The sequence below is a fragment of the Janthinobacterium sp. TB1-E2 genome (assembly GCF_036885605.1).
GTDB lineage: Bacteria > Pseudomonadota > Gammaproteobacteria > Burkholderiales > Burkholderiaceae_D > Janthinobacterium > Janthinobacterium aestuarii.
This window is the reverse complement of the sequence record NZ_CP142523.1, coordinates 1952445-2010115: the sequence shown is the minus strand read 5'-3', so window position 1 is coordinate 2010115 and position 57671 is coordinate 1952445. Positions and strand designations below refer to the sequence as shown.

The following is a 57671-nucleotide window of genomic DNA, read 5'->3' as shown; positions in this document are numbered from 1 at the left end:
CGGCCCCAGCCTGGGCACGCCGCTGGCCGCCTTCTGGACCGAGTACCTGGGCTGGCAATGGGCGTTCTGGCAAGTCGTCCCGGGCAGCATCGTCGCCCTGCTGATGGTGTCCTGGGGCTTGCCGCAAGACCCGCTGCGCCTCGAACGTTTCCGCCAGTTCGACTGGCGCGGCCTGCTGCTTGGCCTGCCCGCCATCAGCATGCTGGTGGTGGGCATGCTGCAGGGCGAACGCCTGGCGTGGTTCGCCTCGCCGCTGATCTGCGTGCTGCTGGGCGGCGGTCTATTGCTGCTGGTGCTGTTCTTCATCAACGAGTGGTCGCACCCGCTGCCCTTCTTCAAGCTGCAGCTGCTGTCGCGGCGCAACCTCAGCCACGCCCTGCTGACCCTGGGCGGCGTGCTGTTCGTGCTGCTGGCCGTGATCCTGATCCCCTCGTCCTACCTGGCGCAGGTGCACGCCTACCGCCCGCTGCAAACGGCGCCCGTGATGCTGATGGTGGCGCTGCCGCAGCTGGTCGCCCTGCCGCTGGTGGCCGCCATGTGCAATCTGCGCGCCGTCGACTGCCGCTGGGTGCTGGCCATCGGCCTGAGCATGCTGGCCCTGTCCTGCGTGCTGGGCGCGCGCATGTCGCCGGACTGGATACGCACGCATTTCTACCTGCTGCAAGCGGTGCAGATCTTTGCACAACCGATGGCCGTGATTCCCTTGCTGCTGCTCGCCACCACGGGCCTGGCGCCGCAGGATGGACCGTTCGCCTCGGCCTGGTTCAACACCATCAAGGGCATGTCGGCCGTCGTCGCCACCGGCGTGCTCGATGCGCTGATCACGCGCCGCAACCATTTCCATTCGACGGTGCTCAGCGAACGCCTGGGCAACCTGCCGGGCGCCGTCGATGTGCCAGGGCTGGCACAGCGCATGCATGCGCAAGTCGTCACCCTGACCTCGTCCGACCTGTACCTCTGCGTGGCCGCCATCGCGCTGGCCATGATTGTGATCATCCCCATCCTGCCGACGCGCGTCTATCCGCCGCGCGCCGCTTGAATTTTCATTTTTACGAAAGAGCCTCACCATGAATGTCCCCATACTGCGCTCGCGCGCTTTCCTCCTCGGCCTGGCCCTGCTGGCCTGCGCCCTCGCCTTTTGCGCCTGGCAACTGCTGTTTTCCCGCAGCGAAGAACAAGGCACCGACGACGCCTTCGTCAGCGCCGACTACACCGTGCTTTCTCCCAAGGTGGGCGGCATCGTGCGGGAAGTGCTGGTGGAAGACAACCAGGCTGTCAAGGCGGGTCAGCTGCTGGCCCGCATCGACGACCGCGATTACCAGGCCGCCGCCGCCTCGGCACGCGCCGAAGTAGCGGGCGCCGAGGCGCAGCTGGACTATGCCCGCGCCACGGTGCAGCGCCAGCAATCTGTGATCGAACAAGCCAGCACCCTGGTCGAGGCCAACCAGGCGGAAGACAAACTGGCGCAGCAGGAACTGGCCCGTTCAACGCACCTGGCCGGCCAGGGCGCGGGCAGCGTGCAAAACGCCCAGCAGGCGCAATCGCGCTACGACGTGAGCCGCGCGCGCCTGGCGCAAAACCGCGCCGCCCTCGTCGCCACCCGCAAGCAGACTGACATTTTGCAAGCGCAGCAAGGGGCGGCTGAAGCGGCCCTGCTGCGCGCCCGCGCCAACCTGCAACGGGCCGAACTGGATCTGTCGCATACGCAGCTGCGTGCTCCCATCGACGGCATCGTCGGACGCCGCGCCGTACGCGTCGGCGCCCTCGTGGCGCCCGGCGCCAGCCTGATGGCCGTGGTGCCACTGAACCGCAGCTTCGTCGTCGCCAATCTGCAGGAAACCCAGCTCACGCACGTGCGCCAGGGCCAGCGCGCCAGCATCGCCATCGACGCCTATCCTGGCGTGCTCCTGCACGGCACCGTGCACAGCATCGCGCCGGCCACGGGCGTGACGTTTGCCGCCATCGCGCCGGAAAACGCCACCGGCAACTTCACCAAGGTGGTGCAGCGCATCCCCGTCCGGATCGCGCTCGACCCGGAGCAGGACGGCGACCGGGACCGGGGCACCCGCCTGCGCGTGGGCATGTCGGCCGAAGTGCGCATCGATACGGCCGCGCGCCGTCAACAGCTGCAACAGGTGAGCGCGCGATGAAAGCACTGATCTTGATCACGGCCCTGGGCCTGGCCGGCTGCGGCAGCGTCGGCACCGACTTCCAGCGCCCGCCCCATGACCTGGGTCAGCAATGGCGTCAGGCGGAAGATGCCCGCTTCGCGGCGGCACAGGATGGCGCCATCGAGCAGCACTGGTGGGACGGCTTTGGCGACGCGACCCTGTCGTCCCTGCTGCGGCGCGCCGCCGGCGCCAACCTCGACGTGCTGGCGGCCGCCAGCCGGCTGGAACAGAGCCGCGCCGCGCGCGGTGTGGCCGGCGCCGCGCAAGGCCCGTCCCTGGGCGCGAATGGCGGCTACAGCCGCGCGCGCAACAGCGAACAAGGCTTGAGCGACCCGTCGCGCAACAACGGCCAATCCGCCTACAGCCTGTGGCAAGGCAACCTCGATGCGGCCTGGGAGCTGGACCTGTGGGGCCGCGTGCGGCGCGAAGTGGAAGCGGCCGACGCGCGCGTTGACGTGGCCCAGGAAACGCAGCGCGGCGTGCTGCTGGCCGTGCTGGCCGAGACGGCGCGCGACTACATCGAGTTGCGCGGCGCGCAGCAAACCCTGGCCATCACGCAGCAGCTGCTCGACATCGCCCGCCATACCCTGGAGCTGACCCGCATCCGCCTGCGCGAAGGCGCGGCGACGCAGCTCGACGAGGCCGAGGCGGCGGCCCACGTGGCCACCATCGAAGCGCGTTTGCCGCCGCTGCAGCAGCGCGAAGCGCGCCTGGGCAATGCCCTCGCCCTCTTGCTGGCGTTGCCACCGCAAGCTTTGCAGGCGGAGCTGGCGGCTGTCAAGGACATTCCCGCCGTGGCCATGCAGGTGCAGCTGGGCGTGCCCAGCAGCCTGGCCGAGCGGCGTCCCGACATCCGCCGCGCCGAAGCGCAGCTGCACGCGGCCACGGCCGCCATCGGCGTGGCGCAAGGTGATTTTTATCCGCGCATCACGCTCTCGGGCAGCATCGGCCTGCAAGCGATGCAGCTGTCCGACATCGGCTGGGATGCCAAGCGCTTTGCCTTCGGTCCCGGCTTCAGCGTACCCCTGTTCGATGGCGGCCGCCTGCGCGGCAACCTGCAATTGCGCGAAGCGCAGCAGCAGGAAGCGGCCATCGCCTACCGCCAGACGGTGCTGGCCGCCTGGCACGAGGTGGAAGACGCCTTGTCCGGCTACCAGGCCAACGCCCGCCGCCAGGCCAGCCTCGATGAAGCCGTCAAACAGGGACGGCGCGCGCTGGGCAGCGCGGAACTGCAGTACCGCCAGGGCGGCACGGACTTGATCAACGTGCTGCACGTGCAAAACACCTTATTGAACAACGAGGCGGCGCTGGTCGACAGCCGCGCCACCGCGTCGCTGTCGCTGGTCCAGGTTTACAAGGCGCTGGGCGGCGGCTGGCAAGCCTTTTCAAGCACCTCGCAAGAAAGTACCCAATGAAACCGAATCCCGCCCATTTTTCCATCCACGACGTCAGCGACTTTCCCATCGTGCGCTTTCGCCCTGAAACGGCCGTTACCGGCTATGCCCCGCTGTGGGAAAACGACATGGACGCCCTGCTGCGCCACGGCGAACCGTTCGTCATGCTGTTCGAAGAGGAGCGCAGCGATGAAGCGCACGTCGACCGCAAGCGGCGCGGCCTGTGGCTCGAGCACAACAAGGTGGCGCTGGCCGCCATTTGCCGGGGCCTGGTGTCCATCGAAGCGGACGCGGAACAGCGCGCGTGCCTGCAAGCGATGGCCGCTGGCGCCATGAAAGCGTTCGGCATCGTGCAGGAAGTGGCGGCCACACGCGAACAGGCCGACGCCCTGATGGTGTGGCTGCTGGGCAGCGGCCAGATGGCGCGGCCGCGCGCGGCGGACGTGTGGTGAGTGAGTCGGTCAGGCCGCCCTGCGCACCGCGCTTCTGGCAGGGATGACGCACACGTGGCCGTCGCTGCTGGTCGCCGTCGTCAGGGCGATGCCGTACAGCGCGGCCAGGGCGGGCACGGCGCCGGCATCGCTGGCGATGTCTGCGACCAGCTGGCCCGAACGCACGAGCAGCAGCCGCTCGAAACCCAGCAAGGCGTGATTGATGTCGTGCAGGATGGCGATGACGGCGTGGCCGCGCGTGGCGCAGAACTGCTGCAGGCTGTCGAGCAGATCGAACTGCAGCCCGGGATCGAGCGCCGCCAGCGGTTCATCGACGAGTATCAAGCCATCGCGCACATCCCACATCTGCGCGAAGATGCGCGCCAGCTGCACCCTCGCCTGCTCGCCGCCGGACAGGGTATCGAGGCGGCGGCCCAGCAGATGCCCGGCGCGGGCCAGGGCGGCAGCGTCCTGCACGATCCGTTCCAGCTGCGGGTCGACCAGGCGCGCCACCCGTCCCAGGCCGATCACCAGTTCGCACTGCAAGCCGAAGGCCACGTTCGAACCTTGCGGCAGCACGGCGCGGCACCGCGCCAGGTCGGCCAGCGGCCACTGCGCCAGGGGACGGCCGGCAAGCACCACCTGGCCCGCCTGCGGCTGCAGTTCGCACGCCATCAGTTTCAACAGCGTCGACTTGCCCGCGCCGCTGGGGCCAAGGATGGCGATGCGCTCGCCGGGCGCCACCCGCACAGTGAAGGGGCCGAAATACTGCTGGCCCAGTTGCGTGGTGGCGAAGGAGAGTTCCAGCAAGGGCGTCATGTTCACCTCTAGGCGGTGCCGTGGCGGAAGCGCCGCAACAGCATCAGGAAAAATGGCCCGCCCAGCAAGGCCGTGAAAATGCCGACGGGGACTTCCGCGGGAATGGCGACCGTGCGCGCCAGGGTGTCGGCCAACAGCAGCAGCAAGCCGCCGGCCAGCATGGACAGCGGTAGCACGCGGCGCTGGTCGGCGCCCAGCCAGGTGCGTACCAGGTGCGGCGCGATCAGGCCGATAAAACCGATGCCGCCGCACCAGGCGACGGCAAACCCTGTCAGCACGGCCACCAGCACGATCACCTGCGTGCGCAGCCGGCCCACGTCGACGCCCACGTGCAGCGCCTGCGCCTCGCCCAGCGCCAGCGCGTTCAATGCGCGCATCAGGTAGCGCGTGGCCCACAGCGCGCCCGCCAGCACCAGCAGCAAGGCCGCCACCTGGCGCCAGCTGCCGGCCGACAGCGAACCGAGGGTCCAGAAAGTCAGGGTGCGCAACTGGTCGTCGCTGGCCAGGTAGATGCACAGGCCCATGACGGCCACCGTGATGGCGTTCAGCGCCACGCCCGTCAGCAGCAGGCCGACGATGGAGCCGGGCGTGGCCCAGCGGGCGACCCTGTCAAGCAGCACGCAGATCAGCATGGCGCCCGCAAACGCGGCAGCCGGCAGCAGCCACACGCGCAGCTCGGGTGCCACGTGCAGGCTGGCGGCAAACACGATGGTGGCCGCGCCCGCGCAGGCGGCGCCGCTGCTCACGCCCAGCAACCCCGGGTCGGCCAGCGGATTGCGGAACAATCCTTGCGTCAGGCCGCCGGCCAGCGCCAGCGCGGCGCCGATCAGGGCGGCGAACAGGGCGCGCGGCAAACGGATATGCCACAGCACATAGGCGCCGCCGGACAACGCCTCGTCGCCCGCTTGAAACGGCGCCAGCCAGTCAGCCAGCGTCACGGGCACGGCGCCCGCCTGCACGGCGATGAGCAAGCCGCCAGCCAGTGCGGCCGCCAGCATTCCGCCAGCGCCCCAGCGTGGCCAGCGCCATGGAGCGGCGGACACCACGGAGGCCACGTTCATGCAGCCATGGCTTTCGCAAAGGCGGCGTCGAGTTCCATGAGCGCCTGCGGCATGCGCGGGCCAAAGCCCAGCAGCAGCATGGCTTCCAGCGACACGATGCGGTGCTTGCGCCCGGCCGGCGTCTGCGCCAGGCCTGGCAGTTTCAAGATGCCGTCCACGCCGCCCGAGGCCTTCAAGCCCTGGTCCGTGACGAGCACGATGTCGGGCCGCGCGGCGATCACGGCTTCCGGCGTGAGCGGCTTGTAGCCGGCGAATCCACCCTGCCCGCCCATCACATTGACGGCGCCCGCATACGCGAGCATGGCGTCGGCGCCCGTCTCGCGCCCGCCCACCATCACCTGGTTCGGCGCATGCGCGAGGATGAACAGCACGCGCACGGCTGATTGTACCGGTGAGTGGCTGCGCTGGCGCACCTTGCCCAGGGCGCCGTCCCACTGCTGCTGCAAGGCTTGCGCCAGGCGCGCGGCGGGGTCGGGCCGGCCCGTGATCTGGCCCACTTGTTTCACCCGTTCGAGCAAGCCTTCGAATTGGTTATTCGCGTTCAGCACCGCCACCGGCACGCCTGCATCGCGTACCTGGCGCAGCACGGCTTGCGGCCCCGCTTCCTCGGTGGCGATCAGCTGCGTGGGCGCCAGCGACAGCACGCCCTCGGCCGACAAGGTGCGCGCATAGCCGACCTGCGGCAGCTGTTGCGCCACGGCCGGATACAGCGAGGTCGTATCGACGCCCACCAGTTCGCCCTGCGCCTCGAGCGCATAGACGATTTCCGTCAGGGCGCCGCCCACGCTGACGATGCGCCGCGCTTTCGCCACGGGTTTACCCGCGTCGGACACGGCGGCCAGCACCTGCATCGGCGCGGCCAGCGCCAGGGCTCCCGCCCCCATCTTTTTCAGCGCGATGCGGCGCGCCACGCTGGCGGCGATCATGCGGCGCATAGTTCGCCCTCCTGCGCCACCCGGTCGACGATATGGCGCCATTCGCACAGCTCGTGCACGCCCGGCTTGCGCTCGCCGAAGAACATGACGATGGTGTCGCCCTTGGCGTCAAACAGTTCCACGGACGTCACCAGGCCATCGACCGTGGGCTTTTTCACCACCCAGGCGCTGGCGATATGGTCTTCGCGCAAATGCAGGTTGAAGCGCGTGTCGAGGATATTGATCCACGGCCCCATCACGGCGATCTTGTGCACGGGGCCCGAATGGATCTGGATCATGCCGGCATTGCCGACGAAAGCCATGATCGATACTTTTTCAAGCGCGGCGTCCTTGAGCAGGTCGAGCACGCAGGATTTGTCGAGCTGCTGCACGAAACGGGACTCGGCCAGGCGCAAGCCCTGCAGGCGCGAGACCGAGTATTTTTTCAGCATGGTGAAAAATTCATGCGTGTCGCGCAAGTCGGCCCAGGCGGCGCGAAAGCCGGCCACGTCGATCTGCGCATCGGGCAATTCGGCCGGCGCCGGCGCCGGCGGCGCCACGGCGATGCCGGGCGCCTGGTCCGCATCGGCAAAATGCGTCACCAGCGCGTCGTAGGCGGCAATATCGCTTTGCGGCTTCAGAAAAATCTTGTGCACGGCCTGGCCGGCCGCGTCGAAAAACTGCAGGCTGCGCTGCACTTCCTTTTCTCCCATCTCGCGTACGGCAAAGCCATGCGCCCACTGGCGGTAGAACACACGCAGGTCGATGTCGCCACCGAGCACCAGGCCCACGTGGTTGTTGTGGCTGGCTTTTCGATAGACACCCGTCTTTTCATGCACGCACGAAGCGTTGCGCGTCAGCGCCATGACTTCGCCCAGCGGTTCCAGCGCGGCAATGATGGCGGGCCAGTCGGGCTGCAGGCGCTCGGCGCCCAGCAAGGCGCCATTGGCCAGCGACAGGCCCGCATGTGCGGCGATCAGCTCGCCTTCGGAAATGCCCAGGTCTTCGGCGATGTCGCGGTGGCGGGCTTTTTTCTCGCGGCGCAGGCGGGTAAATTCGCTGGTGACCAGCTCGGTATTGCAAATAGGGGGCATGCTCGACACGGTGTCTCCTTTCAAGGCGAACACTGGCTGGCATGGGCTGGCTGGTGGTGGGGGAATCTTGAAGTCAATTATAAATGAGAATCATTCGCAATAAAGTGTTATTTATGTGAAGAAAAACCGCGCAAAAAAAAGCGCCGCGACAGGAAACCTGTCGCGGCGCAAAGGAGACCGATCGATACAACCGATCAGTTCGGGAAAAAAGGTCAGGCGCTCGCTTGCACGGCCGGCATGGAGACCGGCTTGGCAGTGGGCCGCTGCGCCAGCAAGACGACGGCGGCCAGCACCATGGCGCCGCCCAGCAATTGCGTGCCGCTGACGGACTCCTTCAGCAAGGTCACGCCGAACGCCATCGTGATTACGGGCTCGAACGTGGAAATGATGGACGCCTTGGCCGCGCCGATCTGCGCCACGCCGGCAAAGAAGGCGGCAATGGCGATGGCCGTCGAGAACAGGGCGATGGCGCTGACGGCAAGCCAGCCCGTCGCCGTGCCTGGCAAGGACACGCCCTGCCACAAGGCGATCGCGCTGTTCGACAGGCCTGCCGTACCCAGGATCACGACGCAGGCGGCCAATGGGTGAATATTCTCGCGGCTTTTCGACAGGCTGTTGCCAAACAGGATGTACACGGCGTACACGCCGGCCGCCATCAATGCCAGGGCGATGCCGATGGGCTGACCCTGCAGCTTGCCGCCCAGGGTGATGGCCATGCCGGCGATGGCCAGCGCCATCAGCACCAGCATGCGGCGGTCCAGTTTTTCCCAGCCCAGCGCCAGCGCGAGGATGGTGACCAGCACGGGATACACGTACAGCAGCATGCCGCACAGGCCGCTGCTTGCATACATGAGGGCATTGAAATAGCCTTGCGACTGGGCCGTGTACATCAGGCCCATCAGCATGTAGCCGGCCAGCAGGCGGCCGCGCGGCAAGCGCCAGCCACCGAGCCACACGAGCGGCAGCAACAGCATGGCGGCGATGACGAAACGCAAGGCCAGCATGGTCGACGGGTTGACCCCGGACGCATATGCCGCCTTGGCAAACACTGCGGAACTGCCGAAACCGGCGGCCGACAGCAACACCAGCGCAACAGCGCGGCGATCAGACATGACTAACCTCTTTGAGTACACCTGGGCAAACCTGCTGCGTATCGCGACGGTTTTCCAGGCGTTGTAACGTTGTAAATATAAATGCCCAGCAAGGCCGGGAGATGATGCATGCGTAAATCCTATTGCGGGTCGCTTCACGCAGTGACGGCATCATATTCGCTTGCGCAAAATGAAACAAACCAATATTCTTCACGGATAGGCCAAATATTACTGAGGCTCAATTCTCTTGAGAGTGCCATGTCACGTCCCCTGCCCCCACTTGCCGCCCTGCACGCCTTCGAGGCGGCCGCCCGCCATGAAGGCTTCCAGCGCGCGGGCGAAGAATTGCATGTGTCGGCCGGCGCCATCGGCCACCACGTGAAACAGCTGGAAGCGTGGCTGGGCATCGTGCTGTTCCAGCGCCTGCCGCGCGGCGTGGTGCTGACCAATGCCGGCCAGCGCTATGCGGCCTCGCTGGGGCCGATCCTCAACCAGCTGGCCGACGTGTCCGAACAGGCGCGGCGCCAGGGCGACGACAAGGTGGTGACGGTGACGGCCACCAGCTCGCTCGTCTCGCGCTGGCTGATGCCGCGCCTGGGCCGGCTGCGTGACCGCTATCCGCAGATCGAGCTGCGCGTGCTGGCGTCGATGCACCCGGTCGACCTGGCGCGCGACGGCGTGGATGTGGCCATCCGCCTGGGACCGGGCCGCTATCCGGGCCTGAAAGTCGATTTATTGATGGAAGAATGGTTTTCCGCCGTCTGCAGCCCCGATTTTCGCGCCAACGCGGCCAGCCTGCGCCAGCCGGCCGACCTGCTGCGCTATCCGCTGCTGCACGACGAGCCAGAGGTGCACTTGCCCGGCGAAATCGACTGGACGCGCTGGCTGCACAGCTGCGGCGTGCATTACAGCGGCAATAGCGGCAACAGCGGCGCGCGCTTTTCGCACACCTATCTGTGCCTGGACGCGGCCGCCAGCGGCCAGGGCGTGGCCATTGCCGCCAGTCCCCTGATCGGCGACGATTTGCGGTCGGGCCGCCTCGTGCGCGTATTCGAACACGCCGTGCGCGGCCCCCACTGCTATTATCTGCTGCGCTCGCCCCAGGCGGAAACGCGGCCCCTCGTGCATGCATTCTGCGAATGGCTGATCGCCGAGGCGCGCGCCGACCAGGAAACCGTCTGGCCAACAGTGGAGACAGCATGACGAGCAGGGAACTGGCGCGCAGCGCCGCATATAGTGTCCAGCATGAATACGAGCACGCCACGGTGATCGCTGCCGATGGCCGGCAAGCGAGCGTGGGCGAGTTCTATGGCGACCCGGCCGCAGCCTTGATCGATGTCGATGAGCAATGGTGCGCCGTCGCGGGCGAGGGATTGGTGCTGTGCCGGCTGGACCAGCCGTTCGGTCAGTGCGAGGAATATTTCCGCCAGCCTGGCGCGGTGCGCTGGATCACGGCTTTACGGCAAACGGGACCGTTTGCGCTGGAATGGCAGGGTGAGGATGGCGCTTGGTCCGCCCTCGATGTCGAGGCAGCGGATGTGTCGGCTTACGCGCCAGGGCGCTAAGCCGACCTACGCCGACCTACGCCAGCGGCGGTGGATGGCTCGTAACCCGACAACACCACCAAACCAGCCGGAGCAACAGATCAGAGCACGTAGGTCGGCTTAGCGCGCAGCGCGTAAGCCGACAACACCATTACAACTTGATAAAGTGCTCGCGGTAGTATTTGAGCTCTTCGATCGATTCCAGGATATCGGCCAGCGCCGTATGCTTCTGGTGTTTCTTGAAACCGGTGGCGATTTCCGGCTTCCAGCGCTTGCACAGCTCTTTCAGTGTCGACACGTCAACATTGCGATAGTGGAAGAACGCTTCCAGCTTTGGCATGCCGCGCACCATGAAGCGGCGGTCCTGGCCGATGGTGTTGCCGCACATGGGCGACTTGCCTGCCGGTACGTATTTCTTCAGGAACGCGATCAATTCCGCTTCCGCCTGCGCTTCCGTCACGGTCGACGCTTTCACCTTGTCGATCAGGCCCGAGCGGCCGTGCGTGCCCTTGTTCCAGGCATCCATCTTGTTCAGAGTTTCATCGGATTGATGAATCACGAACACGGGGCCTTCGGCCAGCAGGTTCAAATGCATGTCCGTCACCACGACCGCCACTTCGATGATGCGGTCGGTATCGGGCTCCAGGCCCGTCATTTCCATGTCGACCCAGACCAGGTTCATCTCGTTTGGACGTGCCGGCACGGTGGGTGCGGGGGCGGATGCAGAGGTGGCTGCAGTTAAGTCGGTCGCTTGTGACATAATTCTCTCTTGGCCTAATCAAACTAAATAATCAGCCATTTTCTCACAGGCACAGAATGTATTCACTCGCGTTTTCGATTTTGTTTGTATCCGTCCTCGTTTTGACCCTGGCCGTGCGCTTCTGGCTCGCTTCGCGGCAGATTCGCCACGTGCTGGCCCACCGCGCCGCTGTTCCGCCCGAGTTCGCGGAAAAAATCCCGCTGGCCGCGCACCAGAAGGCCGCCGACTACACGGTGGCGAAGACCAAGTTCGGCCTGCTGACCTTGCTGGTCAACTACGCCGTGCTGATCGGTTTTACCTTGCTGGGCGGCCTGCAATGGCTGGCGCTGCACCTGAATGAATGGATGGGGCCGGGCTCGCCCATGCTGTACCAGATCGGCCTGATCGCCGCCTTTGCCGCCATTTCCGGCCTGATCGACCTGCCCTTCGATTACTACCGCCAATTCGTGCTGGAGCAGCGCTTCGGCTTCAACACCATGGCGCGCAAGCTGTTCTTCATGGACATGCTCAAGGGCGTGGGCCTGGGCGCGGCCATCGGCCTGCCGCTGATCTGGGTCGTGCTGGCGCTGATGGCCAAGTCGGGCGACCTGTGGTGGCTGTACGCGTGGTTCGTCTGGAGCGGCTTCCAGCTGCTGATGATGGTGCTGTTCCCGACCGTCATCGCCCCGCTGTTCAACAAATTCACGCCGCTGGCCGACGAAGCGCTGAAAAGCCGCATCGAAGGCTTGATGCAGCGCGTCGGCTTCGCCTCGAATGGCCTGTTCGTCATGGATGGCTCGAAGCGCAGCGCCCACGGCAATGCGTATTTCTCGGGCTTTGGCGCTAACAAGCGCATCGTCTTCTTCGACACCCTGCTGTCGCGCCTGGCGCCGCAGGAAATCGAAGCCGTGCTGGCGCATGAACTGGGCCACTTCAAGCTCAAGCACATAGTCAAGCGCATCGCCATGATGTTCGTCATCTCGCTGGGTTTCCTCGCGCTGCTGGGCTTCCTGAAGACGCAGCCATGGTTTTACGCGGGCCTCGGTGTCGACCCTGTCGCCCTGGCCTTGACGGGCCAGCCGACCGATGCGCTGGCCCTGCTGCTGTTCATGCTGGCCTTGCCCGTCTTCACTTTCCTGCTGGGACCGTTGACGTCGCTCAGCTCGCGCAAGCACGAATTCGAAGCGGACGCCTTTGCCGCCACGCACACGCAGGCGGACGACCTCGTCTCGGCCCTCGTCAAAATGTATGAAGACAATGCGTCGACCTTGACGCCCGACCCGCTGCACTCGGCCTTCTACGACTCGCACCCGCCGGCCAGCGTGCGCATCCGCCACCTGAAAGGGGCTGCCACATGAATACGCCATCGACCTCGCAAGACCTGGCCCAACTGTCCTGCGCGCAGCGCCAGCAGGCGCTGGGCGACACGGACATCGCCACCCTGCACGCCCTGCTGCCCCAGTGGACGGTGCAAAATGGCAAGCTGTGCCGCGACTTCGGCTTCAAGAATTACTACCAGACCCTGGCGTTCGTAAACGCCCTGGCCTATATGACCCATACGCAAGACCACCATCCGGAGCTCATCATTACTTACAAAACCTGCGCCGTGCGCTACGATACGCACTCGGTCAACCAGGGCGCCGGCGGCCTGTCCGAAAACGACTTTATCTGCGCCGCCAAGGCAGACCTCATCTACCAGAGCAGCCAGGTGTCCGCATGAGCGAAGGCAAGTTGACGGGCGTCATCATCGCCGCCCACGGCCGCCATTACCTGGCCGACGTGGATGGCGCCAAGCTGCAATGCGTGACGCGCGGCAAGAAAACCAATGTGGCCGTGGGCGACATCGTGCACCTGACGCGCACTTCCAACGACCAGGCCGTCATCGACCGCATCGAGGAACGCAAGACCCTGCTGTACCGCTCGGACCAGTACAAATCGAAATTGCTGGCCGCCAATTTGACGCAGCTGTTCATCGTCGTGGCGACGGAGCCGGGCTTTGCCGACGACCTGATCTCGCGCTCGCTGGTGGCGGCCGACGCGGCCGGCATCGAGGCGCGCATCATCCTCAACAAAACGGACGTGACCGCTTCGCTGGAGCGCGCCCGCGAACGCCTGCTGCCGTATTCCTCGATGGGTTACCCCGTCGATGAAGTGTCGGCCCGTGCCGAACCCGAGCACGCCGTGGCCACCCTGGCGCCGCTGCTGGCGGGCCAGTCGTCGATCCTGATCGGCCAGTCGGGCATGGGCAAATCGTCGCTGATCAACCTGCTGGTGCCGGACGCCGACATCGCCGTGCGCGAAATTTCGGCCGCGCTCGACACGGGCAAGCACACGACGACCTTTACGCGCTTGTACAAGCTCGACGAACTGGGCGCGAACAGTTCCATCATCGATTCGCCCGGCTTCCAGGAATTCGGCCTGTACCACCTGTCCGAAGGCATGCTGGAGCGGGCCTTCCGCGAATTCCAGCCGTATCTTGGCGGCTGCAAGTTCTATAACTGCCGCCACCTGATCGAGCCGCAATGCGCCATCCTGCAAGCCTTATCGGAAGGCAAGATTGCCAAGATGCGCCATACCCTGTATGGCCAGCTGCTGCATGAATCGGCGCAGACCTTGTATTAAGAAATATTTCCCTCATTCAAATATAGCGCCGCAAAACACCCGGCAGGCGAAATTTAATTTCGCCGCCGAGCACGCCTTCCGACTTTAATCCCAAAACCGTTCATCTGCCGTTTTATGCACTTCATCGCGTAAAACCTGCCTTCCATCGCCTGCCGCTGGCGATGGCAAAGGTCGTTTGCTACCTTGTCACCAGTCCCTGCCGGAAACCTGCCAGCGACCACACGATCTAACTCCCATCCATCCAGCCATCCTGATCGAAGGTGAATGTCATGCATACCAAACGTTTCCTCCCCCTTGCCGCCGCCCTGTTCGCGCTTGTCGCCGGCACCGCCCACGCGCAAACCGTTGCGACTCCACAAACCACTGGCAGTGTCAGAGTCAGCAGCAACGCGTACTACCATGTGACGGCGCAGGAAGCGTCCGAGATCGAACGGCAATACCGCCTGTCGAACGGGCAACGGCTGGAAGTGCGCCAGCAAGACAGTCACTTCTACGGCCGCCTGATCGACGACCGCGAAATGCAGCCAAAACCCAGTGTGAGAATCCTTCCCATCGGGGCTGGCAAGTTTGCCACCCAGAAAGGTGCAACATTCGCCTTCAGCAATGCGGGCGAACAGGTGACCATCGACAACGCCCAGCTGCTGTCGGGCTTGCGCCTGCCTGACGACACGCGCAGCATCAGCGGCGTCAGCGTCAACAGCGTTCGTCTGGTTTCACGCTAGGCGCACGGCAGAACGCATGCGGCATGGGGCAAAGCGCCCCGCCTGCGGCGTCATGCCGGCCACATAATTCTGACAGGCGTACTGAACAATTCCCCTGAATGCAGCTTACAATGCCATGACACATGGCCTGTGCGGACGCAGGCTGGCGCCACTGTTTGCGGGGAGAATGCTTGAATGGAAATGTTCGCGCTCGAACATGACGTAGCGCAGTGGGAAAGCGCATTGCTGCCGTTGCGCGGCGCCGGGCGCGTACCGCTGCTGCTGTTGCTGTCCTGGCATTTGCGCCAGCGTGACTGCAACAGAGCAATTGCGCTGAGCGAGGAAGCGCATCTGCTGCTGCCGCTGGCCGACTTCGATGCGGCCGCATTGGAACAGGCGCGCGCGCGCCTGCAACTGGTGCAGGCGGAAGTGGCCTGGCTGCAAGGCGCGCTCGACTCCGCGGAAAGCCTGGCCATGGCCGCGTGCGCCACCTGCGGCGCACTCGGCGACGGCGCCGGCTGCGCCGACGCCCACTGGCTGCTGTCCTCGATCGCCGTCGACCGCGGCGACCATGCCCGCTGCGATGCCGAACTGCTGGCCGCGGCGCAGCAAGCGCGCGGCGCCGGCGATGCGATGCGCGCCAGCCTGGCCGACGCGGCCACGGCGCGCTGGGCCGTCTTGCGCGACGCACCGGCCGCCCAGACCCGCTGGGGCGGCCACTTCCAGGCCGACGGCGCCAGCGGCAAGCTGCCCGCGCCGCTTGCCGCCTGGGTGCACGATTTCCGCGGCTTGCTGGCGCACACGTCGCGCGACCTGGGCGCGGCCGCCGGCCACTACATGCAAAGCTACGAAGCGGCCCTGGAAAGCGGCCAGCTGCGCGGCGCCATCACGGCCGCCATCAATATCGGCGACTGTTTCTCCAGCCTCAACGACAACGAATCGGCGCTCGAATGGATGCAGTGCGCGCTGGACCTGGCGCGCCCCACGGGCTGGCCGCGCAGCATCGGCGCCTGCCAGACGCATACGGCCGAAACCATGCGCAAGCTGGGGCGCCTGGGCGCGGCGGAAGACTTGCTGCGCGAAGCGCTGCACATCCTGACTCCCATGGCGGGCGCGCGCACCTATGCCAACGCCCTATTCCACCTGGGCGAACTGAGCCTGGACAAGGGCGACTACGACACGGCGCTCGACGCCTTCAGCCGTCTGGCGCAGCGCGCCGAAGCGCTGGGCCAGGCCGATTTCCGCAGCATGGCGCAGCGCGGCAGCGCCCACGCGCTGTCTTACCTGGACCGCCCGGACGAAGCGCTGCAAGCAGCCGAACGGGCTTGCCAGCTGGCCACCGCGCAGGGCGACGCCATGCACCAGGTGGCGGCGCTGCGCGTGCTGTCCATGCTGCATGCGCGCCACGACCTGCCGCCGCCCGCAGGCATGCAGGAGCGCAATCCCGCCCTGCATTTCCTGCACCAGGCGCTGCAGGTGGCCGCCTCCATCGACGGCTATGTGCCGCCCGGCGAACTGCTCGATGCGCTGGCGCGCGAGTACGCGCATGCGGGCGACTATGCGCGCGCCTACGATATCGCCCTCGCGGCGGGCGTGGCGCGCGAAAAAAGCCACACCCAGCAGGCAAGCAACCGCGCCACCGCCATGCAGGTCTACCACCAGACGGAACATGCGCGCTCGGAAGGCTATCACCACCGCGAACTGGCCGCCTCGGAAGCACGGCGCGCCGAAGTGCTGCAGCAAACCAGCGACACCCTGGAACGGCTGTCGGCCATCGGCCAGGAAATCACCACCCACCTCGACGCCAGCGCCGTGTTCCAGGTGCTGGACCGCCACGTGCATGCCTTGCTGCCAGTCAACACCTTCGCCGTCTACATGCTCGATGCGGCGGGCACGGCGCTGCGCCGCGCGCATGGCATGGAAGCGGGCCGCCCCTTGTCCGACAACGCCATTCCACTGAGCAACCCGCGTGCCTATTCCGTGCGCTGCCTGCTGGGCCGGCGCGAAGTGTATATCGACCAGGTACCGCCGAAGCGCCACGCCTACACGGTGCCCGGCACCCTGCATAACCAGAGCGTGCTGTACGTGCCCTTGACGGTGGGCGAGCGCGTGCTGGGCGTGATGACGGTGCAGGCTTGCCATGCACATGCCTACGGCGAACGCGAACGCCTGATCTTCCGCACCCTGTGCGCGTACGGCGCCATCGCGCTCGACAATGCCAGCGCCTACCGGCAGTTGCAGGACGCCCAGGCGCAACTGGCGTCGCAGGAAAAGCTGGCCGCCCTCGGTTCGCTGATGGCCGGCGTGGCGCATGAACTCAATACCCCGATCGGCAACAGCCTGTTGATCGCCAGCACCATGCTGCAAAAGACGGAAGACGTGGAACGCCTGATGAACGGCCCCGGCCTGCGCCGCTCGGACCTGGCCGCCTACATCGACGATGCAAGCAAGGCGTCGGCGCTGGTGATGCGCGGGCTGCACAGCGCGGCCGACCTCGTCAACAGCTTCAAGCAGGTAGCCGTCGACCGCACCACCGAACAGCGGCGCCAGTTCGACCTGCAACAGGTAAGCAATGAAATCATCGCCACCGTCATGAACCGCATCCGCAGTTCGGGCCACCGCATCGAGACGGACATTGCATTCGGCATCGCCATGGACAGCTATCCGGGCCCGTTCGGCCAGGTGATCACCAATCTGATCAACAATGCCCTGCTGCACGCCTTCGCACCCGCACCCAACGACGGTGCCGCCGGCACCGGTTGCATGCGCCTGTCCGCCACGCTCGACGGCGCGCGCGTGCAGGTCGTCTTCGCCGACAATGGCGGCGGCATCGCCGAACAGCATTTGTCGCGCATCTTCGACCCTTTCTTTACCACCAAGCTGGGCCAGGGCGGCAGCGGCCTCGGTTTGTCGATCAGCTACAACATCGTCACGGCGCTGCTGGGCGGCACCATCCAAGTGGCCAGCAGCCCCGCCGGCACGCGTTTCACGCTGGATTTACCGCTGGTGGCGCCCCAGCTGGACGGGGCCGCGCCCGCCAGCATCTATTAATCCGCCGCCCTTTGCCCGGGTGCAGGCTTGCCTATACAAGTACGCGCCCGGACGGTCTTTCCAATCTAAAAGCAAAACCCTTATAATTGAACGGCTGAAGTACTTGCCATTGCATTATTTTCAACATGGCAAACCGCATCGACCCGCGCGACAAGCGTCGCGCTGGCACCGATCAACACAGCAGCGCGCCGGGCGAGGCAGTCATCAGACGAGATGTTGTACGCTGATGCAACCCGGCGGGAAAGGCACGCCGCCGGCGGCCTGCGCATCTTCAAGTGGTCATTATGTCGACAAAAAAACCGATCAAGCACTACCTCCAGTTCTCCGATTTCACGTTGGAAGAGTACGAATATGTGATCGAACGCGCCCATCTGATCAAGCGCAAGTTCAAGAATTACGAAATCTACCATCCACTGATCGACCGCACCCTGGTGATGGTCTTTGAAAAGAACTCCACCCGCACGCGATTGTCGTTCGAAGCCGGCATGCACCAGCTGGGCGGCGCCGCCATCTACCTGAACACGCGCGATTCCCAATTGGGCCGCGGCGAGCCGGTGGAAGACGCGGGCCAGGTCATGTCGCGCATGTGCGACATCATCATGGTGCGTACCTTCGGCCAGGAGATCATCGAGCGTTTCGCCGCCAATTCGCGCGTGCCGGTAATCAATGGCCTGACCAATGAACACCACCCGTGCCAGGTCTTTGCCGACATCTTCACCTACATCGAACACCGCGGCTCGATCGCCGGCAAGGTCGTCGCCTGGATCGGCGACGCCAACAACATGCTGTACTCGTGGCTGCAGGCGGCCGAAGTGTTCGGCTTCCACGTCAACGTCTCGACGCCGAAGGGCTACGACATCGACCTGTCGCAAGTCAAGACGCAGCGCTATACCTTCTTCGCGAACCCGTCGGACGCGTGCGAAGGCGCGCACCTGGTCAACACGGACGTGTGGACCAGCATGGGCTACGAAGCGGAAAACGCGGCCCGTATCGCCGCCTTCGACGGCTGGATCGTCGATGGCGCGAAGATGTCCCGCGCCGCACCCGACGCGCTGTTCATGCACTGCCTGCCCGCCCACCGCGGCGAGGAAGTGGCCGCCGAAGTGATCGACGGTCCGCAATCGGTCGTGTGGGACGAGGCGGAAAACCGCTTGCACGTGCAAAAAGCGCTGATTGAATACCTGTTACTCGGTAAAATCCAATAATTCGCCCGGCACTGCATAAAACCTGGCAGCATCGCAATACATACATCGACAACGACAACTGGAAGCAATATGAGCGACATTAAAAAAGTAGTCCTGGCCTATTCCGGCGGACTCGACACCTCCGTCATCCTGAAATGGCTGCAAGATAACTACCAGTGCGAAATCGTCACCTTCACGGCCGACCTGGGCCAGGGCGAAGAGCTGGAACCGGCGCGCGCCAAGGCAATCAAGTTCGGCATCAAGCCGGAAAACATCCATATCGAAGACGTGCGCGAAGAATTCGTGCGCGATTTCGTGTTCCCGATGTTCCGCGCCAACACCGTGTATGAAGGCGAATACCTGCTGGGCACTTCGATCGCCCGTCCGCTGATCGCCAAGCGCCTGATCGAAATCGCCAACGCCACGGGCGCCGACGCCATCTCGCACGGCGCGACCGGCAAGGGCAACGACCAGGTGCGTTTCGAACTGGGAGCCTACGCGCTCAAACCAGGCGTGAAGATCATCGCCCCATGGCGCGAGTGGGATCTGCTGTCGCGCGAAAAACTGCTGAAGTACGCGGAAGACGCCGGCATCGAAATCGACATGAAGCACAAGAACGGCGGCGCGCCGTACTCGATGGATGCCAACTTGCTGCACATCAGCTTTGAAGGCCGCCACCTGGAAAACCCGAGCGCCGAAGCGGAAGAGACCATGTGGCGCTGGACCGTCAGCCCGGAAAACGCCCCGGACGAAGCGGAATACCTGGACATCGAATACGAAAAAGGCGATATCGTCGCCATCAACGGCGTGCGCATGTCGCCCGCCACCGTGCTGGCCGAACTGAACAAGGTTGGCGGCAAGCATGGCGTGGGACGCCTGGACCTGGTGGAAAACCGCTACGTCGGCATGAAATCGCGCGGCTGCTATGAAACCCCGGGCGGCACCATCATGTTGAAAGCCCACCGCGCCATCGAATCGATCACCCTGGACCGCGAAGTGGCCCACCTGAAAGATGACCTGATGCCGCGCTACGCGTCGATGATCTACAACGGCTACTGGTGGGCGCCCGAGCGCGTCGCCCTGCAAACCCTGATCGACCACACGCAGGAAACCGTGAACGGCTGGGTACGTATCAAGCTGTACAAGGGCAATGTCATCGTCGTCTCGCGCGATTCGAAAACGGATTCGCTGTTCGACATGAACATCGCCACCTTCGACGAAGACGGCGGCGCGTACAACCAGGCCGACGCCGGCGGCTTCATCAAGCTGAACGCCTTGCGCATGCGCATCGCCGCCATCGCCCGCGAAAAGCGTGGCCAAAAGTAACTAGTTGCCGGGAGGCACTACCTCCCGCGCCAAGCAAAGCCGCCCACGGGCGGCTTTTTTACATTTGAAACGCACTCGACCACGATTTACGGCCCGGCGCGCGCCCGGATCGCCCCCATTTTGCTGTCCCCGTGGCAAAATGCTACAGTGCAATTGTGCTGACCTTCCCGCTTCCGGAGCCCTCCCATGTTCAAAGACCTGAGTATCAAGAATAAACTGTACCTGGGCTTCGGCTCCATCGTGGCCATCATCCTGATCTTGCTCGGCGTGGCCTACAACAGCTTTTCGCGCCTGTCGGAAGCCAATGCATGGGACCGCCACACGATGGAGGTGCTGGGCGAGATCGACAGGATCCACAATTCCATCCTGCAAATCCAGGTGGAAGCACGCGGTTTCATCCTGACCGGCAGTGAAACGTCGCTGTCGCCGGAATCGAATGAAATGGACGTGCTGAGCCAGCACACGCAAAAAGCCATCGCCATGACGGCCGACAACAAGGTGCAGTCGGAACGCTTCCGCAAGATCGACGCGCTGACCACCACCTGGGTCAAGGAGTGGATCACCCCGCTGATCGAAAAGCGCCGCGCGCTGGGCAATGCGCCCGGAGCCACGGAAACGGTGGCGCGCACCATGCCGGCCGGCGGCTACCCTGCCGTCAGGCAGGCGAACAAGCTGCTCGACGAAGTCGCGGCCGAAGAATCGCGCTTGCTGGCCGAACGCACGGCCACCACGACAAAATTGCAGGAAACCATGATGCTGACCCTGGCGCTGGGCGGCTTGCTGTGCGTGGCGCTGGCGCTGGGCATTTCCTACCTGCTGGGCCGCGCCATCCTCGGCCCGCTGAACAGCCTGACGGACGCCGTCGGGCGCATCGCCAGCGGCGACCAGCGCGCGCGCGCCACCATCCTTTCGCGCGACGAACTGGGCAAGGTGTCGGAAGAATTCAACCGCATGGCGCAAACCATCCAGGACAACCAGGCCAATGAGCTGGCCGCGACGAATAGCTTGCGGGCCAAGGTCGATTCGCTGCTGGAAGTGGTCTCGAAAGCCGCCTCGGGCGACCTGACGGGCAAGGTCGGCATCACGGGCAGCGACGCCATCGGCCAGCTGGGCAATGGCCTGGCGAAGATGTTTGAAAACCTGCGCAGCCTGCTCAACAATGTGCAAAAGGCCGGCATCCAGGTGACGACCTCCGCCACGGAAATCGCCGCCTCGGCGCGCCAGCAGGAAGCCACGGGCATCGAGCAGGCGCAAACGAGCGTGGAAATCCTCAGCACCACCAAGGAAATCTCGGCCAACACGAGCCAGTTGCTCAAAACCATGGAAGACGCCACTGCGGTGGCCGACTACACAACGAACGCGACGGCCGAAGCGCAGAACAACCTCAAGCGCATGGATTCGACCATGCAGCACATGGTCTCGGCCACCGATTCCATCAATGCCAAGCTGGCTGCCCTGTCGGAAAAAGCCAGCAATATCAATAGCGTGCTGATCACCATCACCAAGGTGGCCGACCAGACCAACATCCTGTCGCTGAACGCCGCCATCGAGGCGGAAAAAGCGGGCGAGGCGGGCCGCGGCTTTTCCGTGGTGGCGACGGAAATCCGCCGCCTGGCCGACCAGACGTCCGTGTCCACGTGGGATATCGAGCAAATGCTCAAGGAAATGCAGTCGGCCGTGTCCGCCAGCGTGATGGGCATGGATAAATTCTCGGAAGAGATTCGCCGCAGCGTGGGCGAAGTGCGGCAAGTGGCCGAGCAGCTGTCGTCCGTGATGGACCAGGTGCAAAAACTCACGCCGCAATTCGACGCCGTGCTGCAAGGCATGCAGTCGCAGGCGATCGGCGCTTCGCAGATTTCCGACACCATGATGCAGCTCAACGACGCCACGCAGCAGACGGTGGAGTCCCTGAAGGCCACCAGCGAAGCCGTGCACCAGCTGCAATATGCGGCGGGCGACCTGCAGTCGAGCGTGTCGACTTTCGCCGTGACCATCTGATCCCATGAAAGTGCTGCTCTTTCACATCGGACGCGACCGCTACGGCCTGCCCTTGGCCCGCATCGTGCGCGTCCTGCCGCTGCTGGAGCTGAAACAGTTGCCGCTCACGCCAGACTACGTGGCCGGCCTGATGGACTTGCATGGCACGCCCGTGCCCGTGATCGACCTGTCGCGCCTGGCCGGACTGCCGGCCGCCGCCGCGCAGTTCGACACGCGCATCGTCATCGTCGACTACCGCGCCCCTGGCGGCGAAACCACGCACGCGCTGGGCCTGCTGGCCTCGCAAGTGCGCGGCATCGCCGACATCGACACGCTCCAGCTTGAAGACAGCGGCGTGGCGACAGTGCCCTTCCTGGGCCAGGTGGCCAGCGATGCCGACGGCATCGTGCAGCTGGTGGAACTGGAACACCTGCTGCCGCCGGACGTGCGCGCGCTGCTGTTTCAAGACGCGGGCGCGGCATGACGGCGCAAACCCTGCTGCGCCGCGCGACCGGCCTGTCCGTCTCCAAATCCGTGGCCGAACGGGCCGTCGGCCAGCGCATGGAGCAAACGGGATTTGCCGATAGCGAAGCCTACCTACAGGCGCTCACGCCGGCCGAAATGACGCAATTGATCGAACTGGTGGTGGTGCCCGAATCGTGGCTGTTCCGCGATCCGCAAGCGTTCTACGCCACCGTCGAACTGGTACAGGAACGCTGGGCGCGGGGACGCGCCACGCGCATCCTGTCAATCCCCTGCGCAGGCGGCGAGGAGCCGTATTCGATGGCCATGGCGCTGCGCGACGGCGGCGTGCCGAAACAGGCGTTCAGCATCGACGCCTATGACCTGAGCCCCGGCTGCATCGAGCGGGCGCAGGCGGGAATCTACGGCCGCAACGCCTTCCGCGCGCAGGACGTGGCCTTCCGCGAGCGCTATTTCACGCACGTGGCCGACGACTCCTACCGCATCATCGACTCCTTGCGCGAACAGGTGACCTTCAGGCAGGGCAACCTGCTGCAGTTCGATACGGCCACCTACAGCCGCCATTACGACGTCATCTTTTGCCGCAACCTCCTGATCTACTTTGACAAGCCGACCACGCGCGCGGCCATCCAGAATCTGTCGGCCCTGCTGGCCGACGACGGCATGCTGCTGGCCGGCTATGCGGAAGTGCCGTCGTTCTGCCAGAACGGCTTTACGACGCTGCAGTTCCGCCAGGCGTTCGCCCTGAAGAAGGAAACGGCGGCGCCGGCCAGTCCCGTTCAGATGGCCCCACTGCCGGCCTTGCGCACCTTACGCAGCGTGCCGCCCGCGCCAAGGCGCGCTGCCGTGACAGCCCCCTCTTCCGCCGCACAGGCGGCGCCGCGCACGCGCCCCGTGTCCGTGCCATCGCCGGCGCCGGCCACGCAAGCCGCGCAGGCCGATTTGCTGGCCGAGGCGCGCCTGCTGGCCGACCGCGGCCAGTTGCGCGAGGCCGGCGAAAAATGCCACGCCCACCTGGCGAAAGTGCCCGAGGCGGCGGAAGCGTATTTCATGCTGGGCATCATCAATGAACTGGCCGGCAAGATGGACCTGGCCGACGACTACTGGCGCCGCTGCATCTACCTGCAGCCCGACCATTACGAGGCGCTGTGCCACCTGTCCCTGCTGGCCGAACGCAATGGCAACCACACGGCCGCCGCCACCCTGAAGGCGCGTGCGGCACGCATCTACGAGCGCCGCCAGGCGTCCAACTAAGGGGCAAGCATGACAAATCTCATCGCCACCGAGTCCCCCGCCACCATCGACGACTGCTGGAACCATATCGGCGTGGTCGGCGACCAGAGCTGCCCCAAGCTGCCAGCCAACGTGCATTGCCGCAACTGCGACGTGTATGCGGGCGCCGCCCAGCGCAACCTGCAGCGGCCCGTGGACGAACACTACCGGCGCGACTGGGCCAGCCACTTCCGCCAGATCGATGCGGGCGGCGAAGTGCGTGACAGTTCGGCGCTGGTGTTTCGCATCGGCCGCGAATGGCTGGCGCTGCCCACGCGCGTGTTCGACTCCGTGGCGCCGCAGGCCAAGCCGCACGCGCTGCCGCACCGCGGCGGGGGCGGCCTGGCGGGCATCGTCAATATCGGTGGCAAGCTGTATCCGTGCATGTCGCTGGCCAGTTTGCTGGGCATCGATGAACAGGGCGCGCCGCCAGCCAAGGGCCGCCACACGTTTGCGCGCCTGCTGCTGATGCGCTGGGAAGAGCAGGCCTACGCGCTGCCCGTGGCCGACCTGCACGGCATCGTGCGCTACGCGTCGGGCGCCGTGCAGGCGCCGGCGGCCACCATCAACAAGGGGCTGTCGCGCTTCCTGTCGGGCGTGATCACCGAGGGCGACATGCGCATCGGCTGCCTCGATACGGCGCTGATCGGCTTTCAACTTGCGAGACTATTACGATGAGCCAGGACCAGCACGGCGACCTCAGTGCCTTTTCCATGCTGGACCTGTTCCGCATGGAAGCGGACAGCCAGACCCAGATCCTTACCGACGGCTTGCTGGCCATGGAGCGCCATGCGGGCGACGCGGCCGCCGTCGAAGCGATGATGCGCGCGGCCCACTCGATCAAGGGCGCGGCCGCCATCGTCGGCCTGCAAGTGGTGGTGCAGCTGGCGCACGGCATGGAAGACAGCTTTGTCGCCGCCCAGCATGGGCGCTTGAAGCTCACGCCGGAGCGGGTCGACGTGCTGTTGTCGGGCGTCGACCTGATCGTGCAGCTGTCGCGCCTGGACGACGCGGGCGCCGAAGCCTGGCTGGCCGCGAATGCGGCGCAGATCGACCAGACCCTGAACGCCATCGCCGGTATCGCCGACCTGCCCGAATTGCCGGCCCTGCCCCCGGCGCCTGCGCCCATGTCTGCACCCTTGCCGCCGGAAGCGGCAGAACCGCAAGCGCCCGTGGCCAGCGGCCTGGCGGGGGATGAACCGGAAGCGGCCGCCCCGGCGCCGCGTACAGCGACCAGTACAGGTGCGCCAGCCAAGGCGCAAGCGCAAAACTTCGACAAACTGCTGTCGCTGGCCAGCGAATCGCGCATCAATGCGCACCAGATGCACCCGTTCGTCGGCGCCCTGCAGCGCTTCAAGCGCAACCAGAGCAGCCTGTTTTCCGCCATCGAGCACCTGCACGAAGCCATTGCCCGCTCGGCCGACCCGGGCCTGATGGAAAAGTCCCTGCTGGCGCTGCAAAAGACGCAGCCCCTGAAGCAGTTCATGCTCGAGCACATCGCCGACATCGAAACCTATGAACGGCGCCTGCTGGCCGTCTCGCAAGGCATGGTCGACGAAGTGCTGGCCCTGCGCATGCGCCCTTTCCGCGACGGCATCCACGCGTTCCCGCGCATGGTGCGCGACCTGGCGCGCAGCCTGGGCAAGGAAGTTCAGCTCGAGATCGAAGGCGAAGACACCCTGGTCGACCGCGACATCCTGGCGAAGATCGAAAGCCCGCTGAACCACATGCTGCGCAATGCCATCGACCATGGCATGGAAGGCCCGTACGAGCGCATCGACGCGGGCAAGGAAGCGCTGGGCACGATACGCATGGAGGCGCGCCACCGCGCCGGCATGCTGAGCATCGAGATCAGCGACGACGGGCGCGGTGTCGACCTGGAAAAAATCCGCCAGTCCGTCATCGAGCGCAAGATGGCCAGCCCCGCCATGGCCGCCGCGCTGTCGCCGGGCGAACTGCTGGAATTTTTGTTCCTGCCCGCCTTCAGCCTGAAGGAAAAGGCGAATCAATTGTCCGGACGCGGCGTGGGCCTCGACATCGTGCACGAGACGATACGCCAGCAAAACGGCACGGTGCGCCTGGAATCGGAGCCGGGCCGCGGTTTCCGCGCCCTGATCACTCTGCCGCTGACGCAGTCGATCGTGCGTGCGCTGGTGGTCGATGTGCACGGCGAAGCCTACGCCATCCCCATCGTCAAGGTGGAAAGCGTGGTGCGCGTGCCGCAAGCGGCCATCCATACCCTGGAAAACAAGCAGTTCTTCGAACTCAAGGGCGAGCATCTGGGCCTGGTGTCGGCGGCGCAGGTGCTCGAGCTGGGCGAAGCGGCCAACCAGGCCGAGGATTTGCCCGTGGTGGTGATCGGCCGGGGCAAGCAAAGCTATGCGCTGGTGGTCGACGCCATCCGCGGCGAGCAAAGCCTGGCCGTGCAAGCCATCGATCCGATCTTCGGCAAGATGCGCGACATTTCCGCCGCCGCCCTGCTCGACGACGGCGAGCCGGTGCTGATCCTCGACGTGCCCGATTTGCTGCTGTCGATCGATAAGCTGCTGCACGAGGGCGGCCTGCACCAGCTGGCGCAGGCGGGCCACGCCGAACGCCGCAAGGCCAAGCGCATCCTCGTCGTCGACGATTCGCTGACGGTGCGCGAGATGGAGCGCAAGCTGCTGCTGGCGCGCGGCTTCGACGTCGACGTGGCCATCGACGGCATCGACGGCTGGAACGTGGTGCGCAGCGGAGAATATGACCTGGTGATCACCGACGTGGACATGCCGCGCATGGATGGCATCGAACTCGTTTCGCTGATCAAGAAGGACCTGCACCTGCACAAGCTGCCGGTGATGATCGTGTCGTACAAGGACCGTCCGGAAGACCGCGCGCGCGGCCTGTCCGCCGGCGCCGACTATTATTTGACCAAAGGCAGCTTCCACGACGAGACCTTGCTCGACGCGGTGGCCGACCTGATAGGAGATGCCCGCTTATGAGCTGTCATTCATGAAAATTGCCATTGCCAACGATGTCGCCATGGCCGCCGAGGCGCTGCGCCGCGTGGTCGCCAGTACGCAGGAACACCAGGTGCTGTGGATCGCCCGCACGGGGCTCGAAGCCGTGCGCATGTGCGAGGGCAACCGTCCCGACCTGATCCTGATGGATCTGAACATGCCCGAGATGGATGGCGTGGAAGCGACGCGCCTGATCATGGAGCAAAGCCCGTGCGCCATCCTCGTCGTCACGGGCCGCCCGCAAGACAATGTCAACCAGGTCTTCCGCGCGCTGGGCGCGGGCGCGCTCGATGTCACGGCCACGCCCGTGCTGCAGGGGGAAGTGGGCGGCGACAGCGAGCTGCTGGCCAAGATCAAGACCATCGGCAAGCTGATACGCCACAGCGCCGAAGCGCCGCCGCCGCGCCAGGCACCGGCCAATGGCGGCGACCGGGGCGACGGCCAGGTCAGCACCCTGGTGGCCATCGGCGCCTCGACGGGCGGGCCGTCGGCCGTGGCCAAGGTGCTGTCCGGCTGGACGGCGCCGCCCGGCTGCGCCATCGTCGTGGTGCAGCATATCGATGAAACCTTCGCTTCGCACTTCGCCAAGTGGCTCGATGACCAGCTCAGCATGCCCGTGCGCGTGATCGCCGAGGGCGACGAACTGGTGGCTGGCAGCGTACTGATCGCCAAGACCAATGATCACCTGCTGCTAGATCAAAATTATCGTTTGGGTTACGATGCAGCACCACGCGACTATGTTTACCGCCCGTCCGTCGATGTCTTCTTCAACTGCGTGGCGCAGCACTGGCGTGGCGATGCCATCGGCGTATTGCTCACAGGCATGGGGCGCGACGGCGGCGATGGCTTGCTGGCCATGCGCCGCGCCGGCAAGACGACGATTGCGCAAGACCAGGCCAGCAGTGCCGTGTATGGCATGCCGCGCGCGGCTGCGGAACTTGATGCGGCGCAGCAAATCCTGCCATTGGATAGAATAGGCGCCAGCCTGCGCAGCCGCCTGGGCGCCAAGCTCAACAATGGGTGGGAGCCCTCCCCTAACATCTGAAAAGAATGCAATGCCAGAATTCTCCTCCAGCTTCACCCAGCATGAGCCCGCATTGACCGAATTCAAGGTCAGCGTGCTGCTGGTGGACGACCAGTTGATCATTGCCGAAGCAGTCCGGCGCATGCTCAGCGACCAGCAGGATATCGAATTTCATTACGTGACCGATGCCACGCAGGCGCTGGACACGGCACTGCGTTTGCAACCGACCGTCATCCTGCAAGACCTCGTGATGCCTGGCATCGACGGCTTCGCCCTGATCCAGCTGTACCGCGAAAACGAGGCGCTCGCGCACGTGCCCGTCATCGTGATGTCGGCCAAGGATGACCCGAAACTGAAGGCCCACAGCTTTGCCGTCGGCGCCAACGATTATGTGGTGAAGCTGCCGGACCGCCTGGAGCTGCTGGCGCGCATACGCTACCATTCCAACGCGCACATCAGCCGCTTGCAGCGCGACCAGGCTTTTCGTTTCCTACGCGAAAGCCAAAAGAACCTGGCCGACGCGAATATTGAACTACAGAAACTAGCTGCCCTCGATGGCTTGACGGGCATCGCCAACCGGCGCCGCTTCGATGAAACCCTGCAATTCGAATGGCAGCGGGGCCAGCGCGACAAGACGCCGCTGAGCCTGCTGTTCTGCGATATCGACCATTTCAAAAGCTATAACGACCACTTCGGCCACCTGGCGGGCGACCTGGGCCTGAAAAAGGTCGCCGCCGTGCTGACGGAACATTTGAAACGCCCGGCCGACCTGGCCGCCCGCTATGGCGGCGAAGAATTCGCCCTGATCCTGCCGGAAACGGAAGCGGCCGGTGCGCTGCAGATCGCCGAAGCATGCCGGCGTCATCTGGAAGGCTTGCAGATCGAAAACCCGGCGGCAAGCAAGGGCATCGTCACCATCTCGATCGGCGTGGCCACCGTCGTGCCGTCGCCGGACTCGACGATCGAGCAACTGATCAACCGCGCCGACCAGGCCCTGTACGCGGCCAAGCGCGGCGGACGCAACAGCGTGCTGAGCGCCAATGACGTCCGCGACTGATTTTTAACAGCAAGGAAAGTGAAGCATGAGCACACAACTGGACAATGTCAGCGTCGTCAAGAAGTCGAATATCTACTTTGACGGCAAATGCATCTCGCACAACGTCATCCTGGCCGATGGCACGAAGAAAAGCGTGGGTGTGATTTTCCCGTCATCGTTGCGCTTCAACACGGGCGCGCCGGAAATCATGGAAATCGTCGGCGGCTTGTGCAAGGTGCGCCTGGCTGACGCGACAGAATGGAACAGCTATGGCGCGGGCACGCAATTCAGTATCCCGGGCAATAGCTATTTTGATATTGAAACGGTCGAGACCGTGGATTACGTCTGCCACTTCGGTTAATCAGACGAAAACAGGCTCGGGCGACAGGCGCACGCCATATTTCGCCTCTACATCATCCTGTATCGCTTCCGCCAGCCGGGTAATGTCCGCGCCACGAGCGCCGCCATTATTCACCAGAACCAGCGCCTGCTTGGGATACACTCCCGCGGGCCCCAGGTTTTTTCCCTTCCAGCCGCATTGATCGATCAGCCAGCCGGCCGCCAGCTTTTCCGTGCCATCGGGCTGCGCATGGTGCACCAAGGCAGGGAAACGTTCCAGCAAGGCCGCACACTGTTCGCGCGATACCACGGGATTCTTGAAGAAACTGCCCGCATTGCCGATCACGGCCGGGTCCGGCAATTTTCTCCGGCGGATCGCCATCACCGTGTCGGCCACCTGTTGCGGCGTCGGCTCGGCAAGATTGCGCTCAGCCACGGCCTGCGCCAGTTCCGCATAGCGCAAGTTCGGCTGCCATTCGGCCGGCAAGGCAAACGTCACTTCCAGCACGATCAGTTCGCGCCCGTCCGCCTGCTTGAAGATGCTGTCGCGGTAGGCGAAGCGGCAAGCATCGCGGTCCATGTCGAAAACGATGCCGCTGGCGCTGTGCATGACGCTCACGCTATGCAGATAATCCTTGATTTCCACGCCATACGCGCCGATATTCTGGATAGGCGCCGCGCCCACCGTGCCCGGGATCAGTGACAGGTTTTCCAGCCCGCCCACGCCTTGCGCCAAGGTCCACTGCACGAAATCGTGCCAGTTTTCGCCGGCCGCGGCCGTGACGAGTATCGTCTCGAAGTCCGCCTGCGCCAGGCGCATGCCGCGCGTGGCCATATGCAGCACGGCGCCGGGAAAGTCGCCGGTCAGGACGATGTTGCTGCCGCCGCCCAGTATCAGGCGCGGCATGGCGGACAAGGCGGGATCTTGCAGCGCGGCCTGCAATTGGGCCTGCGAAGTGATGCGTACATAGGCGGCCGCATTGGCCGTGATGCCGAAGGTATTCAGGCGCTGGAGGTTGTAATTGTGTTCGATGGTGAGCTCTGCAGACATGGGATAGCGATTATTTTGCTCGATTATAGAGTGAAACCGACAAAAAACCAGCGCAAGACAAGGGCGACTTGCCCGTTGTCCGTTAAAATGTCGCATCTTTAACAGGGCCGTCCCATGGCGCAGAATCAGCCGCCAAGGCCCAGCGCACCGAGCGTGCGCTCGCTTTAACAAGAAAAGGAACAGACCATGCCGTCATTTGATGTAGTCTCCGAAGCCGATATGATCGAAGTCAAGAATGCAGTCGAGCAATCGAACAAGGAAATCACGACCCGCTTCGACTTCAAGGGCAGCGACGCCCGCGTCGAACACAAGGAAAACGAATTGACCGCGTTCGCGGATTCGGAATTCCAGCTCAGCCAGGTGCGCGACGTGCTGACCAACAAATTGACCAAACGCAAGGTCGATGTGCGCTTCCTCGACGAAGGCGATATCAAGAAGATCGGCGGCGACAAGGTCAAGCAGATCATCAAGATCAAGAATGGCATCGAATCGGATGATGCCAAGAAAATCGTGCGCGTCATCAAGGACAGCAAGATGAAAGTGCAAGCGAGCATCCAGGGTGAAGCCGTGCGTGTCACGGGCGCCAAGCGCGACGACCTGCAAGCGGCCATGGCCATGCTGCGCAAGGACGTGCCCGACATGCCGCTGGAATTTAACAATTTCCGCGATTAATTTCGATGATGCGCACGCTCCAGCCTGCGCTTGCACCGGCGTGGCGGCAAGCTGCCTCGGAGCGCCTGCCCGCTTGGGGTAGAATTGAAGCTGCGCACAGCTACATGCGCCCGCGCGCCTGACCGGCGGCGGGCTTGACCGTACATCTGGCTCAGTGATAACCACGGTAGTCTAAGGATAGCAATGAAACGTGTTGATGATTTCCGCCTGCGATTTGGCAAAAAAGAATATGTGCCCATCATGATAGGCGGAATGGGTGTGGATATTTCCACGTCGGAGCTGGCGCTGGAAGCGGCCCGGCTGAACGGTATCGGGCATATCTCCGATGCCATGGTGGAAGACGTGTCGGATCGCCGTTTCGACACCACCTTCGTCAAAGACAAGACGAAACTGTACAAGTTCAACATCAATAACAGCGACAAGGCCGTGGTGCAGTTCGACCTGGGCCGTTTGGCGGAAGCGCAGCGCCTGCATATCGGCCGCACCATGGAAGCGAAAAAAGGCGATGGCCTGATTTTCGTCAATTGCATGGAAAAGCTGACCATGAACGGTCCGCGCGAAACCTTGCGCGTGCGCCTGAACGCGGCGCTCGACGCCGGCATCGACGGCATCACCCTGTCCGCCGGCTTGCACTTCGGCTCGTTCGCCCTGATGGCCGACCATCCGCGTTTCCGCGATGCCAAGCTGGGCATCATCGTCTCGTCCGTACGCGCCTTGCAGATTTTCCTGCGCAAGAACGCCAAGCTGGACCGTTTGCCTGACTTTATCATCGTCGAAGGACCATTGGCCGGCGGCCACCTGGGTTTCGGCATGGACTGGGCCAATTACGACCTGCACACGATCACGGCGGAACTGCTGGCCTACCTGAAGGCCGAACAGCTGGACATCCCGCTGATTGCCGCTGGCGGCATTTTCACGGGCAGCGATGCCGTCTCCTTCCTGGAAGCGGGCGCGGCCGGTGTGCAAGTGGCGACGCGCTTTACCGTCACGAATGAATGCGGCTTGCCAAACAAGGTCAAGCAGGAATACTACAAGGCCTCGGAAGAAGACATCATCGTCAATGGCGTCTCGCCGACCGGCTACCCGATGCGCATGCTGAAGAACACGCCCGCCATCGGCGCCGGCATCCGTCCAGGCTGTGAATCGTATGGCTACCTGCTCGACGCGACCGGCAACTGCGCGTACATCAACTCGTACAACCGCGAAGTCGCCGCCCATCCCGAGCAAAAAACCGTCGTCGTGATGGACAAGACTTGCCTGTGCACGCACATGCGCAACTTCAACTGCTGGACCTGCGGCCATTACACGTATCGTCTGAAGGACACCACGCACAAGCTCGACAACGGCGAATACCAGATCCTGACGGCCGAACACGTCTTCAAGGATTACCAGTTCAGCGTCGACAACCAGATCGCCCTGCCGGAAAAAGAAATCCTGGTAGCAAGCTGAATCTTGTCAGCTTGACATAGAAATGGCGCAGCCTGCGAAGACTGCGCCATTTTTTTATACGGGTAGCATGTGCCGCACTGCCCGTGCGATCGCGTCGAACTTGGGCCGCTGCAATACCTCGTCCTGCAGGCAAGCATCCATCATGGCCTGCAGGGCGGGCAAGGGCGTCGCACAGTGCGCGGTCAACTCGCCCAGCAGCACGCCAAAGGCGCGCGCCTCTATGCCCTGCAGCACCTCCCCTTGCGGCGAGCCGGGCGCAAACATGGACGCCGCACCAAAATCGCCCAGCAAGCAGGCGCCGGCGTCCGCATGCAGGATATTGTGCGCATACAGGTCGCCATGCACAATGCCGTGCGCATGCAACTGCCACACGGCCGATGCGATACCGTGGGCAATGGCCAGCGCTTGCGGTGCCTCAAAGCATTCGCCATCGGCATACACGTCGCGCGTACACGATTCCAGGCTCGGCGGACCGGCCAGGTTGCGGTAGGCCACATCGATGAGCGGCATGACAAGCCCCAGCGCGCCATGCGGATGCGCATCGAGCGTCCCGAGGATGGGAATCAGGCCCGGATGCGCACCGGCGCCGACGCAGGCGGCCATCTCGCTGCGCGGCAAGCCGTCGCTGGTCATCGCTCCCTTGAATACTTTGACGGCCACGTCATTGACGCCATCGAGACGGGCACGGTAAATCACGCCCGATGCGCCCTCGCCCAGCTGCTGCGCCAGTTCCAGGCGCTGCCATGCCACGCCAGCAGCCCCCGTACCGGCCAGAGCGGCCAGCTCACGCGCTTCCGTAAAGGGATTGCCCGCATACGCGAGCCAACTCAGGCGTGGTAAAGACAGCAGGCAGTCGGGCAGCGCCGGGAAACGGTTGGCGGCAATGCGCACCAGCTCGAGCCGATGGCAAGCCGCCAGGGTAGCGGGCAAGTGGCTCAGGCAGTTCCCAGCCAGCATGAGTTTCTGCAATTGACTGCACTTGCCCAGCTCATCCGGCATGGATTCGATGGCATTGTCGGTCAGGGTCAGCCAGCGCAGCCTCGGCGGCAAGGCTGCGCCCGGTACGTGGCGTATCCGGTTCGCCTTGAAACCGATCATTTCCAGGGCTAGACATGAACCAAGCACGGCCGGCAAGGTGGTGAACAGGTTATCCGAGCAAAAAATGATGCGCAGCTTGTGCAGGCGCGGCAAATCGTCGGGCAATGTGGACAGCGCGTTGCCGGACAGGTCGAGGATTTCCAGGCTGTCGGACAAGTCGAAGATTTCGCGGGGAAATGTCGTCAAGCCGCAGGACAGTTTCAGGCGGCGCAAGCCGGCCAGTTGGCCAGCACGTAATTGTTCCAGTGTATGCACAGCAGACAAGATATCCCCTTCAAGGTAGCACGCGATCGATGCCATGCAGAAAAACCATTGGACGTAAATAACAACAACCGGGGTCGGACCCTCCATGCCGCTCACGCAAGCGTCGGCGCCAACGCGCAAGGGGATCTGACCGTAGGTCGGCTTAGCGCGCAGCGCGTAAGCCGACAAGCACCCGCGGCGCCCAACAAACCACCAGACGTAAAAAAACCCCAACCGGATCACCGGAAGGGGTTTTTCGAATAACAAGCCTGACGATAACCTACTTTCACACTGGTTGCAGCACTATCATCGGCGCAAAGTTGTTTCACGGTCCTGTTCGGGATGGGAAGGGGTGGGACCAACTTGCTATGGTCATCAGGCATAACTTGTACTGGCATTTGTCCTCGGTTGAGCGACAAAGCCTGAATCTGGAAGAAGCAAAGATTGGGGTAATGACTGGTAGTATCAACACACACGCAACGTTGTACCGTCTTATCCTCTGTACCTGCTAAGGTTATAGGGACAAGCCGTACGGGCAATTAGTACTGGTTAGCTTAATGCATTACTGCACTTCCACACCCAGCCTATCAACGTCCTGGTCTCGAACGACCCTTCAAAGAGCTCAAGGCTCTGGGAAATCTCATCTCAAGGCAAGTTTCCCGCTTAGATGCTTTCAGCGGTTATCTCTTCCGAACTTAGCTACCCGGCAATGCCACTGGCGTGACAACCGGTACACCAGAGGTTCGTCCACTCCGGTCCTCTCGTACTAGGAGCAGCCCCCTTCAAATTTCCAACGCCCACGGCAGATAGGGACCAAACTGTCTCACGACGTTTTAAACCCAGCTCACGTACCACTTTAAATGGCGAACAGCCATACCCTTGGGACCGGCTACAGCCCCAGGATGTGATGAGCCGACATCGAGGTGCCAAACTCCCCCGTCGATATGAACTCTTGGGAGGAATCAGCCTGTTATCCCCAGAGTACCTTTTATCCGTTGAGCGATGGCCCTTCCATACAGAACCACCGGATCACTATGTCCTACTTTCGTACCTGCTCGACTTGTCAGTCTCGCAGTTAAGCACGCTTATGCCATTGCACTATCAACACGATGTCCGACCGTATCTAGCGTACCTTCGAACTCCTCCGTTACACTTTAGGAGGAGACCGCCCCAGTCAAACTGCCTACCATGCACTGTCCCCGATCCGGATAACGGACCAAGGTTAGAACCTCAAACAAACCAGGGTGGTATTTCAAGGTTGGCTCCACGAGAACTAGCGTCCCCGCTTCAAAGCCTCCCACCTATCCTACACAGATTGGTTCAAAGTCCAATGCAAAGCTACAGTAAAGGTTCATGGGGTCTTTCCGTCTAGCCGCGGGTAGATTGCATCATCACAAACATTTCAACTTCGCTGAGTCTCGGGAGGAGACAGTGTGGCCATCGTTACGCCATTCGTGCAGGTCGGAACTTACCCGACAAGGAATTTCGCTACCTTAGGACCGTTATAGTTACGGCCGCCGTTTACTGGGACTTCAATCAAGAGCTTGCACCCCATCATTTAATCTTCCAGCACCGGGCAGGCGTCACACCCTATACGTCCACTTTCGTGTTTGCAGAGTGCTGTGTTTTTATTAAACAGTCGCAGCCACCAGTTTATTGCAACCCTTTCACCCTCATGGAGTAAACCAATCAAGCTACCGGGGCGTACCTTTTCCCGAAGTTACGGTACCAATTTGCCGAGTTCCTTCTCCCGAGTTCTCTCAAGCGCCTTAGAATACTCATCTCGCCCACCTGTGTCGGTTTGCGGTACGGTCTCGTATGACTGAAGCTTAGAGGCTTTTCTTGGAACCACTTCCGATTGCTTCGTGAGCAAGCTCACTCGTCCCATCCCCTTGAATCCTGCGCCCGGATTTGCCTAAGCGCCTTCTATGAGACAGAAACTGACTATTCCAACAGTCAGACAACCTTCCGCGATCCGTCCCCCCATCGCATCATACGACGGTGCAGGAATATTAACCTGCTTCCCATCAGCTACGCATCTCTGCCTCGCCTTAGGGGCCGACTCACCCTGCTCCGATGAACGTTGAACAGGAAACCTTGGGCTTACGGCGTGGAGGCTTTTCACCCCCATTATCGCTACTCATGTCAGCATTCGCACTTCTGATACCTCCAGCATCCTTTACAAGACACCTTCGCAGGCTTACAGAACGCTCTCCTACCATATATCCTAAGATATATCCGCAGCTTCGGTGACTGGCTTAGCCCCGTTACATCTTCCGCGCAGGACGACTCGATCAGTGAGCTATTACGCTTTCTTTAAATGATGGCTGCTTCTAAGCCAACATCCTGACTGTTTTAGCCTTCCCACTTCGTTTTCCACTTAGCCAATCTTTGGGACCTTAGCTGGCGGTCTGGGTTGTTTCCCTCTTGACGCCGGACGTTAGCACCCGACGTCTGTCTCCCAAGCTCGCACTCATCGGTATTCGGAGTTTGCAATGGTTTGGTAAGTCGCAATGACCCCCTAGCCATAACAGTGCTCTACCCCCGATGGTGATACTTGAGGCACTACCTAAATAGTTTTCGGAGAGAACCAGCTATTTCCAAGTTTGTTTAGCCTTTCACCCCTACCCACAGCTCATCCCCTAATTTTTCAACATTAGTGGGTTCGGACCTCCAGGGCGTGTTACCGCACCTTCATCCTGGCCATGAGTAGATCACTTGGTTTCGGGTCTACACCCAGCGACTGATCGCCCTATTCGGACTCGATTTCTCTACGGCTTCCCTATTCGGTTAACCTTGCCACTGAATGTAAGTCGCTGACCCATTATACAAAAGGTACGCAGTCACGGAACAAGTCCGCTCCTACTGTTTGTATGCACACGGTTTCAGGATCTATTTCACTCCCCTTCCGGGGTTCTTTTCGCCTTTCCCTCACGGTACTGGTTCACTATCGGTCGATTACGAGTATTTAGCCTTGGAGGATGGTCCCCCCATATTCAGACAGGATGTCACGTGTCCCGCCCTACTTGTCGTACGCTTAGTACCACCGGTCCGATTTCACATACGGGGCTATCACCCACTATGGCTCCTATTTCCAGAGGATTCTGTTATCGGTCCGACTATCACGTACAGGCTCTTCCCATTTCGCTCGCCGCTACTTTGGGAATCTCGGTTGATTTCTTTTCCTGCAGCTACTTAGATGTTTCAGTTCGCCGCGTTCGCCTTGCATACCTATGTATTCAGTATGCAATACCCTAAAAGGGTGGGTTGCCCCATTCGGAAATCTGCGGATCAAAGTGTGTTTGCTCACTCCCCGCAGCTTATCGCAAGCTACTACGTCCTTCATCGCCTGTAATCGCCAAGGCATCCACCATGTGCACTTATTCGCTTGTCCCTATAACGTTAGCCTCTGAAAACCGAAGTCATCAAAGAGCGCTACAGGGATAAGAAAGTACAACGTTGTTGCTTGTTTGTTGATACATACAATCATTACCCATCGATTCGCTTTTTACGGCAAACCGATCAATAAATAATCTTTACTTCTTCCAGATTGTTAAAGAACATACAGCACTTGGTCTCGAAAAGACCAAACCTAAATTCAATCACCGATGTGATTAACTTACGTTTGAACTTTTGGTGGAGGATGACGGGATCGAACCGACGACCCCCTGCTTGCAAAGCAGGTGCTCTCCCAGCTGAGCTAATCCCCCTGAGATTTACTACAGAAACTGGTAGGGCTGGTTGGACTCGAACCAACGACCCCCGCGTTATCAACACGGTGCTCTAACCAGCTGAGCTACAGCCCCAAATGCTGTTCTTTATATTAACAGCCGATAAGTGTGAACATTTGATGCGTGAACCATTTACATGATTCGTGCAAACTCTAGAAAGGAGGTGATCCAGCCGCACCTTCCGATACGGCTACCTTGTTACGACTTCACCCCAGTCACGAATCCTACCGTGGTAAGCGCCCTCCTTACGGTTAAGCTACCTACTTCTGGTAAAACCCGCTCCCATGGTGTGACGGGCGGTGTGTACAAGACCCGGGAACGTATTCACCGCGACATGCTGATCCGCGATTACTAGCGATTCCAACTTCATGCAGTCGAGTTGCAGACTACAATCCGGACTACGATACACTTTCTGCGATTAGCTCCCCCTCGCGGGTTGGCGGCGCTCTGTATGTACCATTGTATGACGTGTGAAGCCCTACCCATAAGGGCCATGAGGACTTGACGTCATCCCCACCTTCCTCCGGTTTGTCACCGGCAGTCTCATTAGAGTGCCCTTTCGTAGCAACTAATGACAAGGGTTGCGCTCGTTGCGGGACTTAACCCAACATCTCACGACACGAGCTGACGACAGCCATGCAGCACCTGTGTACTGGTTCTCTTTCGAGCACTCCTCAATCTCTCGAGGATTCCAGCCATGTCAAGGGTAGGTAAGGTTTTTCGCGTTGCATCGAATTAATCCACATCATCCACCGCTTGTGCGGGTCCCCGTCAATTCCTTTGAGTTTTAATCTTGCGACCGTACTCCCCAGGCGGTCTACTTCACGCGTTAGCTGCGTTACCAAGTCAATTAAGACCCGACAACTAGTAGACATCGTTTAGGGCGTGGACTACCAGGGTATCTAATCCTGTTTGCTCCCCACGCTTTCGTGCATGAGCGTCAATCTTGACCCAGGGGGCTGCCTTCGCCATCGGTGTTCCTCCACATATCTACGCATTTCACTGCTACACGTGGAATTCTACCCCCCTCTGCCAGATTCTAGCCTTGCAGTCTCCAATGCAATTCCCAGGTTGAGCCCGGGGATTTCACATCAGACTTACAAAACCGCCTGCGCACGCTTTACGCCCAGTAATTCCGATTAACGCTTGCACCCTACGTATTACCGCGGCTGCTGGCACGTAGTTAGCCGGTGCTTATTCTTCAGGTACCGTCATTAGCAAGAGATATTAGCTCTCACCGTTTCTTCCCTGACAAAAGAGCTTTACAACCCGAAGGCCTTCTTCACTCACGCGGCATTGCTGGATCAGGCTTTCGCCCATTGTCCAAAATTCCCCACTGCTGCCTCCCGTAGGAGTCTGGACCGTGTCTCAGTTCCAGTGTGGCTGGTCGTCCTCTCAGACCAGCTACTGATCGATGCCTTGGTAGGCTTTTACCCTACCAACTAGCTAATCAGATATCGGCCGCTCCACGAGCATGAGGTCTTGCGATCCCCCACTTTCATCCTTAGATCGTATGCGGTATTAGCGTAACTTTCGCTACGTTATCCCCCACTCTAGGGTACGTTCCGATATATTACTCACCCGTTCGCCACTCGCCACCAGAGCAAGCTCCGTGCTGCCGTTCGACTTGCATGTGTAAGGCATGCCGCCAGCGTTCAATCTGAGCCAGGATCAAACTCTTCAGTTTAATCTCTGTTACTTTGCCATTTTATTGGCACCGTCTTGCGACGGGTCGCTCACTCAAAAAACTGACAGGCCACTACTTTCGTAGCGCCTATTTCATTATTTCTTGTGAACATTTGATATTTTAAGTTAGACGCCAATCCTAAGATTGACGCTGCACTGACATCAAATGCCCACACTTATCGACTGTTAATTGTTAAAGAACTGTATTCGGTACTGCTTTCGCGCTATCGACAAAGCGTTGTGTTTATCAGCTGCGAAGAAGGAAGAGTATGAAGCGTTTGCAGCATTTCGTCAACCTTCTTTTTTCTCGTCTCATTCAGCATTTGCATGCGTCGTTCAGCGAGGGGGCGAATTATAGCCCTGCCCCACATTCCCTGCAAGCGCTATTTATCGCCCCTCACCGCCCAGCAAGCCTGGCCTTCACTTCAAGCGCCTTTTTGTGCAGCCTGTCGCAATCGGCTGGCGTAGTTCGTGGTCTTTAGGCACAGTGGCAACATCAGACTCTGACGCTACGCAACAAGCGGTTAAACTTGCCCGCTGCGTCGATTAACTCTTGTATTTGAAAGTGCCCCCATGCTTCCGATTTCCAGCCTGCCCGAATTGTTGAAAACCATCCTCGCTTGGTTGCAACGGGCATTCGACGCGACGACGACCTGGGTCACCCAACTGTCCTGGTGGAAATTCTTCCTGTTCGCTGCGCTGGCCCTGATCGCCGGCTCCATTTTGCAAGATGAACTGTTTTCGTCCGGCCCGGACGAAGAAGTTGTCATCAAGTCGCATAAACGCAGCAGCAAGGGCTCGGGCGAAACCAATATCCTGATCGACGATACGGGCATCCATTTCAATCCCCGCAACAGCAAGAACCGGCGCAGCAGCGCGGCCGATGCAGCCAGCGATCCGGCCGACGCCGCCGAGGCGGACGCGCAAGCCAGTGCCGTGCCGCCGGCACCGCCTGAACCGCCGGCCGCCCCCGCCAAACCCAGCTATCCGGTGACCACCAATGCATCGGGCGAAGAAGTCCATATTGAATTGCCGCCGCAAATCGGCGAAGAGCTGTCAAATGCCATCGAAGAAGCCGTCGATGATGCAGCTGAACAAAAAGTGTCGCGCTATCACCAGCAAGCCTCGACCTGGTTCAAGAGCTTTGTCTCCTTGCTGGTGTTGGCCCTGTTCGCCATGAAAGCCCTGGTCGGCGGCAAGAAACGCGCGGAAGCGGAAACCGTCACGGCAAACGAAGCGGCCGAGCGCGAATCCATGCAGCGCCAGCTCAGCGAAGCGAAGATGCAGATGATGCAGGCGCAAGTCGAGCCGCACTTCCTGTTCAACACGCTTGCCTCCGTCGAACACCTGATCCAGGTTGATCCGCCGCGCGCGGCCAAGATGCAGCGCAGCCTGATTCAATATCTGCGCGCCGTGCTGCCGCAAATGCGCGACAACGCCCTTATTACCAACCTGGGCCGTGAAGCGGACATGGTGCAAGCGTATTTGAACCTGCTGAAAATGCGCATGGAAGAACGCCTGACCGTCGATTTCCAGATTCCCGATGGCCTGCGCAGCGCCGCCTTCCCGCCCATGATGCTGCAATCGATGGTGGAAAATGCCATCAAGCACGGCCTGGAAGTCAAACCGGAAGGCGGTACCCTGCGCATCGTGGCCGAAGTGGCGCACAGCAAGCTGCGCGTGACGGTCACCGATGACGGCCTGGGCTTTGGCGTGGTGCCCAGCGATGGCACGGGCCTCGGTTTGCCCACCATCCGCGAGCGTTTGAAACTGCTGCATGGCGACCAGGGCAGCTTGACCATTACGCCAAATCAACCGTCCGGCGTGTGCGCCGTGATCGAAGTGCCCTATCAATTGTCCAAATAAGACAGAGTAGTTGATAAAAACGCTAAATCATTGAATAATCAATCTTCGCCCGTTCACACTTGAGACTTATGCCTACCGCTATTATTGCCGACGACGAAAGACTGATGCGCGACCAGCTGCGCCTGCGCCTGGGCCAGGCCTGGCCTGAACTGGAAATCATCGGCGAAGCCAAGAATGGCGACGAAGCGATCGAACTGGTGGAGCAACTCAAGCCCGACTTTGCCTTCCTCGATATCCGCATGCCGGGCAAGACGGGCATGGAAGCGGCGCAAGTGATCGGCAGCAAGACGCATATCGTCTTCGTCACGGCCTATGACAGCCACGCCGTCGAAGCCTTCGAACGGGGCGCCGTCGATTACGTGCTCAAGCCGCCCGAGCACGAGCGCTTGCTGGTGACGGTGGAGCGCCTGAAAACGCACTTGAACAAGCCGGCCCTGGACGTCAACAGCAGCGTCACGGCCATGCTGTCGCAGCTGGCGGAAAAAATCACGGCCAAGCCCACGTATTTGCAATGGATACAGGCCAGCATCGGCCAGGACTTGCGCATGATTCCCGTGGAAGAGATCCTGTTCTTCCGTTCGGACGAGAAATACACGTGCGTGCAGACAGCCAAGTACGAGGCGCTGATCCGCAAACCCGTGCGCGACCTGGCTGAAGAGCTCGATCCTTCGCTGTTCTGGCAAATCCACCGCGCCACCCTCGTCAATGTGAATGCCATCGAAGGCGTGACGCGCGACATCCGCGGCCGCCACCTGGTCCTCATCAAAGGTAAGTCCGACAAGCTCGAAGTGAGCCGCAGCTTCCTGCACCTGTTCAAGCAAATGTAAGTCTCCGCCGCCCGGTCCAGGCCGGCGCGGCGCATGCCTCTCTTCTGCCCCCTTTCTGCGCCACATCAAACCACGCCGCGCCAGCAGGCATAGGCTATATCAAGTCCCGCCCGTCATTCCTGCACTGCCTGCCTTCGCCCACGTTCGCAAGGAGACCCCAATGCCCGACCGAGGCAGTCCCGCGCTGCTGCGCATCTTGCCGCTGGGTATGGCGGCGGCGCTTTTGCTGTGCCTGTTTCCTCCACTGAAAGCCCGCCGGCAACAGCAGGCGCGCGGCCAGGCCATCATCGACAGCGCCAGCGACGCCATCATCAGTATCGACAGCCGGCAAATCATCCTGCATGCGAACGCGGCGGCGGCCAGATTGTTCGACGACACGCCGGCCGCCATGTGCGGCATGCCCCTGGGCCACTACATCCTGCGCGACTTGCGTACCCTCGGCAGCCTGGGCACGCACGATGGCGATCCGCCGTTTGACGACATCAGCCTGGAGCTGCGCCTGACGGGCCGGCGCGCCACCGACTACACCTTGACGGGAAGGCGCAGCGATGGCGCCATGTTTCCCCTCGAAGGCTCGCTCTCGTCCATGCAGGAAGATGGCCAGAGCGTGTTTACCATCATCGTGCGCGACATCAGCGCGCGCCAGCAGATGCATGAACAGCTGGCCCGCTCCTTTTCGCAATTGCGTGAATTGTCGAGCGCGCTGCAAACCATCCGCGAAGAAGAACGCAAGCATATCGCGCGCGAACTGCATGATGACTTGGGGCAATTGCTCGCCACCTTGCGCGTCGACCTGACCCTCGTGCGCCAGCACACGGACACCACCGCCTCCCTGCAAGCGTTGCTGCACAGCATGGACGGCTTGCTGGTAACGGCCATCACCTCGCTGCGGCGCATCGCCAGCAACCTGCGTCCGCGCGCGCTCGATGAAGGGGGATTGTATTTTGCGCTACAAAAACTGCGCCACGACTTCTTGTTGCGCCGCGCCATCCATTTCGACTTGCTGGCCGACGAAGCCGACCTCGTGCTTGACGACGCGCGCAGCACGGCCATCTACCGCATCGTGCAGGAAGCGTTGACGAATATCGCGCGCCATGCCGAGGCCAGCCACATCACCATCGCCCTGCACCGCATCGATTCCTCGCTGGCGATCACCATCCAGGATGATGGCCGCGGCATTGCCGAACACGACCTGGAAAAAGCCACGGCGCTTGGCTTGCTGGGCATGCGCGAACGGGTATGGGGCTTGAATGGCAATATCCATATCGGTACCGATAGCGAACTGGGCGGCACGCGCATCGAAATCTCGCTGCCCATGCATGCCGAGGCGGCCGCCGCAGCGATGCAATAAAAAAGGCGCCCGCAGGCGCCTTTGCTTCATCACATCGAATGATGCTTAGAATTTGTGTGCCAGACCGATCTGGTACGAAGTCAGCGACTTGACGCGCTCGCGGCCAGCGTAAGCGTACACATCGGTGCGCTTCGACAGGTGGTAGTCGTAACCAACGCCGAATTCCTTGATGGTGTCCTGATCCTTGAACTTGTTGTTGCTTTGCTCTTGCTTGCCGTACGACACTTTGGCATCGCCACCGCCGACCGTGTAGTTCAGGCCGATCAGGTAGGACTTGAATTCGCCAGTCGTGGCAACCTTGGTGTCGCCTTTCGAATAGGCGGCCGTGATCTTCGCTGGGCCGAATTTATAGCCGCCACCGATGGACCACAGATCAGGCTTGGCAGCCGTTGCCGTCGCTTGCACGGCTTTTTCGTAGCCGGCGTGCAAGCTGATCGGGCCATTGTCGTAGGTTGCCAGGCCGATCACGCCTGCGTCAGCGCTGTTGACTTCGCTCAGCACGTATTGCAGGCTGCCCACGAAACCGTCAAAGCTTGGGCTGTTGTAGGTCACGGCATTGTTGACGCGCGACGTGCCGACGCCCGAACGCAGCAGGGTTTCATTGTTCTTGCCAACCACGCCGTAGGTGTTGAATGGATCGACGCGGGCGATGGTGCCGTCGACCAGATTCTTGGTGCGGCCCAGGATGGCGGTACCAAACGCGCCTTTCAAGCCCACGTAGGCTTGACGGTCGAACAACACGCCTTTTTGCGCGCCGGTGTCAGCCAGGAATTCACTTTCCAGGTTGAAAATTGCGGACAGGCCGCCACCCATATCTTCCGTACCCTTGAAACCGAGGCGCGAAGCATTGTTTTCGCGTTGTACCGTCGGCTGGCCAGTGGTCTTGGCAATACCGAGGTCAACCAGGCCGTACACGGTGACGTTCGATTGTGCTTGTGCCGTAGCTGCTGCGAAGGTGCCGATGATCAATGCTGCCAGAGTAATTTTTTTCACTTGAGATTCTCTACATTAGGTTGGACAAGAGTGGTGCTGCTTAGCTGCTGAACCGAATCATGCCCACCAAATACTTCAACAATATGACATCGACAAGATGTTGCTTTTTGGCACAACGTCATGTCAGATAAAAACAACAGACGAAAAAAAACCGCCCGGAGGCGGTTCATGCGGCAACAGCTTACTTCAGGCGGCAGCTCAGCAGCCAGTAGTATTCCAGGCGCTTCATGCGGATTTCGCGGGCCGAGTGGGCAAACTTCTTGCGCAGGTGGCTATCTGACGGGAAATTCTTCAGTACTTCATAGCGCTCGCCCGCGTCCGTCGTGCGGAACTGGTGGGTGTTGCCTTCCAGGTCGGTACGCGCGATCACGGTGCTGCTGCCATCGACATAGGAATTATCGATCAGCACCAGCAGAATGTCCTTGCCCAGCTTGCTGCGCAATTGCTTCAGGTATTTGTCCTGGTCTTCGCGCTTGACGTGCGACCACCAGAAACCGGCGAACACGGCCGTAAACTTGCCCAGCAAGTCATCGGGCAAGTTGAAGGCATCGAGCTTGGCGAAGGTGACGTTGTCGGGTAAGCCGCGCGATTGGGCCAGCGCCAGCATTTCATCGTTGATATCGGTGGCCAGCACGGAGTCGGCCGACTCGGCCACCACTTCCGTCCAGTAGCCGGTGCCGCAAGCCAGCTCCAGCACGGTGTGGCCTTCCAGCACGTCGGCGACCTTGTCGCGCAACACTTCCAGGTCTTCCTGGCGTTCGGGCTTGTCATAGACGCGCTCGTACTGCTGCGCGATGGTGGCGTAATATTTGGCAAGCTGATCGGTAATCATTGTTTCTTCTCTTCTTAAATAATCTTGGCCAGGCACCTCGCCCGGCCGGCTTCATGCATTGTTTATAGTTCGTAGTGCTCTTTATCACCGCTCATCGCCTGCTCGATGAGCTTGCGGTTCAGGGTCGGCGTCAGCAACTCGATAAAGGTATAGATATAGCTGCGCAAATACGCGCCCTGCTTGACGGCCACGCGCGACACATTCATGCCGAACAGATGGCCGACAGGGATGGCGCGCAAGCCTTTGTCGCGCTCGGCATCGAAGGCCATACCCGCTATGATACCAATCCCCATGCCCAACTCGACATAAGTCTTGATGACGTCCGCATCGATGGCTTCCAGCAAGATGTCCGGTTTCAGGCCGCGCAGCACGAAAGCGTGGTCGATCTTGTTGCGTCCGGCGAACGCGCTGTCATAGGTAATCAGGGGGAAAGCGGCGATTTCTTCCAGGGTCACGGACTTCGATTTGAGCAGCGGATGATCGACGGGCACCACCACCACGTGCTCCCATTGATAGCATGGCAAGGTAATCAAGCCATCGATGGCGGCGATCGATTCGGTGGCGATGGCCAGGTCCGCCTGGTCTCGCTGCACCATCTCGGCGATCTGGCGAGGATTGCCTTGCAGCAAAGACAATCTGACCTTTGGGAACTTCAGCATGAAGGCTTGCACGACCTTGGGCAAGGTGTAGCGCGCCTGCGTGTGCGTAGTTGCAATCGTAAAGCTGCCGCTGTCCTGCGCCGCGAATTCCTTGCCGATGCGCTTCATGCTGTCGATTTCCTGCATGATCAGCTCAACCGACTCCAGCACTAGGCGGCCCGGCTCCGTCAAGCCGCGGATACGCTTGCCATGGCGCGTAAAAATATCCACGCCCAGCTCTTCCTCCAGCTCGATGATGGCTTTCGATACGCCAGGTTGCGACGTGAATAGGGCCTTGGCGGCGTCCGTCAGGTTGTAATTCTGCCGGACCGCTTCGCGCACGAAGCGCAGTTGATGGAGATTCATTGCTGGTTTGCCCTAGATTGCCGTGATTTGCCGAGTTTCCGCCCCACCCATGATTTTGCGTTCATGCATATACGCATATCGCATATAAGCAAATGCGTACTTAGTAGTTTGGAATAAACACTAAGTTTATTACTATTGCGGGTACTTTGGGGGTGCAAGCATGACTTTGTCTTATATAGTCTCAGGATTTGCCGTAGGATTACTCGTAGGAATGACCGGCGTGGGCGGCGGCTCGCTGATGACGCCGCTGTTAACCCTGCTGTTTGGCGTACCGCCTTCCGTGGCCGTCGGTACCGACCTGGCGTTCGCCTCGATCACCAAGAGCGCCGGCACGCTGACGCACCGCCTGCGCGGCACCATCCGCTGGGATATCGTCAAGCGCCTGTGCATCGGCGCTCTGCCCGCCGCCGTCATCGCGACCCTGGCGCTCAAATCGTTCGGCACCCTGTCGCCGGAAATCGGCCAGATCATCCGCTACTCGATCGCCGGCTCCGTGCTGCTGACCGTCGTGGCACTGATTTTCAAGGGCCGCATGCTGGCCTGGATCAATGCGCACCCTGAGAAACAATTACAAGGCAACAAGCTTGCCGCTGCGACCATTATTGCCGGCGCCGTGCTGGGCGTGCTGGTAACGGTCTCGTCGATCGGCGCCGGCGCCATCGGCGCCACACTGCTGGTGATGCTGTATCCACGCATGAGCTCGGCCGAAGTGGCGGGCACCGATATCGCCTATGCCGTGCCCCTGACGGCCATCGCCGCCCTGGGCCACTGGTGGCTCGGCTCCATCCACTGGGAATTGCTGGCCTCCTTGCTGGTCGGCTCCCTGCCCGGCATCACGCTCGGTTCCTGGGTCGCCCGCTCCGTGCCGGAAAAGTTTTTACGAGTGCTGCTGGCGATGACCTTGACCGGCGTGGCAGTGAAGCTAATCTATTAATTACCGAACAAGTGACAAGAGCAGTATCAAGAACATAATCCCAGGCAATCTTCCAGCACCCCGGCTTTTTTAGGAATTGATATGTACCATTACGATCAGTACGACCACCTCATCATCAAAGAACGCATCGCCCAGTACCGAGACCAGGTTGCGCGCCGTATCGCCAATGAACTGACGGAAGAGGAATTCATTCCGCTGCGCCTGCAAAACGGCCTGTACATGCAACGCCACGCCTACATGCTGCGTATCGCCGTGCCGTACGGCTTGCTTTCGGCCAAGCAGATGCGCATGTTCGCGCACATCGCGCGCAAGTATGACCGCGGCTATGGCCACTTCACGACGCGCCAGAACATCCAGTTCAACTGGATCGAACTGGAGCAGACTCCCGATATCCTGACGGACCTCGCTTCCGTGGAAATGCACGCGATCCAAACGTCGGGCAACTGTATCCGTAATACAACATCGGACCCGTTCGCCGGTGTCGCAGCCGATGAAATCATCGATCCGCGCCCGTACGCGGAAGTATTGCGCCAGTGGAGCACCTTCCACCCCGAGTTCATCGCCCTGCCGCGTAAATTCAAGGTCGCCATCAATGGCGCCGAGGAAGACCGCGCCGCCATCGCCGTGCACGACATCGGCTTGACGGCCGTGCGCAACGCGGCCGGCGAAGTGGGCTTCAAGGTCATGGCCGGCGGCGGCATGGGCCGCACGCCGATTTTGGGCAGCGTCGTGCGCGACTTCCTGCCGTGGCAGCATTTGCTGACGTATATCCAGGCGATCATGCGCGTGTACAACTTGCACGGCCGCCGCGACAACAAATACAAGGCGCGCATCAAGATTTTGCTGAAAGCCATCGGCGTGGAAGAATTCACGCGCCAGGTGGAAGCAGAGTGGGTCGACTTGAAAGACGGTCCGGAAACCCTGACGGCCGAGGAAATGCAGCGCGTGGCGGACTTCTTCAATCCGCCCGCTTACCTGGCCTTGCCGGAACTCGACTACAAGAACGAACATGCGGACAACAAGGCCTATGTGAACTGGCTGGCGCGCAACGTCAAGCCGCACCAGCGCCCCGGCTACGTGGCCGTGGTGCTGTCCCTGAAGAAAACGGGCGTGCCGCCGGGCGACGCGACGGCCGAGCAGATCGATTTCGTGGCCGATCTGGCCGACCGCTACAGCTTTGGCGAACTGCGCGTGACGCACGAGCAAAACCTCGTGCTGGCCGACGTGGAACAGTCGAAACTGTTCACGCTGTGGCAGGAAGCCAAGGCGCATGGCCTGGCCACGCCGAACATCGGCTTGCTGACCGACATGATCTGCTGCCCTGGTGGCGACTTCTGCTCGCTGGCCAACGCCAAGTCGCTGCCGATCGCGGCCGCCATCGCGGAACGCTTCGACAGCATCGACTTCCAGCATGACATCGGCGAGATCGAACTGAACATTTCCGGCTGCATCAATGCCTGCGGCCACCATCACGTGGGCAGCATCGGCATCCTCGGCGTCGACAAGGATGGCAGCGAATGGTATCAAGTGTCGATAGGCGGCGCGCAAGGCAACAACGCGGCCATCGGCAAGATCATCGGGCCATCGTTCTCTTCCCTGCAGATGCCTGAAGTCATCGGCCGCCTGCTGCACGTCTACGTGCGCGACCGCCACGAAGGCGAGCGCTTCGTCGACACGGCCCAGCGCCTGGGCCTGGCGCCGTTCAAGGAACACGTATATGCAACGCCGATCACGGTCGGCAACCTGGTGGGAGAAGACGAATATGTTTGAAGTACGCGAAGAAATCATCAAGAACGCCGCCGTGGTGCCGAATACCTGGGGCTTGCTGCGCCTCGATGAAAACGACACGCCGGAAACAGTGGTCGTGCCAGCCGGCAAGGTCATCGTGCCGCTGCTCGTATGGCAAGCCCAGCGCGAAACCCTGGCCGCTCGCCTGCCCGACATCGGCGTATGGCTGGCCAGCGACGAGCGCCCGGAAGAACTGGCGGCCGACGTGGAGCAACTGCCCGTCATCGGCGTGGACTTCCCGAAATTCACGGATGGCCGCGGCTATTCCATCGCGTTCAACCTGCGCGCCCGCCTCGGTTTCCAAGGTGAATTGCGCGCGATTGGCGACGTGCTGCGCGACCAGCTGTTTTCCATGCACCGGGTCGGCTTCGACGCGTATGCGACACGCCCCGACCGCAGCATCCATGACGCCCTGAAAGGTTTATCCGTGTTCTCGGAAACCTACCAGGCGTCGTGGGATCAAAAATCGCCGCTGTTCCGCCGCCACCAGCGCGAAGGCCAGAATCCTGACCTCGACAACGCGGCCGGCATCTGAGAAAGCGAGCCATGAGCGACCTCTCTACTTTAATTGACGCCACCCAGCAAACGCTGACACGCATCGCCGCGGACTTTTCGCCGGCCGTGTTCGCCTCTAGCCTGGCAGCCGAAGACATGGTGCTGACCGACATGATACTCAAGGCGAAGCTGCCCATCGGCATCTTCTCCCTGGAAACAGGCCGGCTGCACCAGGAAACCCTGGCCGTGCTCGACAAGGTCAAGACCCGTTACGACCACGACATCACCTTGTACCGCCCGCAACCGGAAGCCGTGGCCGCTTACGTGGAACAAAATGGCCTGAACGCGTTCTACAACAGCGTCGAGATGCGCCGCGAATGCTGCCGCATCCGCAAGGTCGAGCCGCTGGGCCGCGCCCTGGCCGGCAACAAGGCCTGGGTCACGGGACAGCGCCGCGCGCAGTCCACCACGCGCGCCGAATTGCACGTGCAGGAAGACGACGCGGCGCACGCGATGACAAAATTCAATCCGCTGGCGGACTGGTCGGAAGAAGACGTGTGGGCCTACATCCGCGCCAACGACGTGCCGTACAACGCGCTGCACGACCAGGGTTACCCGTCGATCGGCTGCGAACCGTGCACGCGGGCCGTGCAGCCCGGCGAAGATGTGCGCGCCGGACGCTGGTGGTGGGAAAACCCCGACTCCAAGGAATGCGGCCTGCACATGGTGGACGGCAAACTGATACGCATCAAATCCGTGGCAGCCTGAACAGACACAACAGACTCAGCAGAACAAGAAAGCACCCATATGAGCAATATTTTGAACCAGCGTCACCTCGACAGCCTTGAATCGGAAGCCATCCACATCATGCGCGAAGTGGCGGCCGAATCGGCCAACCCTGCGCTGCTGTTTTCCGGCGGCAAGGATTCCGTCGTCCTGCTGCGCCTGGCCGAAAAAGCCTTCCGCCCAGGCAAGTTTCCATTCCCTCTCGTGCATATCGACACGGGCCACAACTTCCCCGAAGTCATCACTTTCCGTGACAAGAAAGTGGCGGAACTGGGCGAACGCCTGATCGTCGGCTCCGTGGAAGACTCGATCAAGCGCGGCACCGTGCGTCTGCGCAACCCGGCAACGGATTCGCGCAACGCGGCCCAAGCCGTCACCTTGCTGGAAACCATCGCCGAATACAAATTTGACGCCTGCATCGGCGGCGCGCGCCGCGACGAAGAAAAAGCCCGCGCCAAGGAACGCATCTTTTCGTTCCGCGACGAATTCGGCGCCTGGGATCCGAAAGCCCAGCGTCCGGAACTGTGGGATCTGTATAACACCCGCGTCCATCCCGGTGAAAACATGCGCGTCTTCCCCATCTCCAACTGGACCGAGCTGGACGTGTGGCAATACATCGCCCGCGAGCAACTGGAATTGCCGCCGATCTACTTCGCGCACGAGCGCCAGGTGATCCCGCGCAACGGCTTGCTCGTGCCGCTGACGGATCTGACGCCGCCGCGGGAAGGCGAAACGGTGGAAACGCAAGTCGTGCGCTTCCGTACGGTGGGCGATATCTCGTGCACCTGCCCTGTCTCGTCCGATGCGGCGACGGTCGACGCCATCATCGCCGAAACGGCAATCACGCAAATCACGGAGCGGGGCGCCACCCGCATGGATGACCAAACTTCCGAAGCCTCGATGGAAAAACGCAAGAAAGCAGGGTATTTCTAATGAACGCAGCAATCCAGAACACCAACCTCACCGACAGCCTGGAGCGCGGCATGCTGCGCTTCATCACGGCCGGGTCCGTCGATGACGGCAAGAGCACGCTGATCGGCCGTTTGCTGTTCGACAGCAAGGGCATCTTCGCCGACCAGCTCGACGCCATGTCGCGCTCCAAGCACAAGCGCACGGTGGGCGACACGGTCGACCTGTCGCTGCTGACAGACGGCCTGGAAGCGGAACGCGAGCAAGGTATCACGATCGATGTGGCTTACCGCTACTTTGCCACGCCGAAACGCAAATTCATCATCGCCGACACGCCGGGCCACGAGCAATACACGCGCAACATGGTGACGGGCGCCTCCACCGCCGATGCCGTCATCATCCTGATCGACGTGTCGAAAGTGAAACTGGGCGACGATGGCAGCGTGGAATTGCTGATCCAGACCAAGCGCCATTCGACAATTGCCCACTTGCTGCAGATCGAGCACGTGGTCGTGGCCGTCAACAAGATGGACCTCGTCGACTACGATGAAACGGTGTACAACCGCATCGTGGCCGCCTACCGCGAATTCGCCCAGTCGCTGGGCTTGAAGGACATCACGCCGATCCCGCTGTCGGCACTCACCGGCGACAACGTCGTCGAACGCGGCGACAAGCTGGGCTGGTACACAGGCCCGACCTTGATCGAGCTGCTCGAATCGCTGTCCGTCTACGACGAATCGCACGACACCCCGTTCCGCTTCCCGGTGCAGCTGGTGGCGCGCCACAACGGCCACGAAGCGAACGACTTCCGCGGCTACATGGGCCGCATCGAGGCGGGCAAGGTCAGCATCGGCGACACCCTCGTGGTGCAGCCATCGGGCCAGACGGCAACCGTCAAGGATATCGTCACCCTGGACGGCTCGCTGAGCACCGCCGTGGTGGGCCAGTCCGTGACCCTGCTGCTCAATGAATACCTCGACATCTCGCGCGGCGACTTGCTGGCGAGCAGTGAGCGCCCTGCCACCCTGCTGAAACAAGTGGTGGCCGACGTGTGCTGGCTGTCGGAAGACGCGCTCGACTTGCGCCGCAAGTACTGGATCAAGCACGGCACCAAGCAGACGGCGGCCAAGGTGACGGCGATCGAATCGATCCTCGACATCAATACGCAGCAGCGCCATCCGGCCGAAGGCTTGAAGCTCAACGATATCGCCCGCATCAGCCTGAACGTGCAGCAGGCGCTGGCGGCCGACGCGTATGCCGATATCCGCGCCACCGGCGCCTTCATCCTGATCGATGAAGTCACCCACCAGACCGTCGCGGCCGGCATGGTTCGACTCTAATCCCGTATCGTCCAGGAAAGGCAGCCACATGAACAGCTCCCCATCTCTCCCCGGCAAGGTCTACCTGATCGGCGCCGGGCCCGGCGCGCAAGACCTGATGACCTTGCGCGGCGCGCGCCTGCTGGCACAGGCGGACGTCGTGCTGCACGACGCACTGGTCACCGAAGAGATGCTGGAGCTGTGCCCGCAGGCGCAAAAGATTCTGGTCGGCAAGCGCTGCGGCCAGTTGTCGACGGCGCAGGCCTTCATCAACAAGCAACTGGTCGACAACGCGCGCAAGCACGCCGTCGTCGTGCGCCTGAAAGGGGGCGACCCCATGCTGTTCGGCCGCGCCGACGAGGAATTGCGGGCGCTGGAAGAAGCGGGCATCGCCGTCGAAGTGGTGCCCGGCATTACCACGGCCCTGGGGGCCGCGGCCCCCACACAGCAGCCGCTGACCAAACGGGGCGTGTCGCGCAGCGTGGCCTTTTTCACGTCCAGCACGGCGCCGGGCGAACCGGACCAGACGCGCATCCCCGACTGTGACACCCTGGTGCAATACATGGGTGGCCGCGAAGCCATCGCCACGGCCCAGCGCCTGCTGGCCCAGGGCCGACGTGCCGACACCCCGGTGGTGGTGATTGAAAACTGCAGCCGCCCGGACCAGCGCATCGTGCGCCTGACGCTGAGCGCCCTGGCGCATGGCCTGGGTGAAAACCACGGCCCCGTGCTGGTGATGCTGGGCGACGCCATGGCTGTGCGCGCGCACCAGGCCATCGAAGAAACGGCCGCCATTCTGGCGCGCCATGCTTGAATAAACACAGCGTATTTTACCGACTTTAAAGTCAGTAACCGACGTCTTCCGGGGAAACATGATACGATGCTCACGCATCTTTTCTCGAGAAGTTGTTGTGTGATAGCAATAAACTCACGCTTCACCCCGCCATAGCGCTTGCCATGCGGCCTCCCGGCTGACGGGAGCCCTGGCAATCTCCCCGAAAAAAGCTGCGCCCGCAGGCTGCAATACCGCGCCGCGCAACTTTAGCCTTACGATCACAGATGAATTTCAACTCCATGCGCGAAGCCCTGACTTCGCTCAGCCGCAGCAATGTCGGCGTCGCCAGCGCTGTGCTGTTCAGCATGCTCGCCTCCATCGCCCTGTGGACGGTGTTCCCGAATATCGACGACGAAAACCATTTGCTGGAATGGCTGCAGGCGCTGTTCCTGGCTCTTGCTTGCACCGTGCACGGCGTGCGCGCCTGGCAAGAGACTGACCGCCAGTCCTTGCGCTTTCTCATGCATGCAGGCCTGTGCGCGCTGCTGTTCGGCTTCCTGCTGCGCGAACTCGATATCGACCAGTTCGGCACGGTGCCCTTCTGGGCGCAGCTGGAAAAAGCCCTGCGCGTGGTGGAGTTGCTGATCCTGATACGCTTGCTGATCTTCTTCGCGCCACGCGCGCGCAAGGTGTTTGCCCATGCGGGCCTGATTTTCAGCATGCGCATCACCATCCTGACGGCCATCGGCGGCTTGCTGATGGCCGCCGGCTGGCCCTTCGACAAGAAGGTCTTCCATGGCATGCCGGACGCCTACGCGCTGCTGGGCGAGGAAGTCTTCGAACTGGGCGCCTATCTGCTGCTGTTCCTCGCTTCGCTGTCCGACAGCACGGCCGCCGCCCACATCAGCCTGGCGCCGAAGAAGAAATCGGCTTAAGCACTTTCAAATGAGGATGGCAGCGGCAGCAGCCGCTGCAAGGTAGCGGCCACGCGCAGCAGGCGCGGGTCGTCGTCCTCGGCCTCGTCGCAGGTATCGTTGATGCAGAAAAACGCCAAGCTGCCGAATCGCGCGGCCAGCTCCTCGAGCTGGCGCGGCGCCGCCACATCGCCGCTGGCGATATGCAGCGGGTCGAGCATGCGCGAGCGCGCGAATCCCTGATGCACCATCCAGCGCGGCACCAGATCGGGCAGCAATGCCGGCACCTGCCACGAGCGGAACACCGTCGCGCGCACGCCGGCAAACATGGCCGGCGCCAGCCCTTCCAGTGCATGCAGCGCGCTTTTCAGCATGGGCCGCGGCGCATGCGCATACAGGCGCGGTTCATGCAGGTATTCGGGGTACTGCGCCGACAGCCATTGCCGCGACAACGTAGCGCAATTGACGGGCGCCGCCACATCGGCGCGCAAGCCCTGCACGTCATCGTGCGGCGCGCTCTCCGTAAACACACTCAAACGCCCCTCCCCTTCCTTCCCGAACCAGAACGCGGGCTCGAACGGCGCGCCAAAAAATACGTCGTCGTTTAGATACAGGAAGCGTTCGGACAGGCCCGGAATATGGTGCAGATACGATTCGATATGGCCGGAGTCGAACACGGGCAGCGATGCACCGGGCATCAGGCTCGCATGGTCGATCACCGTCAGGCGCGGTGAAGCACGCAGCCAGTGGGGCACTTGCCGGTCCGTCAGCAGGTAGATATGGCCGTGGCCTGGGAAGAAACGCTCGAGCGCGCGCAGGTTGTAGCGCAGTTCGCCGTTGTCGCGGTAGCGCCCCGCCACGTTGCCGTGCAGGGCCAGCTGGCCCGGATGCGCCTGCGCCCAGGCGGCATAGGCGTGCTGCCGGCGCGCGCGCCAGGCGGGATCGGCGCCGTCTACCCACAGGTAGACGATGTCGATACCGCTCAAGGGATAGGGCTGGAGCCTGGCGCCGCCACGCAGTAATCGGCGATGGCGGCCAGCACACTGGCGTTCTCGCCGACCGCCTCGACCACCTTCAGGCGCAGTGCCGGATGCTGCTGGCGCAGTTCCTCCAGCAGCAGCGGCAGGTCGCGCAGCACATGCCCGCCCTGCCCCAGGAACACGGGCACCACGGTAACGTCCAGGATGGCGCCATTGGGCAGCTCGGCCAGCAGGGTCGCCACCAGTTCGGGCAGGCGTGGCGTCATCAGTTCCAGGAAAGCCAGGTGCACGCAGGTACCGGGCATGCGCGCCTGGGTCAGGTCGCGCAGGCGCTCGAACGGCGCGGCCCACGATGCGGCGCGCGCGCCATGGGCAAACAAGATCAGTGCCTGTTTCACGTTCGTCTCCATCAGTGCCGCTCCACCCACCACAGGGCGCCCAGCGCCAGCAGCAGATACAGGGCGCTCGGCGCCACCGCCGTCAGGAAGGCCGGCCAGGTGCTGAGCAGCCCAAGATGCGAGAACAGGGTGTTGACCAGCATGAAGCTCACGCCGATCATGATGCCGATGAAAATCTTCAGGCTGATGCCGCCGCTACGCGTATGCATGTAGGCGAACGGCAGCGCCAGCGCCATCAGCACGAAAATGGCCAGTGGATCGATCAGCTTTTTCCAGAAGGCGATGCGGAAACGCTCTGTTTCCTGCTTGTTCTCGGCCAGGTGGCGCGTGTACACGGCCAGTTCGCTGGCCGACATGCGCTCGGGATCGGAGGCCGACACCGTCAGGATCTTCGGCGTCACTTCCGACGTCATGTCCTTGCTGGCGCTTTGCACCGTGCGCACCAAGCTCGTTTCCTGCCCATAGTAGTTCGCCAGCTTCGGCTCGAAGCCTGGCGCGGTGGCCGCGCTGTTCGAGAACGAGGTTTCCGTCACATCGGTCAGGCGCCAGATATTATTGCCCTGATACGTCGCGCCCTTGGCCACGGTCAGGGTGCGCAAGCGCATATCGGTGTCGAATTCATACAGCTTGACGTTTTTCAGCTGGCCGTCCGGACGCGCTTCGCCCACATTGAAAAAGCGCGAGCCGGTGACGGTGCCCGTCAAGCCATCGCTCTTGACCATGTCCTTGGTCCACAGGCCAGAGCGAAACTCGCTCGACACGGCCGCGCCGCGCGAGGTCAGCTTGAGGCGCTCGGCCAGCGGCTCCGTGCGCGGCGTGATCAACTCGCCGAAGATGAAGGTGATGACGACGAAGACGATACCGATGCGGAACAGGAAACCGGCCGCCATCGCCGTCGACATGCTCGAAGCGCGCATGATGGTGAATTCGGAACTGGCGGCAAACTGCGCCATCGTGTAGATGGTGCCGATCAGCGCCGCGATGGGCATCACCTCGTACACATGCCCCGGCACCAGTACCAGCACATACAGGAAGGCATACTGGATGGTGTAGCCGTTGCGGCCTACCTTGGGCAGCTCGCCCGTCAGGTCGATGAAGGCTTGCAGTGCCAAAAAGGCCAGCAGCACGAACAGCACCGCCTGGAATATCGAGACCGCAAAATAGCGCTGTAAAATCTTCATTTCGGTGCCGCTTTACTTGGTTTGCCGGCGCGGCGCGCGCGCTTGAAAGCCGCCAGCAGGACCAGCGGATGATAGCGGTGGTTCACATTCAGGCGCCACGCAAACAGCACCACCACGGCCAGCCCCGCCAGCAGGTGTAGCGGCCACCAGGCCAGGCCGAAGGTCATGCGGCCCTGTTTCACGCTCGCTTCGATGACCTTGATCAGGTTGCTGTACGTAAAGAAAATCAGCAGCGCGATGATCAGATTGGTCGAACTGCCGGCGCGTGGATTGACAAAGCCCAGCGGAATGGCCAGCAGGATCAGCATCAGGCCGATCAGGGGCGCGCTGACCCGCCACAGCAATTCGGCCATGGTGAACTGGTTGTTCGCCTCGACCAGCGCCATGGTGCTCATGGCGCGCACGCCCAGGTCCGCACCCATTTCCTGCTGCTTGCTCTCGATGCGCATGATGTACTGTTCGAATTCCATGGTCTGGAAGTCCGCCTGCGTCGGCACGCCCTGGTAGCGGCGGCCGCTCTTGAGCACGAGGAAGCGTTCGCCCTTGGCGTCGGTATTGATCACGCCTTCCCTGGCGACGACGACGACGGCGCTGCCCTTTTCATCGACGGTATTGACGAAGACGTTCTGCACCACGTTCTTCTCGCCGCTGACGCCCTCGACAAAGAAGATACGGTTGCTGCCGGCCGATTCGCGGAACTGTCCCGGCGTGACTTTCTGCAGGTCCTCGCGCTTTTCAAAGCGCGCCACATATTCATCGCTTTTCTGTTGCGCCCATGGCGTGGCGTACAGGCTCAGGACACCGGTGGCAAGCACCAGCGGCAAGCCGAAGCTGAGCACGGGCCAGATCCAGCGCGACAGGCTCAGGCCGGAGGCGAACCACACCACCATCTCCGACTCCTTGTAGCTGCGGGTGACGACCATCAGCACCGAAATGAATCCGGTGAGGATGATGATGGTGGGCAGCTGCATCAGGGCGGAAAAAACCATCAGGGACATGACGTCGGATGACGCGATCTTGCCGCCCGCCGCCTTGCCGAGAATACCGATCAGCATCCAGGTGAGCAGGATGCTGAACAAAACTGTGAAGGTGGCCCCGGCGGCACTAGCCAATTCAC

At 62.0% G+C, this 57671-nt stretch carries 48 protein-coding genes, 2 tRNA genes, 3 rRNA genes and 1 pseudogene (2 of these 54 cut by a window edge); 34 read left to right on the top strand and 20 right to left on the bottom strand.

The window, feature by feature from the left end; translation table 11 throughout:
- The 4 genes in view from OPV09_RS09030 to OPV09_RS09015 are tightly spaced (at most 28 nt apart) and all read left to right on the top strand, a layout consistent with a single transcriptional unit that may run on beyond the window.
- On the top strand, nt 1–1039 hold the 3' portion of the coding sequence (locus OPV09_RS09030; RefSeq protein WP_331778930.1) for an MFS transporter. It extends 488 nt beyond the left edge of the window; 1039 of the gene's 1527 nt are visible here — the last part of the coding sequence; its start codon lies beyond the left edge, outside the window; it ends in the stop codon at nt 1037–1039.
- Nucleotides 1040–1067: 28 nt separating this feature from the next.
- On the top strand, nt 1068–2150 hold the full coding sequence (locus OPV09_RS09025) for an HlyD family secretion protein (RefSeq protein WP_338681320.1): 1083 nt from the start codon (nt 1068–1070) through the stop codon (nt 2148–2150).
- Nucleotides 2147–3586 carry an efflux transporter outer membrane subunit gene (locus OPV09_RS09020; protein ID WP_338681319.1) on the top strand — a complete coding sequence of 480 codons (1440 nt, stop codon included), beginning with the start codon at nt 2147–2149 and terminating at the stop codon, nt 3584–3586. The genes OPV09_RS09025 and OPV09_RS09020 overlap by 4 nt, the downstream gene beginning before the upstream one ends.
- Nucleotides 3583–4017, top strand: coding sequence for a hypothetical protein (locus OPV09_RS09015; RefSeq protein WP_338681318.1), 435 nt, complete (start codon nt 3583–3585; stop codon nt 4015–4017). Before OPV09_RS09020 ends, OPV09_RS09015 begins: the two co-directional genes overlap by 4 nt.
- A gap of 9 nt (nt 4018–4026) precedes the next feature.
- On the opposite strand, the gene OPV09_RS09010 is transcribed toward OPV09_RS09015, so the two are convergent.
- From OPV09_RS09010 to OPV09_RS08990, 5 genes are all read right to left on the bottom strand, one after another.
- Nucleotides 4027–4815, bottom strand: a complete 789-nt coding sequence (locus tag OPV09_RS09010; protein ID WP_338681317.1) for an ATP-binding cassette domain-containing protein — start codon at nt 4813–4815, stop codon at nt 4027–4029.
- A gap of 8 nt (nt 4816–4823) precedes the next feature.
- Complete coding sequence (locus OPV09_RS09005; RefSeq protein WP_338681316.1) at nt 4824–5876, bottom strand: iron ABC transporter permease; 1053 nt, start codon at nt 5874–5876, stop codon at nt 4824–4826.
- Complete coding sequence (locus OPV09_RS09000; RefSeq protein ID WP_338681315.1) at nt 5873–6811, bottom strand: heme/hemin ABC transporter substrate-binding protein; 939 nt, start codon at nt 6809–6811, stop codon at nt 5873–5875. The genes OPV09_RS09005 and OPV09_RS09000 overlap by 4 nt, the downstream gene beginning before the upstream one ends.
- Nucleotides 6799–7884 carry a hemin-degrading factor gene (locus OPV09_RS08995; RefSeq protein ID WP_338682247.1) on the bottom strand — a complete coding sequence of 362 codons (1086 nt, stop codon included), beginning with the start codon at nt 7882–7884 and terminating at the stop codon, nt 6799–6801. Before OPV09_RS08995 ends, OPV09_RS09000 begins: the two co-directional genes overlap by 13 nt.
- Nucleotides 7885–8096: 212 nt before the next feature.
- Entirely contained in the window at nt 8097–8996 is a 900-nt protein-coding gene (locus OPV09_RS08990; RefSeq protein ID WP_058051029.1) for a DMT family transporter, read from the bottom strand.
- Nucleotides 8997–9233: 237 nt separating this feature from the next.
- On the opposite strand from OPV09_RS08990, the gene gcvA reads away from it, so the two are divergent.
- Together gcvA and OPV09_RS08980 are read left to right on the top strand one after the other, a co-directional pair.
- Complete coding sequence (gene gcvA / locus OPV09_RS08985; RefSeq protein ID WP_058051030.1) at nt 9234–10178, top strand: transcriptional regulator GcvA; 945 nt, start codon at nt 9234–9236, stop codon at nt 10176–10178.
- Nucleotides 10175–10540: a hypothetical protein gene (locus OPV09_RS08980; RefSeq protein ID WP_338681314.1), complete on the top strand. Its 366-nt coding sequence runs from the start codon at nt 10175–10177 to the stop codon at nt 10538–10540. The genes gcvA and OPV09_RS08980 overlap by 4 nt, the downstream gene beginning before the upstream one ends.
- 130 nt (nt 10541–10670) lie before the next feature.
- Here the strand turns inward: OPV09_RS08980 and orn are convergent, their stop codons facing one another.
- Complete coding sequence (orn, locus tag OPV09_RS08975) at nt 10671–11279, bottom strand: oligoribonuclease (protein WP_175444464.1); 609 nt, start codon at nt 11277–11279, stop codon at nt 10671–10673.
- A gap of 56 nt (nt 11280–11335) precedes the next feature.
- On the opposite strand from orn, the gene OPV09_RS08970 reads away from it, so the two are divergent.
- The 15 genes from OPV09_RS08970 (at nt 11336) to OPV09_RS08900 (ending at nt 29294) form a co-directional block, all read left to right on the top strand.
- On the top strand, nt 11336–12616 hold the full coding sequence (locus tag OPV09_RS08970) for a M48 family metallopeptidase (protein ID WP_338681313.1): 1281 nt from the start codon (nt 11336–11338) through the stop codon (nt 12614–12616).
- On the top strand, nt 12613–12978 hold the full coding sequence (locus OPV09_RS08965; protein ID WP_219330197.1) for a 4a-hydroxytetrahydrobiopterin dehydratase: 366 nt from the start codon (nt 12613–12615) through the stop codon (nt 12976–12978). The genes OPV09_RS08970 and OPV09_RS08965 overlap by 4 nt, the downstream gene beginning before the upstream one ends.
- Entirely contained in the window at nt 12975–13880 is a 906-nt protein-coding gene (gene rsgA, locus OPV09_RS08960) for a ribosome small subunit-dependent GTPase A (protein WP_034785059.1), read from the top strand. The genes OPV09_RS08965 and rsgA overlap by 4 nt, the downstream gene beginning before the upstream one ends.
- A 269-nt stretch (nt 13881–14149) precedes the next feature.
- Nucleotides 14150–14602 (top strand): hypothetical protein, encoded by a 453-nt coding sequence (locus OPV09_RS08955; protein WP_070300827.1) that lies wholly within the window; start codon nt 14150–14152, stop codon nt 14600–14602.
- 180 nt (nt 14603–14782) lie between these two features.
- The gene (locus OPV09_RS08950) at nt 14783–17632 is read left to right on the top strand and encodes an ATP-binding protein (protein ID WP_338681311.1); all 2850 of its coding nucleotides are present in this window, start codon (nt 14783–14785) and stop codon (nt 17630–17632) included.
- A gap of 284 nt (nt 17633–17916) precedes the next feature.
- Nucleotides 17917–18837 carry an ornithine carbamoyltransferase gene (gene argF, locus OPV09_RS08945; RefSeq protein WP_034759379.1) on the top strand — a complete coding sequence of 307 codons (921 nt, stop codon included), beginning with the start codon at nt 17917–17919 and terminating at the stop codon, nt 18835–18837.
- A 69-nt stretch (nt 18838–18906) separates the two neighbouring features.
- Nucleotides 18907–20142: an argininosuccinate synthase gene (locus tag OPV09_RS08940; protein ID WP_035825961.1), complete on the top strand. Its 1236-nt coding sequence runs from the start codon at nt 18907–18909 to the stop codon at nt 20140–20142.
- 186 nt (nt 20143–20328) lie between these two features.
- Complete coding sequence (locus OPV09_RS08935) at nt 20329–22140, top strand: methyl-accepting chemotaxis protein (RefSeq protein ID WP_034759388.1); 1812 nt, start codon at nt 20329–20331, stop codon at nt 22138–22140.
- Between the two features lie 4 nt (nt 22141–22144).
- On the top strand, nt 22145–22603 hold the full coding sequence (locus tag OPV09_RS08930) for a chemotaxis protein CheW (RefSeq protein ID WP_072456273.1): 459 nt from the start codon (nt 22145–22147) through the stop codon (nt 22601–22603).
- Complete coding sequence (locus OPV09_RS08925; RefSeq protein ID WP_338681306.1) at nt 22600–23856, top strand: protein-glutamate O-methyltransferase CheR; 1257 nt, start codon at nt 22600–22602, stop codon at nt 23854–23856. Before OPV09_RS08930 ends, OPV09_RS08925 begins: the two co-directional genes overlap by 4 nt.
- Nucleotides 23857–23865: 9 nt before the next feature.
- A complete protein-coding gene (locus tag OPV09_RS08920) occupies nt 23866–24552 on the top strand; it encodes a chemotaxis protein CheW (RefSeq protein ID WP_034759397.1) in 687 nt (228 codons plus the stop codon).
- Nucleotides 24549–26855: a hybrid sensor histidine kinase/response regulator gene (locus OPV09_RS08915; protein WP_338681304.1), complete on the top strand. Its 2307-nt coding sequence runs from the start codon at nt 24549–24551 to the stop codon at nt 26853–26855. The genes OPV09_RS08920 and OPV09_RS08915 overlap by 4 nt, the downstream gene beginning before the upstream one ends.
- Nucleotides 26856–26865: 10 nt before the next feature.
- The gene (gene cheB / locus OPV09_RS08910) at nt 26866–27918 is read left to right on the top strand and encodes a chemotaxis-specific protein-glutamate methyltransferase CheB (protein ID WP_034759403.1); all 1053 of its coding nucleotides are present in this window, start codon (nt 26866–26868) and stop codon (nt 27916–27918) included.
- 10 nt (nt 27919–27928) lie between these two features.
- Nucleotides 27929–28954 carry a diguanylate cyclase gene (locus OPV09_RS08905; RefSeq protein ID WP_072456265.1) on the top strand — a complete coding sequence of 342 codons (1026 nt, stop codon included), beginning with the start codon at nt 27929–27931 and terminating at the stop codon, nt 28952–28954.
- Between the two features lie 25 nt (nt 28955–28979).
- A complete protein-coding gene (locus tag OPV09_RS08900; protein WP_070300815.1) occupies nt 28980–29294 on the top strand; it encodes a pyrimidine/purine nucleoside phosphorylase in 315 nt (104 codons plus the stop codon).
- Here the strand turns inward: OPV09_RS08900 and murB are convergent, their stop codons facing one another.
- A complete protein-coding gene (gene murB / locus OPV09_RS08895) occupies nt 29295–30323 on the bottom strand; it encodes a UDP-N-acetylmuramate dehydrogenase (RefSeq protein WP_034759411.1) in 1029 nt (342 codons plus the stop codon). It abuts the gene before it with no gap.
- 186 nt (nt 30324–30509) lie between these two features.
- Between murB and OPV09_RS08890 the strand changes: the two genes are divergently transcribed.
- Nucleotides 30510–30995, top strand: coding sequence for a YajQ family cyclic di-GMP-binding protein (locus tag OPV09_RS08890; RefSeq protein ID WP_034759416.1), 486 nt, complete (start codon nt 30510–30512; stop codon nt 30993–30995).
- 183 nt (nt 30996–31178) lie between these two features.
- Nucleotides 31179–32444 carry a nitronate monooxygenase gene (locus tag OPV09_RS08885; RefSeq protein WP_034759421.1) on the top strand — a complete coding sequence of 422 codons (1266 nt, stop codon included), beginning with the start codon at nt 31179–31181 and terminating at the stop codon, nt 32442–32444.
- A gap of 54 nt (nt 32445–32498) precedes the next feature.
- Here OPV09_RS08885 and OPV09_RS08880 read toward each other — a convergent pair whose 3' ends face one another.
- From OPV09_RS08880 to OPV09_RS08855, 6 genes are all read right to left on the bottom strand, one after another.
- The gene (locus tag OPV09_RS08880; RefSeq protein ID WP_338682245.1) at nt 32499–33797 is read right to left on the bottom strand and encodes a leucine-rich repeat-containing protein kinase family protein; all 1299 of its coding nucleotides are present in this window, start codon (nt 33795–33797) and stop codon (nt 32499–32501) included.
- 255 nt (nt 33798–34052) lie between these two features.
- Nucleotides 34053–34165 (bottom strand): 5S ribosomal RNA (gene rrf / locus OPV09_RS08875).
- A gap of 138 nt (nt 34166–34303) precedes the next feature.
- Nucleotides 34304–37179 (bottom strand): 23S ribosomal RNA (locus OPV09_RS08870).
- A 240-nt stretch (nt 37180–37419) separates the two neighbouring features.
- A tRNA-Ala gene (locus OPV09_RS08865) sits at nt 37420–37495 on the bottom strand.
- Nucleotides 37496–37514: 19 nt separating this feature from the next.
- A tRNA-Ile gene (locus OPV09_RS08860) sits at nt 37515–37591 on the bottom strand.
- A gap of 81 nt (nt 37592–37672) precedes the next feature.
- Nucleotides 37673–39203, bottom strand: a 16S ribosomal RNA gene (locus OPV09_RS08855).
- Together the 16S, 23S and 5S rRNA genes with 2 tRNA genes alongside form the textbook arrangement of a ribosomal RNA operon.
- A 572-nt stretch (nt 39204–39775) precedes the next feature.
- Here OPV09_RS08855 and OPV09_RS08850 point away from each other — a divergent pair.
- The 3 genes from OPV09_RS08850 (at nt 39776) to OPV09_RS08840 (ending at nt 43246) form a co-directional block, all read left to right on the top strand.
- Nucleotides 39776–41068 carry a sensor histidine kinase gene (locus tag OPV09_RS08850; protein WP_072454519.1) on the top strand — a complete coding sequence of 431 codons (1293 nt, stop codon included), beginning with the start codon at nt 39776–39778 and terminating at the stop codon, nt 41066–41068.
- A 68-nt stretch (nt 41069–41136) separates the two neighbouring features.
- The gene (locus OPV09_RS08845) at nt 41137–41895 is read left to right on the top strand and encodes a LytR/AlgR family response regulator transcription factor (RefSeq protein WP_034751497.1); all 759 of its coding nucleotides are present in this window, start codon (nt 41137–41139) and stop codon (nt 41893–41895) included.
- Between the two features lie 160 nt (nt 41896–42055).
- Nucleotides 42056–43246: a PAS domain-containing sensor histidine kinase gene (locus tag OPV09_RS08840; protein ID WP_070303810.1), complete on the top strand. Its 1191-nt coding sequence runs from the start codon at nt 42056–42058 to the stop codon at nt 43244–43246.
- Between the two features lie 45 nt (nt 43247–43291).
- Here the strand turns inward: OPV09_RS08840 and OPV09_RS08835 are convergent, their stop codons facing one another.
- The 3 genes from OPV09_RS08835 to OPV09_RS08825 all read right to left on the bottom strand — a co-directional run bounded on the left by OPV09_RS08835 (nt 43292) and on the right by OPV09_RS08825 (nt 46075).
- Nucleotides 43292–44239 (bottom strand): porin, encoded by a 948-nt coding sequence (locus OPV09_RS08835; protein ID WP_338681294.1) that lies wholly within the window; start codon nt 44237–44239, stop codon nt 43292–43294.
- Nucleotides 44240–44420: 181 nt separating this feature from the next.
- Nucleotides 44421–45071: a class I SAM-dependent methyltransferase gene (locus tag OPV09_RS08830; RefSeq protein WP_338681292.1), complete on the bottom strand. Its 651-nt coding sequence runs from the start codon at nt 45069–45071 to the stop codon at nt 44421–44423.
- Between the two features lie 62 nt (nt 45072–45133).
- Nucleotides 45134–46075, bottom strand: coding sequence for a CysB family HTH-type transcriptional regulator (locus tag OPV09_RS08825; protein WP_034751505.1), 942 nt, complete (start codon nt 46073–46075; stop codon nt 45134–45136).
- A gap of 160 nt (nt 46076–46235) precedes the next feature.
- On the opposite strand from OPV09_RS08825, the gene OPV09_RS08820 reads away from it, so the two are divergent.
- The 8 genes and pseudogenes from OPV09_RS08820 (at nt 46236) to OPV09_RS08785 (ending at nt 54016) form a co-directional block, all read left to right on the top strand.
- Nucleotides 46236–47009 carry a sulfite exporter TauE/SafE family protein gene (locus OPV09_RS08820; RefSeq protein ID WP_034751508.1) on the top strand — a complete coding sequence of 258 codons (774 nt, stop codon included), beginning with the start codon at nt 46236–46238 and terminating at the stop codon, nt 47007–47009.
- Between the two features lie 81 nt (nt 47010–47090).
- Nucleotides 47091–48779: a nitrite/sulfite reductase gene (locus OPV09_RS08815; protein ID WP_338681287.1), complete on the top strand. Its 1689-nt coding sequence runs from the start codon at nt 47091–47093 to the stop codon at nt 48777–48779.
- Nucleotides 48772–49332: a DUF934 domain-containing protein gene (locus OPV09_RS08810; protein WP_338681285.1), complete on the top strand. Its 561-nt coding sequence runs from the start codon at nt 48772–48774 to the stop codon at nt 49330–49332. Before OPV09_RS08815 ends, OPV09_RS08810 begins: the two co-directional genes overlap by 8 nt.
- An 11-nt stretch (nt 49333–49343) precedes the next feature.
- Nucleotides 49344–50060, top strand: a complete 717-nt coding sequence (locus OPV09_RS08805) for a phosphoadenylyl-sulfate reductase (protein WP_070303816.1) — start codon at nt 49344–49346, stop codon at nt 50058–50060.
- A 33-nt stretch (nt 50061–50093) separates the two neighbouring features.
- Nucleotides 50094–51011 (top strand): annotated as a pseudogene (cysD, locus tag OPV09_RS08800) (sulfate adenylyltransferase subunit CysD); the annotation flags it as partial.
- Nucleotides 51011–52327: a sulfate adenylyltransferase subunit 1 gene (locus OPV09_RS08795; RefSeq protein WP_070303818.1), complete on the top strand. Its 1317-nt coding sequence runs from the start codon at nt 51011–51013 to the stop codon at nt 52325–52327. The pseudogene cysD and the gene OPV09_RS08795, both read left to right, overlap by 1 nt.
- A 28-nt stretch (nt 52328–52355) precedes the next feature.
- Nucleotides 52356–53120: a uroporphyrinogen-III C-methyltransferase gene (gene cobA, locus OPV09_RS08790; RefSeq protein ID WP_338681283.1), complete on the top strand. Its 765-nt coding sequence runs from the start codon at nt 52356–52358 to the stop codon at nt 53118–53120.
- A 245-nt stretch (nt 53121–53365) separates the two neighbouring features.
- Nucleotides 53366–54016, top strand: a complete 651-nt coding sequence (locus tag OPV09_RS08785; protein ID WP_338681281.1) for a hypothetical protein — start codon at nt 53366–53368, stop codon at nt 54014–54016.
- On the opposite strand, the gene OPV09_RS08780 is transcribed toward OPV09_RS08785, so the two are convergent.
- The 4 genes in view from OPV09_RS08780 to lptF are tightly spaced (each overlapping or abutting the next) and all read right to left on the bottom strand, a layout consistent with a single transcriptional unit that may run on beyond the window.
- Nucleotides 54013–54981: a Stealth CR1 domain-containing protein gene (locus tag OPV09_RS08780; RefSeq protein WP_338681280.1), complete on the bottom strand. Its 969-nt coding sequence runs from the start codon at nt 54979–54981 to the stop codon at nt 54013–54015. The genes OPV09_RS08785 and OPV09_RS08780 overlap by 4 nt on opposite strands.
- Nucleotides 54978–55385, bottom strand: coding sequence for a sirohydrochlorin chelatase (locus tag OPV09_RS08775; RefSeq protein WP_070303826.1), 408 nt, complete (start codon nt 55383–55385; stop codon nt 54978–54980). Before OPV09_RS08775 ends, OPV09_RS08780 begins: the two co-directional genes overlap by 4 nt.
- Nucleotides 55385–56554: an LPS export ABC transporter permease LptG gene (gene lptG / locus OPV09_RS08770; RefSeq protein WP_034751534.1), complete on the bottom strand. Its 1170-nt coding sequence runs from the start codon at nt 56552–56554 to the stop codon at nt 55385–55387. Before lptG ends, OPV09_RS08775 begins: the two co-directional genes overlap by 1 nt.
- On the bottom strand, nt 56551–57671 hold the 3' portion of the coding sequence (gene lptF / locus OPV09_RS08765; RefSeq protein ID WP_338681279.1) for an LPS export ABC transporter permease LptF. The gene runs 25 nt beyond the window's last position; only the last 1121 of its 1146 coding nucleotides appear in the window; its start codon lies beyond the right edge, outside the window; its stop codon occupies nt 56551–56553. Before lptF ends, lptG begins: the two co-directional genes overlap by 4 nt.

Bases quoted from the DNA above. Each gene is read 5' to 3' on its own strand.
- argF (WP_034759379.1), top strand. From the start codon at position 17,917: ATGTCGACAAAAAAACCGATCAAGCACTACCTCCAGTTCTCCGATTTC.
- OPV09_RS08825 (WP_034751505.1), bottom strand. From the start codon at position 46,075: ATGAATCTCCATCAACTGCGCTTCGTGCGCGAAGCGGTCCGGCAGAAT.
- rsgA (WP_034785059.1), top strand. From the start codon at position 12,975: ATGAGCGAAGGCAAGTTGACGGGCGTCATCATCGCCGCCCACGGCCGC.
- lptG (WP_034751534.1), bottom strand. From the start codon at position 56,554: ATGAAGATTTTACAGCGCTATTTTGCGGTCTCGATATTCCAGGCGGTG.
- OPV09_RS08885 (WP_034759421.1), top strand. From the start codon at position 31,179: ATGAAACGTGTTGATGATTTCCGCCTGCGATTTGGCAAAAAAGAATAT.
- OPV09_RS08830 (WP_338681292.1), bottom strand. From the start codon at position 45,071: ATGATTACCGATCAGCTTGCCAAATATTACGCCACCATCGCGCAGCAG.
- OPV09_RS08935 (WP_034759388.1), top strand. From the start codon at position 20,329: ATGTTCAAAGACCTGAGTATCAAGAATAAACTGTACCTGGGCTTCGGC.
- OPV09_RS08815 (WP_338681287.1), top strand. From the start codon at position 47,091: ATGTACCATTACGATCAGTACGACCACCTCATCATCAAAGAACGCATC.
- OPV09_RS08905 (WP_072456265.1), top strand. From the start codon at position 27,929: ATGCCAGAATTCTCCTCCAGCTTCACCCAGCATGAGCCCGCATTGACC.
- OPV09_RS08795 (WP_070303818.1), top strand. From the start codon at position 51,011: ATGAACGCAGCAATCCAGAACACCAACCTCACCGACAGCCTGGAGCGC.
- OPV09_RS08920 (WP_034759397.1), top strand. From the start codon at position 23,866: ATGACAAATCTCATCGCCACCGAGTCCCCCGCCACCATCGACGACTGC.
- OPV09_RS08995 (WP_338682247.1), bottom strand. From the start codon at position 7,884: ATGCCCCCTATTTGCAATACCGAGCTGGTCACCAGCGAATTTACCCGC.
- OPV09_RS09020 (WP_338681319.1), top strand. From the start codon at position 2,147: ATGAAAGCACTGATCTTGATCACGGCCCTGGGCCTGGCCGGCTGCGGC.
- OPV09_RS08850 (WP_072454519.1), top strand. From the start codon at position 39,776: ATGCTTCCGATTTCCAGCCTGCCCGAATTGTTGAAAACCATCCTCGCT.
- OPV09_RS08965 (WP_219330197.1), top strand. From the start codon at position 12,613: ATGAATACGCCATCGACCTCGCAAGACCTGGCCCAACTGTCCTGCGCG.
- OPV09_RS09010 (WP_338681317.1), bottom strand. From the start codon at position 4,815: ATGACGCCCTTGCTGGAACTCTCCTTCGCCACCACGCAACTGGGCCAG.
- OPV09_RS09000 (WP_338681315.1), bottom strand. From the start codon at position 6,811: ATGCGCCGCATGATCGCCGCCAGCGTGGCGCGCCGCATCGCGCTGAAA.
- OPV09_RS08820 (WP_034751508.1), top strand. From the start codon at position 46,236: ATGACTTTGTCTTATATAGTCTCAGGATTTGCCGTAGGATTACTCGTA.
- OPV09_RS08845 (WP_034751497.1), top strand. From the start codon at position 41,137: ATGCCTACCGCTATTATTGCCGACGACGAAAGACTGATGCGCGACCAG.
- OPV09_RS08990 (WP_058051029.1), bottom strand. From the start codon at position 8,996: ATGTCTGATCGCCGCGCTGTTGCGCTGGTGTTGCTGTCGGCCGCCGGT.
- OPV09_RS09005 (WP_338681316.1), bottom strand. From the start codon at position 5,876: ATGAACGTGGCCTCCGTGGTGTCCGCCGCTCCATGGCGCTGGCCACGC.
- orn (WP_175444464.1), bottom strand. From the start codon at position 11,279: ATGTCACAAGCGACCGACTTAACTGCAGCCACCTCTGCATCCGCCCCC.
- murB (WP_034759411.1), bottom strand. From the start codon at position 30,323: ATGTCTGCAGAGCTCACCATCGAACACAATTACAACCTCCAGCGCCTG.
- OPV09_RS08810 (WP_338681285.1), top strand. From the start codon at position 48,772: ATGTTTGAAGTACGCGAAGAAATCATCAAGAACGCCGCCGTGGTGCCG.
- gcvA (WP_058051030.1), top strand. From the start codon at position 9,234: ATGTCACGTCCCCTGCCCCCACTTGCCGCCCTGCACGCCTTCGAGGCG.
- OPV09_RS08955 (WP_070300827.1), top strand. From the start codon at position 14,150: ATGCATACCAAACGTTTCCTCCCCCTTGCCGCCGCCCTGTTCGCGCTT.
- OPV09_RS08840 (WP_070303810.1), top strand. From the start codon at position 42,056: ATGCCCGACCGAGGCAGTCCCGCGCTGCTGCGCATCTTGCCGCTGGGT.
- OPV09_RS08970 (WP_338681313.1), top strand. From the start codon at position 11,336: ATGTATTCACTCGCGTTTTCGATTTTGTTTGTATCCGTCCTCGTTTTG.
- OPV09_RS08925 (WP_338681306.1), top strand. From the start codon at position 22,600: ATGACGGCGCAAACCCTGCTGCGCCGCGCGACCGGCCTGTCCGTCTCC.
- OPV09_RS09025 (WP_338681320.1), top strand. From the start codon at position 1,068: ATGAATGTCCCCATACTGCGCTCGCGCGCTTTCCTCCTCGGCCTGGCC.
- OPV09_RS08775 (WP_070303826.1), bottom strand. From the start codon at position 55,385: ATGGAGACGAACGTGAAACAGGCACTGATCTTGTTTGCCCATGGCGCG.
- OPV09_RS08785 (WP_338681281.1), top strand. From the start codon at position 53,366: ATGAATTTCAACTCCATGCGCGAAGCCCTGACTTCGCTCAGCCGCAGC.
- OPV09_RS08980 (WP_338681314.1), top strand. From the start codon at position 10,175: ATGACGAGCAGGGAACTGGCGCGCAGCGCCGCATATAGTGTCCAGCAT.
- OPV09_RS08950 (WP_338681311.1), top strand. From the start codon at position 14,783: ATGTTCGCGCTCGAACATGACGTAGCGCAGTGGGAAAGCGCATTGCTG.
- OPV09_RS08940 (WP_035825961.1), top strand. From the start codon at position 18,907: ATGAGCGACATTAAAAAAGTAGTCCTGGCCTATTCCGGCGGACTCGAC.
- OPV09_RS08805 (WP_070303816.1), top strand. From the start codon at position 49,344: ATGAGCGACCTCTCTACTTTAATTGACGCCACCCAGCAAACGCTGACA.
- cheB (WP_034759403.1), top strand. From the start codon at position 26,866: ATGAAAATTGCCATTGCCAACGATGTCGCCATGGCCGCCGAGGCGCTG.
- OPV09_RS08900 (WP_070300815.1), top strand. From the start codon at position 28,980: ATGAGCACACAACTGGACAATGTCAGCGTCGTCAAGAAGTCGAATATC.
- OPV09_RS08930 (WP_072456273.1), top strand. From the start codon at position 22,145: ATGAAAGTGCTGCTCTTTCACATCGGACGCGACCGCTACGGCCTGCCC.
- OPV09_RS08890 (WP_034759416.1), top strand. From the start codon at position 30,510: ATGCCGTCATTTGATGTAGTCTCCGAAGCCGATATGATCGAAGTCAAG.
- OPV09_RS09015 (WP_338681318.1), top strand. From the start codon at position 3,583: ATGAAACCGAATCCCGCCCATTTTTCCATCCACGACGTCAGCGACTTT.
- OPV09_RS08915 (WP_338681304.1), top strand. From the start codon at position 24,549: ATGAGCCAGGACCAGCACGGCGACCTCAGTGCCTTTTCCATGCTGGAC.
- cobA (WP_338681283.1), top strand. From the start codon at position 52,356: ATGAACAGCTCCCCATCTCTCCCCGGCAAGGTCTACCTGATCGGCGCC.